We start from the raw sequence: 57,671 nt of genomic DNA, 5'->3' as shown, positions 1-57,671 counted from the left end.
CGATAATGCTTTCTTTAAACCTTCTACAATATGTTGACGATTCTCCGCTTTTCTTAATTCATATTGTGAACGTCTCGTAACAACCTCTTTTTGGTGGCCAATATAAGCATCCAATATTTTTGGTAATGTCATAAGTGTTGGGCGACGATTATTAATCGCTACCATATTAAAGTTGTACGGAATTTGTAAATCTGTATTTTTATATAAATAATTTAAAATCCCTTCAGCATTTGCTTCTTTCTTCAATTCTACAACAATGCGAAGACCTGTACGATCTGTCTCATCACGAACTTCAGCAATACCATCTAATTTTTTATCTAGACGTAATTCATCCATTTTTTTAACAAGGTTTGCTTTATTCACTTCGTAAGGAATTTCAGTGATTACGATTTGCTGTTTCCCACCACGAACCGTTTCAACTTCTGCTTTTCCACGAATAATGATTTTACCTTTTCCTGTTTCATACGCCTTTTTAATACCATCAATCCCTTGAATAATACCGCCTGTCGGGAAATCTGGTCCTTTCATAACTGTTAATAAATCATCAACAGTACTATTTGGCTTATCAATACGCATCATTGTAGCATCAATAACTTCTCCAAGATGATGCGGAGGAATTTCTGTTGCATAACCAGCGGAAATCCCCGTTGATCCGTTCACTAATAAGTTCGGAAACGCTGCTGGTAATACAACTGGTTCTTCACTCGTATCATCAAAGTTTGACACGAATTCAACTGTTTCTTTATCAAGATCACGTAATAATTCAGATGCAATTGGTGATAAACGAGCTTCCGTATAACGCATTGCTGCTGCTGGGTCCCCATCGACACTACCATTATTACCATGCATTTCAACTAAAACATTACGTACTTTCCAAGTTTGACTTAAACGTACCATCGCCTCATATACAGAGGAATCTCCGTGTGGATGATAGTTACCGATAACGTTACCTACTGTTTTAGCTGATTTACGAAACGCTTTATCATGTACATTACCTTCTACATACATAGAATATAAAATACGTCTTTGTACTGGCTTTAAACCATCACGTGCATCTGGAAGTGCACGATCTTGAATTATATATTTACTATAACGTGCAAAGCGGTCACCTAACACGTCTTCAAGCGGGAGGTCATGAAACTTCTCTGCTTGCATGTTATTCCACCTCCGTCTCCATTATCATTTCATTTTCTAAAATATTTCCTTCTTCTTGCATACCAAACTGTACATTACGCTCAATCCATTTACGACGCGGTTCTACTTTATCACCCATTAACGTTGTAACGCGGCGTTCTGCTCTTGCTGCATCATCAATTTTCACGCGAATTAATGTGCGTGTTTCAGGATTCATAGTCGTTTCCCATAATTGATCCGCATTCATCTCACCAAGTCCTTTATAACGTTGTAACATATAGCCTTTTCCAACCTTTTTCGTTACACCGTCTAATTCTTCATCTGACCAAGCATATTCAATTACTTCACTCTTACCTTTTCCCTTACTTACTTTATATAAAGGTGGAAGTGCGATAAACACTTTTCCGGCTTCGATAAGTGGTTTCATATATCTGTAGAAAAACGTTAATAACAATACTTGAATATGAGCTCCGTCCGTATCAGCATCGGTCATAATGACAACTTTATCGTAGTTAATATCTTCAACATCGAATTCATTTCCTACGCCGCCACCAATCGCATAAATGATTGTATTAATCTCTTCGTTTTTAAAGATATCAGCAAGCTTTGCTTTTTCTGTATTAATAACTTTACCACGTAACGGTAATACCGCTTGGAAACGACGATCTCGTCCTTGTTTTGCTGAACCACCGGCAGAGTCACCCTCTACTAAGTACAGTTCATTTTTCTGCGGGTTACGTGATTGTGCAGGTGTTAACTTACCACTTAATGTACCTTCTGATTTTTTCTTCTTCTTACCACTGCGAGCTTCTTCTCTCGCTTTACGAGCAGCCTCACGCGCTTGCGCTGCTTTCACTGCTTTTCTCACAAGAAGTGTAGCTACATCCGGGTTTTCTTCTAAAAAGTAGGCTAAATGCTCTGATACAATCGCATCAATTGAAGACCGCGCTTCACTTGTACCTAGTTTCCCTTTCGTTTGTCCTTCAAACTGAAGTACTTCTTCTGGTACACGTACAGAAACGATAGCTGCTACCCCTTCACGAATATCTGTACCTTCTAAGTTTTTATCTTTTTCTTTTAATAGTGAAACTTTACGCGCATACTCATTAAACACACGCGTCATGGCTGTTTTAAATCCAGCTTCGTGTGTTCCACCGTCTTTTGTACGTACGTTATTTACAAACGAAAGAATATTTTCTGAGTAACCATCATTAAATTGAAATGCTAGTTCTGCTTCAATCCCATTTTGTTCACCAGTGAAGTATACAACTGGATGAATAGAATCTTTTTCTTCGTTTAAATAGGAAACGAAAGCTTCAATTCCTGTTTCATAATGAAATACATCTTCTAAATCATTTCGTTCGTCTTTAATTGAAATCTTCATTCCTTTTAGTAAGAATGCTGATTCACGTAATCTTTCACATAACGTTTCATAATTGTAATTTGTTGTACTGAAAATCGTTGTATCTGGTTTGAAATGCATTGTCGTACCAGATTCTTTCGTTTTCCCAATTTTCTCAAGCGTCGTTACAGGAACACCACCATTTTCAAAACGTTGTTCATAAATGCTACCGTCACGCTTAATCGTTACGACTAACCATTCTGATAAGGCGTTTACAACTGATGCCCCAACACCGTGTAAACCACCACTCGTTTTGTAACCACCTTGACCAAACTTACCACCGGCATGAAGTACAGTTAAAATAACTTCTGGTGTAGGTTTTCCAAGCTTATGCATTCCCGTAGGCATTCCTCGCCCTTTATCTATAACGCTAATACTATTATCTTTATGTATTACGACAGAAATTTCGTCGCCAAATCCCGCTAACGCTTCATCAACGGAGTTATCTACTATTTCGTATACTAAATGATGCAATCCACGGCTGTCCGTGCTCCCGATATACATACCCGGGCGTTTTCGAACGGCTTCAAGTCCTTCTAACACTTGAATCGCATCTTCATTATATTGGAACTGATGCTTCGCCAAACTCCTTGCCCCTTTCCTAATCCAAAATCAGAACATATGTTTCTATTATAGAATAACGCCTCGACTATAGTTTTGGCAAGTTATCTTATCTCTTTTATATACCATTTTCAATAGAAAAATCCTTGTTTTTTCACAAGGATTCCTCTAGGCTACTATTTCAGAAAAATAATCGTTTGTCAACGAGAAATGGATATGTATGCCAAGATTACACATTCCAAACCTTTATTATGATCCAAATGATCAATATCCAAAACGGGATTACAAGTAACAATCCCCAAAAACAGCCTTTAAAAAATCTCATGATGAACACCTCGTTCATCGGCCCTACTTATCTATAATGTGGGCTGAACCAATCTTTCTAACTTTACAGTCTACACTATTTTGTCATCGCATGTTCTACTTTTATACAACGATCCATTATTACAGTATAGTCTTTTTCTTTTAAAAGTTTGTATGTATCTTCATCTTGTACTCCTAATTGTGCCCAAAAAACATCTGCATCAATCTCTACAAATTCTTTTGCAACATCCATTAAAAATTCTGGACGGCGGAATACATTTACAATATCAACATGTTCCTTAATATCCTTTAGTGAAGCAACTGCCTTTTCTCCAAGCACCTCATCTACCGTTGGGTTTACTGGAATAATGCGATACCCAGCATCTTGCATTGCTTTTGAAACCATATACGATGTACGTTCTGGCTTATCCGATAATCCAACAACTGCAATCGTTTTGCTTTTCTTTAGTACTTCACCAATTTCCGTACGAGTTGGGTTTTCAATTGTCATAATTTATCCCTCCTATTCCTTTAGTATAGCCGATAAAGAAAGTCTCTTTCAATATGAAAGAGACTTTCTTTTATTTCGATTATTGATTCTTTGTAGCTGAGTTATCTGCTAAAGTGGCTGTTTTCGTCATTTTTTGACCGTTACGATAGAATGTAACTTCTACTTTTTCGCCTACTTTTTTCTTTTCATATAAATATTTACGGAATTGAAGTGAATTTTCTACTTTTTGATTATCTAATGCTACTACAATATCATATTGCTCTAAACCAGCTTTTTCTGCAGGGGATATTGGGTAAATTTTACCTAATACAACGCCATTTGTTACTTCTTTCGGTACTTTCAATTGATTTACCGCATAAGCTTGCACATCTTCTAATGAAACGACACCTACTCCAAGAGCTGGACGTTTCACTACTCCGTCTTTTTCAAGTGATTCAATAACTGGTTTTGCGATATTAATTGGAATAGCAAATCCAATCCCTTCAACTTCTTGTTGTGCAATTTTACTTGAATTAATCCCAATTATTTCACCGTTTTGGTTAAATAATGCACCACCACTATTACCAGGGTTAATCGCTGCATCTGTTTGAATAACTTGAGCATTCCAATCTGCCCGTTTATCCCCATCAATATCTACTGGAATTTCACGTTCTTTACTACTAATAATACCTTCCGTTACACTTCCATCAAATCCTAGTGGGTTACCGATTGCAATTGCTTTTTCACCCGCACGGATTTTGCTTGAATCACCTAAAGTGGCAACTTTATTTACATTAGCCCCGTCAATTTCAACAACAGCTAAATCTAACCAAGGATCTTTCCCTACTAGTTTTGCATCTACCTTTTTACCATCACTTAATTTTACAGCAAGTTTATTTGCACCATCTACTACATGGTTGTTCGTTACAATATATGCTTTATTTCCTGCTTTTTTATAAATAACACCTGATCCTGAGCCAGCTTGTTGTTCTTGACCTGTCGGTTGCATTGCAAATGGATCAATACTTTGTTGCATATTAATAACACCTACAACAACATCTTTCGCGCCTTCAATCATACCAGGTAAATCAGTTTCATTTTTTGCTTTATTGACAACAGGAACTACAGTACCTTCAACTTTTGAATCCGAACTAAATGACGATACAGCCGCTCCATTATTTTGAGCCCATGGCATATATGGTGCTGCAAAACTAATTGTGACAGCCCCAACTACAGCCCCGACTAAACCTGTGAAAAAATAACCTTTTTTACTGCCCGATTTTCTCACTTCTCTCGTTTCCCTATGCTCTTCATTTAAATTTGGTCCGTCGTAATATCCCATGTTTTATTTCCCCTCTCTGGTGAATTCGTATTTTCAGTATAGTCACGTTTTGTGTCCTTCTTGTGAACTCATCGTGAAATCCAATTAAAAAAATACTCTTATCTAACATTGTAGACAAGAAAAGTATTTTTTGTACATTCTACCTGCAAAAGAGGATATAAAATTGACATTTCCCTAGGCTAAAGTACACAATCCGTTACAATTATTCTTCAAATTTGTAACCAACTCGAATAACAGTACCGATATGCTTCGCTTTATCTCCTAGCTTATTTCGTAGTTTTTTAATATGAGTATCAACCGTTCGGTCATCACCGTAATAGTCATATCCCCATAACTGATCTAATAAATGTTGTCGTGACAACACAATTCCTTTGTTCTCCATTAAATAAACAAGAAGTTCAAATTCTTTATGTGTTAATATAATTTCTTCTCCATCTACTAAAACGGTTCTAGATAGACGATTCACTTCTATTCCAGCTAAAGACATAGTATTTTCTTCCGCTACTCCTACCACGCCATCCGCACGTTTCAATAACGTCTTCGCGCGAGCTACTAACACTTTCGGGCTGAATGGTTTCGTTACATATTCATCTGCACCTAATTCGAATCCTAATAATGTATCATCCTCATCCGAACGTGCTGTCAACATAATGATTGGTACAGCTGATTCTTTTCTAATTCGTCTACAAACAGACCATCCATCTATTTCTGGTAACATAATATCTAACATAATTAAATCAATTTCATGCTCTGCAAATAATTCTAACGCTTTTTTTCCGTCTTCTGCTTCGATTACTTCAAAGCCTTCATTACGAAAATAATCACTAACGATTTCACGTAATCTTCTTTCATCTTCAACAAGTAATACTGTTTTATTCATATAATCTATCCCGCCTTTTTACTCTTTCAATCGAATAATACGTTGATTGGAGCTTCCGCGAAATGGAAGTGTTAAATCTTTTTTCTCGATTTCAAATCTTCCATCGACTAAAACATCCCCATAATGTAACAACTCTATCATATCATTATTTTGAGAACTCTGTATCTCTTCTAACGTATAACCTGTATACATCCATAGATTTTTTTTCAAATCTTTCACAGCTTTTGCTACTTTTTTCACTTCATTAGCTTGGAAAAATGGATCTCCACCTGAAAATGTTACATCAGTTAATGGATTACTTGCAATCTCTTCCATAATTTCTTCTACTGTCATTTCAGTTCCATTACAAATATTCCACGATTTCGGATTATGGCAACCGAAACAACGATGCGGACAGCCCGCAAAAAACACGACTGTCCGCAATCCTTCTCCATCTACTACACTATCATGAATGATGTTCATCACTTTCATTTATGCTTCACCCGATCCATCTCTTCACTACGTTTCGCACTATTCCACTTCGACATATCTCCTACAAGATAACCTGTTATGCGGCGAATTCTTTCTATATTGGCCTCATCTTCATTTCCGCAGCTTGGACATTCATTTCCGATAACTCCGTGATAGCTACAGCACTTACAACGATCAACAGGATGATTAATTGAACCGTATCCAACGCCATTCTCTGCCATCGCTTGCACAATTTGTTTTAACGCCTTTTTGTTATGCATTGCTGCTCCGTCTAGTTCAATATACGTAATATGTCCCCCATTACATAGGGCGTGGAAAGGTCCTTCTAAACGAATTTTATTTATCGCTTGAATGTTATAGTAAACTGGGATATGGAACGAATTCGTATAATAATTATGATTCGTTATACCGCTAATCACACCAAATTCTTCTCTATCTTTTTTCACAAACTTCCCTGATAACCCTTCTGCAGGAGTTGCAATTACTGAGAAATTCAGTTCATGTTCTTCTGTCGCTTTATCCATTCTATCTCTCATAAAGGAAATGATTTCATATCCAAGTTTCCACGATTCTTCATCTTCTCCATGATGCTTACCTGTTAAAGCTACTAAACACTCCGCAAGACCGATAAAACCAAGACTTAACGTCCCTTGCTTTAAAATGGATGCTACAGAATCTTCAGGCTGTAACGTTTCTCCTCCGCGCCATACACCTTGTGAATATAAAAATCGAAAATCTCTAGCTCGCTTCGTACATTGGTACTCAAATCGTTCTAATAATTGCTTAATCCCTAAATCTAAGTAATAATTTAACGCTTCAAAAAACGCTTCTTTTGAACCACTAATTAACGCTAATTTCACTAAATTAATAGACGTAAATGATAAATTCCCTCTTCCAATCGCTGTTTCTTCTCCATGTATGTTAGACATAACACGAGTACGGCATCCCATGTAACATACTTCACTTTCCGGTCGTCCATCATAATGCACTGCATTAAATGGCGCATCTAAAAATGAAAAGTTAGGGAATAATCTTTCAGCCGTTGTTTCTAACGCTAATTCAAATAAATCATAGTTCGGATCACTTTCTTCAAAGTTCAAACCTTTTTTCATTTTAAAAATTTGAATAGGAAAAATTGGTGTTTCCCCTTTACCAAGACCAGCTTGTGTCGCTTTTAAAAGCTCTCTAACTAATAATCGTCCCTCTTTTGATGTATCTGTTCCATAATTAATAGAAATAAACGGTACTTGTCCCCCGCCCCTACTATGCATACTATTTGAATTATGAATAAACGCTTCACAAGCCTGATACGTATCATTTTCTGTTTCTTTCCATGCAAATTCTTCTATTTGTTCTTTCGTAAGCGGATATGACTGTAATCGTTTCTTATGTCTCTCTACTGTTTTTCTCACATATGGAGCTAAATCAATATCAAAGAGTGCAAACGATTGACCACCATGCTGCATATTTTGATTCGCTTGAAAAATAATAGACGAAAGAGCCAATGCACTTTTAATGTCTTGCGGTTGTCTCATATGGCCATGTCCTGTATGAAAACCGTTAGCAAGCATTTGCGCTAATGGAATTTGCGAACAAGTCGTTGTCCCAGTCGCATAAAAATCTAAGTCATGTGGATATAATATATTTTGATTTATCGCTTTTTTCACTTGATCTGACAATAAATTTTCAACTGCATAATATTTCGCACTCTCAGATGCGAACGTTCCCATTACTCCCATCGGAGAGCGGCCATCTACATTTGCATTTTCTTGCATTAAATCTTGTTCATTGCCGTGGACAATTGTCTCAAACACTCTCATTAATTCTTCTCCACGTGTATTTTTTTGTAACATTTATAACCCTCCACCAATATGTTGTTGTCTTTTGATTAAAATGTTACTACATATAGTCTTATTGTTTCTGTGAGAAATGTAACATTCCTGTGAAATTTTTTGCACGAAATAATGAATTTTTCATTTACAAAAAAGAAATGTGCTCTTTACAAATGTATGGTACAATATACGGGAAAAACTCTTTTTACCCTTTATCAACACATTTGAATAAAGGAGACTGAACTTATGGTTACTACATATCTTTTATTTATCGTTGCCTACTTACTTGGCTCGATCCCATTTGCACTAGTCGTTGGAAAGATTGGTTATGGAATTGACATTCGTGAGCATGGAAGCGGTAATTTGGGCGGGACAAATACATTCCGCACACTAGGGAAAAAAGCAGGTTTTATCGTTACAATTGCTGACATTTTAAAAGGTACATTAGCAACGAGTCTACCGATTATTTTCGGGTTAGATGTTCATCCACTATGGTTCGGATTAGCAGCTGTTCTTGGACATGTGTATCCGATTTTCGCGAAATTCCGTGGTGGTAAAGCAGTTGCAACTTCTGCTGGCGTGCTTTTATGCTACTCACCAGTTGTTTTTGCAATATTAGCTGTTGTCTTTTTCAGCCTTTTATTTACAACAAGATACGTATCACTTTCTTCTATGGTAACAGCTGTCGTTGCCGTTATCGCATCAATTGTTAGCGGGGATAAAATCTTCATTATTGCGATGTGTTTATTAGCAGGTATGGTTATTTATAAACACCGTGCAAATATTGGACGAATTATAAATAAAACTGAACCGAAAGCAAACTTTTCAAAAAAGCAAAAATAAGATCGTAACCCACATAACGCAAAAAGAAAACGTGAAGCATATTAATAGCGTCTTTTTGCGTTATTTTTTATACTAAAGAAAAAGCAACATAATTTGGAGGAACTATACATGAATCTTTCCGTAACAAAAGAAGCAGCACAATGGTATAAAAACGAATTAAACTTACAATCAGGTGAAACACTACGCTTTTTCGTACAATACGGTGGTTGCAGCACTGTGCAAAAAGGACTTTCTTTAGGTATTCGTAAAGATGACCCTGCACACCCTGCTGTTCAAATTCAAGAAGAAGATATTAACTTCTTTATTGAAAGCGATGATGAGTGGTTCTTCGATGGACATAATTTAGTTGTTACATTTAACGACGGTGATGATTTCCCGCAATTTAATTATGAAAAATAGAAAAAACGTGGCTTCTGCCACGTTTTTTTATTTTTTCTTAATTTCCTCATATTTCGCATACCACTCAGGATAGAACTTTTTAAATGATACGGGCCTGAACCCTTCTTTTTTCGCACAAATATTCGTCGTACTTGCGGTAATACAAAGTTCACCTTCGCCGTTATATATTTCATAACCATATACCACACGAAGCGGGCTCACAGTGTCCACCCATGTTTTCACAATTGCTTTTTCACCGTAACGCATCGCTTTACGATATGAAATTTGCAAATCTAACACAGGAGAAATAATACCCTCTTTCTCCATTTCAACATATGAAAAACCTAAATCTTGTATAAGTTTCGTGCGACCTAATTCAAGCCACACCAAATAGTTTGAATGGTAAACAACACCCATTTGATCTGTTTCCGCATAACGGATTTCAACTTCATGTTCTGCTACAAACATATGTATTCGCCTTCTTTCACTTCTGCTGCCTTGCATACATTTAATCATAATACAGTGACAACAAAAATAAAATAAAAACAGTGAATCTTTTACTGAAAGGAGCAAGCATATGATTCAAATTGTAACTGTTCGTAGCGGTGATAGCGTATATAGCTTGGCATCAAAATATGGATCAACACCTGACGAGATAGTAAAAGACAATGGATTAAATCCAGCTGAAACACTCGTTGTTGGTCAGGCACTGATCGTGAATACGAAAGGGAATAATTATTATGTACAGCCTGGCGATAGCCTATATCGAATCTCTCAGACATATAACGTTCCTCTCGCTAGTTTAGCTAAAGTTAATAACTTATCTTTAAAATCCATTCTCCATGTTGGACAGCAATTATATATACCGAAAGGGACAAAACGAGCGGTAGAATCCATCGCTTATTTACAACCTTCAACAATTCCAATAAAAGAAAGTTTGGTAAATGCTACACGTGCTATCAACCCATTTTTAACGTATTTAGCCTACTTTAGTTTTGAAGCCAAAAGAGATGGTACATTAAAAGAACCAACCGAAACAGCTAAAATCGCTAATATTGCAACGCAAGGCAACACCATCCCTATGCTTGTTATTACAAATATTGAAAATGGAAATTTCAGTGCCAATCTGACATCAGTTATTTTACGGGACGCAACAATCCAAAATAAATTTATTACAAACATTTTGCAAACTGCTGAGAAGTACGGTATGCGAGACATTCATTTTGATTTCGAGAGTGTGGCACCTGAAGATCGTGAAGCGTATAATCGTTTTTTACGAAATGTAAAAACACGATTACCTAATGGATACACGCTAAGCACAACGCTTGTACCGAAAACAAGTTCAAATCAAAAGGGAAAATTTTTCGAAGCTCACGATTATAAAGCACAAGGACAAATTGTTGATTTCGTCGTCATTATGACATATGACTGGGGATGGCAAGGCGGGCCACCGATGGCGATCTCTCCTATCGGTCCTGTAAAAGAAGTACTTCAATATGCAAAATCTCAAATGCCTCCACAAAAAATTATGATGGGGCAAAATTTATACGGTTTCGATTGGAAACTTCCATTCAAAGAAGGAAATCCACCTGCAAAAGCAATTAGCTCTATTGCAGCTGTTGCACTAGCTCGTAAATACAATGTTCCTATCCGCTATGATTTCACAGCTCAAGCTCCTCATTTTAATTATTTCGATGAAAATGGTGTACAACACGAAGTTTGGTTTGAAGATTCACGGTCTGTTCAAAGTAAATTCAATTTAATGAAAGAACAAGGTATAGGCGGTATTAGCTATTGGAAGATAGGTTTACCATTCCCGCAAAATTGGCGTTTACTCGTTGAAAACTTTACGATTACAAAAAAGGGCTGACATAAGTCAGCCCTTTTTGTACATTCTGTTAAGATTCATCTTTGATTTCACTTTTTAATGAGTCAATACTTTCTAAACGTCTTTGATTTTTTGCTTCAATAGCAGCACGATCTTTTTCATTAGAAAGTTCCGCTGTTTCTTTTGCTTCATTAAAGTTATCAATTGTATTTTGCACCATTTCTTGTAACTTTTCAGCGTTGTCACTTCGATTATCTGGATTTGGCATGTACTTCCCTCCTAATATTGTATATACACACCATCTTAAGTTACCTATCTTGCCTCAAATTTATACATAAAAAAGGAGAATGTAATATTCTCCTTTTCTTTAACCGTTATCAACAATCGGTTGTTTGCCCGTTTGGTCTTGCATTTGCTTTCCTTTATTGCCACCAGCTTTTTTTGATTGTGTTCCAATATGATTCGGTGCAAAGTCTTTTGAATTCTTTTTCGGATTACCCATTACTATCGCCTCCTTAACACTAGTATCGTACTAGTGTTAAGAATTATTCAGCTTGCTTAAAAAGTTTCATTTCATAACGTTTTTCAATACGTTCTTCAATACGATCGATTGCATCACGATCGCTTAATAATTGTTGTTTATTTTCTTTCACAAGTTCGTCAAATGATTTACGGCGACTTCTTCTCATGCTGTTCACCCTCTCTCCTTTACTTTCTTATTACATAGTATGAGCAAATGAAAAACTCTTTAATCAGATTTGCAAGAAAATTTTATGTTTTAATACTCCTAAAAAAACTCCGTATACAATAAATTGTATACGGAGTTTTTTATACCATAACATTTAAATACTCTTTCAGTTTTTCATCTGCATTCGTTTCATTTTCTTTATAATCATGGAGCGCTTGTAGTACGAAATCATACTGTTCTAAAATATAACTTTCTAATTTTAAAACATCTTCTACGCTATTCAGCATAATTCTCGTATTACCAGCTTCACTTTTTAACGCCGGTTCACATTGTAAGCTCGTACATATTTCTTTCACATCATCTTCTAATATATCTGTTAATACATATTTCTTTCGACCTTTTACTTTTAATCTCATAACCGGATAAAAAGCTTTTATATCTAAATAATTCCCTACATTCATGTAACGAATCCATTCAATATTACGTTTATTTCGTACAAGCATTTCTTTTAATACTTCATATACCACAGTTTCATCAAGTACGTCTTTATTTGATTTTCTCTTTGTTTCTTCCTCAATAGATGCACATTTTTGATAAACAGCTGCACACGTAATACAATCATCAAATGCATTATGAGAACTTAAACGAATGCCAAGCATTCGCTTTAACGTTTCAAGTTTATGATTAGGCGCGTGCTTCATATATTTCTTTGCTAAAAACACAGTATCAATCACTTTATTTTTAGGTTCCGGTAATCCAAGCATATTGACATTGCTTTTCAAAAAGCGCATATCAAAAGAAGCGTTATGAGCCACAATAACATTTGTATGTAAAAATGCTAAAAATAAAGGTAACACTTCTTCAATTGTCGGTGCATCTGAAACACGATAATTTGTAATACCTGTTAAGCTCGTTATTCGGCCTGGAATTGGACGCTCTGGGTTCACGTATGACACGAATTGATCTACTAGCTCATGATTACGATATTTCACTGCTGCTACTTGAATAATTTTATCATTATAAGGGTTAAATCCTGTTGTTTCAAAATCAATTACAACATAATCTAACGGTAAGGATATATTCCCCACTCCAAATACACTCCTTTATCTCTAAACGTTTATATTTCTTTTATCATATCACGAAGCTTTCACTACTTGAAAAAGAAAAGGCAGAAATGGTTACTTTCCACCTCTACCTTTTCACCATTATTTTAATTTAGTAATCCGTTTCTCCATCTCTTTTTGCGTCATCGGTCCAATAAACTTATCTTGAATGACACCTTTTGTATCTACAAAATACGAAGTTGGGATCGTAATTACTTTATACGCTGTTGTTACATCAATATTTTTGTCCAATAAAATAGGAAAAGTAATTCCTTTTTCCTTTGCAAAATTACTTACCTTTTCGATCCCTCCGCCTTTTTCTGAAGGCGTATAATTTATTGCTAAAATTTCTACATTTTCTTTATGTTCTTTATAAAAAGCCTCCATATCCGGCATTTCTTGCTGGCAAGGCCCACACCACGTTGCCCAAAAATTTAAAATCACTTTCTTTCCTTTTAAATCTGATAACTTTACATTCGTTCCATCTAACTTCGTTAATTCAAAGTCTGGCGCACTCTTTCCTATTTCAATACCGTTACTTGCAATCATTTCTTTCATAGCAGCTTCACTTTTTTCTTGCTCTCCTTGGGCCGCCTGATCGCTTTTACCAAACTGTTCATAAGCTGCATATCCCGCTAAACAAAGTAACACTACAATAATCGTAAGCTTCCGCCACATTTTATATCACCCTAACGTGTTTATCTTCTTTTAATATATCCATTCAAATGCTATATACCTTATTTTAGCTTATACGGACAAGCTTGGAAATATTCACAGTCAAAATAATTGGAATATTCTTATTTGAAGTGCAATTCCTTCCTTTTTATCCTTTTCGGCAAGAAGACTCCATCTGATTTGTGTTACGATATAATCTGCCCTAGATAAGGAGGGGATATATCGTAGGACAACGAAATTGGATAATGATAATCCTTTAGCTGCTTGCACCAAAAGGAATCACGATGAAGACCATGTTCACATTTTGTTCCGTTTCGTTCCCAATATTGATTTGTCAAAAGTAATTTTAATGAATTCTCTGAGAAAGATGGTGAAAATAATGGCTAGAAAGAAAGCGGTGAAAGTATTACGGAAACAAAAGAAAAGAGAAACCATGCAACGCTTCACTCAGAAACAGAATATCGGGCGAGCTTGTCTTACTGCCAAAGAATTTCGTTTACTGCAACGCATGTCACATAGTTCAAAAGCATTGCGAAATGTTGGATTGTATACCATGAAACAAAGTTATTTGAATCACAACAGGATGGCTACTATAAAAGAAGTAGACACAGCCATGCAAGCCGATATGAACTACTGGGGCGTTCAATCAAACTCTGTTCAAGCGATTCGTAGAGCCGTATTTACAGAAGTGAAGAGCTTTTTTAAAGCGTTGGAACAGTGGAAGAAAAATCCTGAGAAGTTCACAGGTCATCCGAAGTTTCCAAATTATTCTCGTTCCACTGACAAACGAATCATTGAAATCTATCAAGTTCCAAAAGTGGATGATAACGGGTATTGGATGATTCCGATGAATGTTGCATTCAGAAAAAAGTTTGCTTCTATTAGAATACGTATGCCTAAAAACTTAAGAAATAAACAAATCTCCTACATTGAGATTGTACCGAAGCAAAAAGGTCGGTTCTTTGAGGTGCATTACACATATGAAATGCACGTTTCTCAAATGAAGAAGCAATCCACGACTACGAGTAACGCTTTGAGTTGCGATTTAGGTGTAGATAGATTAGTAAGTTGCGTGACAAATACAGGTGATGCATTTTTAATTGATGGGAAGAAATTAAAATCCATTAACCAGTACTTCAACAAAATGATACGTAATCTTCAACTGAAAAATGTGGAAAACGGACTTTCTAAACGAATTGTAACGAATAAAATGGCTGCATTTTGGCATAAACGAGAACGACAAATCAATGGTTACCTTTCACAAACGGTAGGCTTGTTGTTCAAAAAATTGAAAGAATTAGATATAGATACGATTGTTGTAGGGTATAACGCTGGTTGGAAACAAAAATCTGATATGGGGAAAAAGAATAATCAAAAGTTTGTTCAAATTCCATTTCATAAACTGATAGCAGCAATTGAGAATAAATGTGTAAAAGAAGGCATTCGTTTTTTAAAACAAGAAGAAAGCTATACTTCAAAAGCTAGTTTTCTTGATAAAGATCCGGTTCCAGTTTGGTCTAAGGATGATAGGAGGCAGTATCTCTTTAGTGGCAAACGAATCACTCGTGGTCTGTACCAAAGTAAAGCAGGGAAATGTATTCACGCTGATATTAATGGTGCATTGAATACATTACAAAAATCAAAAGTTGTAGAATGGGATGAAAATCTTAAAGTGAAAACGCCGATTCTATTAGAAGTACAAAAATGTAAGGCTGTTGCTTCGTGCATAGCTTAGTGGGTGCGTCAACCATCCATGTGTACTCGACTTGTCGGGGCTTGTAGCACACGCCGGATTCATCTGAGTGGTGGCTTCTTCTGCAAGGAAGAATTGCTCTTTTTCGGAAGGGTGGTGCAAGTGGGAAAACAATCGTTCGTTGCCAGTACCGACCAAAAACTTACTTGGGGTGTTACCATAAGGTGGCATGAAGGCTAGAGCGTCAAACTGTCTAGCGATAGACCGAAAAGACCTAGTGTTCTAACTCAAGCCCCCACTGAAACGCTTCGTCTCAGTGGGGGTAGTTGACCATATAATTAGAAAAAAACAAATGAAGTGTTACTCATTTTCTTCTGGACCTATTCACCTTTTTACTTTCATAGTTATATAAACTTCAACAAAAGGGGGATTGCGTATGAATTCATTCGAAAAAATAACATTATATATTCTTAGTTTTCTTTTATACCCAGTCGGTATTATTACATGGATCATTTCACTCTTTAGTAAAGATCTTGAAAAAAAGAAAGTAGGGCGTATTTGTCTCTATGTTTCTCTAGTCTCATTCGTCCTTTTCTTAATTCTTGGAATTGCAACTTTCCTTATGACCGCTACTTTTAATGTTGATCTGAATCATTCTGAATCTATCGAGTATCAAATAAATGACGGTGAATGAAGATAAGAGCATTGCTCTTATCTTTATTTACACCCTTTTAAAAATGAATGACTATTTATTAATTTTTCAGGACTTCCACATGCAACAATACTTCCTTCTCTCATGATAACAACACGATCTGCTAGTATCACTTTCTCTACATCATGTGTTGCTACAATTCTCGTTCCCCCTCTTCCTAGCCCTTCTATCATATTCCAAACAACTTCTTGATTGCTCGGATCTAATCCCGCAGTTGGTTCATCTAAAATAATAAGATTCGGATTTGAAACAATTGCTCGCAATAATGCAAGACGTTTTCTTTCCCCTCCCGAAAACTCTTCACCGCTTTTATGTAGTACAGTTTGAATCCCTTCAGGCAATTCACTAATAATCGGCGTTACATTTACAAGTTCAGCATTTTTTTCTAACTCGTTTTCTAAGCCCACTTCCCCGAAATACATATTCTCTTTTACTGTCTTCCGAAAGAATCGAGGTTCTTGCCACACTGTAGTCAATCGAGCCTCATTACCATAATAAACAATGCTACCGTTAGATGGTTTATACAAGCCTGTCATTAATTTTAAAAGCGTTGTTTTTCCTGCACCACTTTCCCCTACGATCATAATGAGTTCACCAGGGTTAATTTGCAAATCAATATTATGAATTCTGCATTTCTCTTCATCATTTTCCTGAAATGAAACATTTGTTATTGTCATCCCCATCGCTCTTTCTACATTACTATTTGCCACTCGTTTATCTAAAAAGGAAAAAACTCTACTTGCCGAAGCAGCTGCAACTTGTGTCATCATTAATAAATCTCCCACATAACGGACAGGGAAAAAAAGCATCTCTATTGTCGCTAAAACTGCAACAAGTGAACCAACCTCCATTTCGCCCTGCATTATTTTTTGCGCACCTATAATAAGAACAACGATATATGCTCCTGTTTCAATCACTGTTCCAACTACTCCAATACAGTGTTGCATCATCGTCTTCTTTACTTCTGTTTTATAAGATTGTGCCGTTACTCCTTTAAATAAGCCAATAGCCCATTTTTCTTTTTGCAAACTACGTAAATCTTGTGCACCTTTTACAAACTGTGAAACCATCTCTACAACACTTGATTGATTTTTTTGAGCAATACTTGCGATATTTCTTACCTTTTTGCCCATAATCATTGGAACAACTGCACTTAGAAATAAAAACGGAGTTATCCACCAGATGAACTGTGTATCTATATGTTGCAGCGCTATGATCGCACCGATAAATTGCGCAATGGCATGTATATATTCTATTAATATAGAACCATATAACCTGACCCAGTTCGGAATATCAGATACGACTAAAGTTTCCAACTCTCCTTGTTTGATTTTCTCACTCTCTTCAAATGGTAATAAGAAAAAATGACGCAATACATCTATACGCTTCTCTCGTAATATTCGCTGACTCGCTTTGGAGCTTACATAATCAAATGAAAGATTGTTCACCCACATCAACAAGCGACTAACTGCAAACAAAGTAATGTAAAGGTACGCCTCCTTTACCTCTCGTTGAATAAGGTTATCTACAATTAGCCCCATGAATAGTGGACGGGATAAATTTAAAATAGCTGCAAAAAGCCCACTGCATACAGCTGCTATTACTAATATTTTTTCTTTCTGTAACGGTAACAATATTCTTTTATATTCTTTCATGACATTTCCTCCGTTTTTTATAGTAAAAAGAAAGGGATGAAACCAAATGGTTTCATCCCTTTCCATAAAATAAGGAAGCTAACAGTTGTTAGCTTCCTTATCGTTCATTTCAATTATTTAGTTCGACACTTTAGACTCTTCGATTTTCTCACGAAGAACCATTTGCAGAATACCACCGTGACGGTAGTAGTCAATTTCAACTTCACTATCGAAACGAGCTACTACTTCAAATTGTTTTTCGTTGCCATCTAAATCGGTTGCAACTACTTTTACTAGATCACGTGGTCTAACTGTTTTGTCGATTTGAATTTCAAATGACTCGTTACCAACAAGACCTAATGTTTCAGCGCTTTCGCCATCTTTAAATTGTAGTGGTAATACGCCCATTAATACTAAGTTACTACGGTGGATACGCTCGAAGCTTTCTGCAATTACTGCTTTAATACCTAATAAGTTTGTACCTTTCGCAGCCCAGTCACGAGAACTTCCCATACCGTAATCTTTACCTGCAACAACTAGAAGGCCTGTGCCATCTTCTTTATATTTCATAGCAGCATCATAGATTGATGTTACTTCACCAGTTGGCCAATATGTTGTATATCCGCCTTCTGTTCCTGGTGCGATTTGGTTTTTAATACGGATGTTCGCGAATGTACCACGCATCATAACTTCATGGTTACCACGACGAGAACCGTAAGAGTTGAAGTCAACTGGTTGTACGCCGTTCTCTAATAAGTAGCGCCCAGCTGGTGTGTGCTTACCGATTGAACCTGCTGGTGAAATATGGTCTGTCGTTACAGAATCACCAAATTTACCAACTACGCGTAAGCCTGATAATGTTTCAACTTCACCTGGCTCTTTAGATAATCCTTCAAAGAACGGTGGATTTTGAATGTATGTTGAATCATTATCCCAAGTATATAAAGCTTCGTTTGAAGTTTGAATTTCATTCCAACGCTCATTGCTGTTAAATACTTGTGCATATTCTTTCTTGAACAGTTCAGATGTAACAACGTTTTGAACTACATCTTCAATTTCTTTAGCTGATGGCCAAATATCATTGAAGTAAACAGCATTGCCATTTGCATCTTTACCAATTTCATCATTTTTCAGGTCAATATCAACAGTACCTGCAAGTGCATATGCCACAACAAGTGGTGGTGATGCTAAATAGTTCGCTTTTACAAGTGGGTGAATACGACCTTCAAAGTTACGGTTACCAGATAAAACAGATGTTACTAGTAAGTCGTTTGCTGCGATTGCTTCTTCTAGTTCGTCTGCTAATGGACCAGAGTTACCGATACAAGTCGTACAGCCGTAACCAACTGTTTGGAAACCTAGTTGATCTAAATATGTTGTTAAACCTGATTTATCTAAGTACTCTGTAACAACTTTAGATCCTGGCGCTAATGACGTTTTTACGTACTCAGGTACTACAAGTCCTTTTTCAATTGCTTTCTTCGCAACTAAACCTGCCCCAATTAATACGTATGGGTTTGATGTATTTGTACAGCTTGTAATTGCAGCGATTGCAATTGCACCTGTTTTCATCGTTACTTCTTTATCTTCTAATGTAACCTTCACTTCTTTATCGAACTCTTGCTCATTAAATCCAAGTCCTTGTGTTCCAACTGGTGCTACAACAGCTTTGTGGAACGCATCTTTCATATCTGAAAGTGGAATTAAATCTTGTGGGCGTTTCGGTCCAGAAAGGTTAGATTCGATTGTATTTAAATCAATTTCAACAAGATCCGTGTAGATTGGATCTTTGCTGTCTGCTGTATAGAATAAGCCATTTGCTTTACAGTATTCTTCAACAACGCGAATTTGCTCTTCATCTCTACCTGTTAAACGTAAGTATTCTAATGAAATATCATCGATTGGGAAGAATCCACAAGTTGCGCCGTATTCTGGTGCCATGTTTGAAATTGTTGCACGGTCAGCTAAAGGCATGCTCTTTAGTCCATTACCGAAGAACTCAACGAATTTACCAACTACACCTTTTTGACGTAATACTTGTGTTACTTTTAATGCAACGTCAGTTGCTGTAGTGCCACTTGGAAGTGTACCAGTTAATTTCACACCGATTACTTCAGGTACTGGGAAGTATGAAGGCTGTCCAAGCATTCCTGCTTCTGCTTCAATACCACCAACGCCCCATCCAAGAACACCGATACCGTTAATCATTGTTGTATGTGAGTCTGTTCCAACTAATGAATCCGGGTATGCAACTAAGTCACCTTCAGCATTTTTCACAGCATGAACAACTGGTGCTAAATATTCAAGGTTTACTTGGTGTACAATACCTGTTGCTGGTGGAACCGCACGATAGTTATCGAATGATTTTTGTGCCCAGCTTAAAAATTTATAACGTTCTTCATTACGTTTAAACTCTAAGTCCATGTTGAATGCAAGCGCGTCTGCTGTACCCGCTCTATCAACCTGTACCGAGTGATCGATTACAAGGTCTACAGTAATTTCAGGATTAATTTTATCAGGATCCCCACCCATGTCTGCCATTGCTTTACGAAGCGAAGCCAAATCTACAACAGCTGGAACACCAGTGAAATCTTGTAAAATTACACGAGATGGTTTAAATGGAACATCGATATCTTGCACATCTTTCGTTCCCCATTTTGCTAAATTTGTAACATGCTCTTCTGTGATTACACGTCCGTCTACTTGACGAAGTACTGATTCAAGTAAAACTTTCACGGAATATGGTAATTGAGATACGTTGCCAACCCCTGCATTTTCAAGCGCTTTCAAATCATAATAATGATACGTTTTTCCATCTACTTCAAAAGTTGCACGTGATTGAAATGGATTATGTTTGACCATTATGTTTCCCCCCTGTTAAACGTGACTAAGTTGTCTGAATATAAAATGTAGACAAACTTTTCAATACCTTACGATAATATCTTATTACAACTTTCTAAATAAGTAAATAATAAGAAACTTATAGATTATCATAAGTTTTCTTTATGTTTCTAAATTTGAATAGCTTTCATGCTCCTTATGAATACTATTACCATAAAGTAAAGTGCTTTATTAGCGGTTTACTTACAGTTCATACATACTATGAACTGCTCATCATTCAACATACAAAAAATGTTATAGAGGTGAAATAAAATGGGTAAACGAAAAGCAAATCATACTATTTCAGGAATGAATGCTGCATCCGCACAAGGACAAGGTGCTGGTTATAACGAAGAGTTTGCAAATGAGAATTTAACTCCTGCAGAGCGACAAAATAATAAGAAACGTAAAAAGAACCAATAACGAAAAATCCCAAAAGGAACATACACCTTTTGGGATTTTTTCTAATGTTTATAACGTAATAATTCCGAAACAGTTACAAATCGATACCCCTGCTTTTTCAGCTCAGGCAAAATTTTTGCAAGTGCCGATACTGTTTGACTACGATCATTTCCTCCATCATGTAACAATACAATATCTCCACTTTTAGCATTTTTCAGAACATGATTTACAATGGATCCAACCCCAGGATTCGCCCAATCACGTGGGTCTTGATGCCACGACCATAGAACAGTTTGATACCCAGCTTCTTTAGCTGTTTTAAATACAGCATCGTTAATATATCCGCCAGGTGGACGGAATAGCAAAGGTTCTTTCACCCATTTTTTAAAATATTTCTTTCCATCTAAAATATCATTTTCTAATTTTTCATCCGATGAATTACTCGCATATAAATGATTCATCGTATGATTTCCAATTTCATGTCCCTCTTTTAACACTTGTTTCACTAAATATGGATTACGCTGAACTCGAAATCCAATCATAAAAAATGTCGCTTCTGCTTTATATTGACGTAATAAATTTAAAATTTGTGGTGTATAAGTTGGATCTGGTCCATCATCAAATGTAATGGCAATAATCTTTTCATTATTAGGTACTTCCCATGTTACATAGCCAGTTGGTTCTAGCTCTTTTCTGAGCAACATTTTCGCTTCCACTTTTTCAACTTGAAATATATGTACTGCGCATAGTAAAGAAAAAACGAATAGAAAAATTTTCCGTTTTAACATAACATTCATTAAAGTAATAAGGTTGTCGAATACACAACAACCTCATTTACTTTTCTAATTGATCTACATGCTGCATAATATTTTGAAGATTATTTTCGTATTGCTCAAGTTGTGGGCGTTGTGTTTCCGAAGCTACTTCTAGTGCATTTTGAATCTGTTCATACGCCTCCTGAACCTCTTGGCGTAACTCTTTTAAATCATGACCGTAGTTTGGATCATTTTTCACAATGTTGTTAAATGCATTTTCTGCTTGTGTAACGCCTTGCTGAGCTGCTTGAAACGCTTGTTGTTTGTCTTTATGATATGGCATTATACAATCCCCTTTCCATAATAGTTAGTCCCATTTATCTTTACCTTTTTTTCTAAAAACATTCTCGTATAAATTTGCAAACTTCTCTCATTCTAAAGAGAAAGAGGAGGTGTCACATACAATGGGAAAAAACAATCGTGAAGCGAAAGAAAAAAAAGGACAACCTGAACCATTAAGCGGATCTCATAAAGTAAAAAACCGTAACCATTCACGCCAAAAAAATCATGCACATCATGATATGTAAAACAATAGGTTCACACTAGCTACCTTTGCCACATACAATGTTTATATTTTTCCATTTATTCTTCACCCTTACTTCATTCATGCATAACATAGTATGAATTGAGATTTTACGGAGGGTGTCTTACATGGGCAAGAAAAAGAAGGATTGTCTTTTTCATGTTGATGGTTTCGAAGAATGGATGGATCAATTTTGTTCTGATTCTTGTAGTAACTTTAGTTTCCCAAATCAAATTCATATTGATCTTTGTGAAACTGAACAAGAATACATTTTGGAAACAGATGTACCAAATGTAACTGAACAAAATGTAGTTATTAAAAAGATGGAGACAGGCCTAAACATTTGCATACTTCATAAAAATATTTCTTTGCAGCGGAACATTCCTTTACCCGCTAATATTATTTATAAGAAGATGCTAGCCTGCTTAGAGAATGGATTTTTAGCCATTCATATTTCCAAAAACGAAGTAGCTAATAAACATGAAGAGAAAGTTCTTTTTCAAATTGAGAATTAAAATAAATACAAAGATAAGCCCCAGTCGTCTACTGGGGCTTATTTTATTTCGCATGTACTTCCATATTAGAATTTCTGTCATATCTTTTTTTCAATAAACCTTTTGTAATTAAAAGTACAGGAAACGCTACAGTTGAAAATATAGCTAGTGCTGAAAATACTACAAATCCATTTTGGTACCCGTAATAATCGAGAAGTACTCCCCCAAACCATGGACCTATTACTGCTCCAATCCCCGAAAATCCCATTGCTCCAAAATATGTCCCTTTTAAATGTGGAACAGCTATATCATCTATAAATACATCCGTCATTGAAAACATGAGAACTTCTCCAATTGTAAAAATAATTGTACAAATGGCAGCACCTAGCGTAGATTCTGCTATTCCAAACCCAAACAATCCCCCGCTCACAAATAAAGTTCCAACCATAATGGATGCTAATGGTGTATACTTTTTGCACATTTGAATAATAGGGTATTGGATAACCACTACAACAACTGCATTTAAAGCGAGCATATATGAGAACAGCTTCACTCCCTCCTGAAATATATGTGCATTTGCAAAATATTGAGACACTGTCGTCGTTAAATGTGAAAACCCACAATTACTCAAAATAATGCCAACTAACGCAACCAAAAATACTACATCCTTTCGTAATATACGCAGCGCATTTAGCATTGTAACAGGCTTTTCTTTATTAACCTTCTTTTGTTGCAGTGGATATTTCTTGAATTGAAACGCTAATATAACTGTATATAGAACATATACTCCTGCTGCTACTAAAAAAGGAATTGTAGATTTTGCGCTTCCAATTTGTAATCCAACAATTGGTCCAATTGCAACCCCAACATTTATTGCACCGTATCGTAAGTTATATACGAGTAAACGATACTCTGGTTTTGTTAAATCTGATAATAACGCTCTTGACGTCGGTTCAAAAAAGGACCTACATAATCCATTCAAAGCATTTAATAAAAAGAAACTTAAAACATGATCTGCAAGTGAAAAACCTATAAATACAAACACCCAAACGATCATGGACCAAATCATAATCGTTTTCCGGCCGAATCGGTCCGATAAATTCCCTCCAATAAAACTAGCAAATACTCCAACAAGTGCACTCGTTCCGATAATAGCACCAGTCATTCCAGCTGATACACCTTTAACAGTCGTTAAATAAATTGCTAAAAAAGGAATACTCATTGAAGTAGCAAATCTAGCAAACAATGTCCCTAAAATAATACTCATTCCAAGTGGATGAATATGCTTTAACTTCCCCTTCATCTTTAAACCTACTCTCCCTGTTCTTACATAAAAAAAAGAAAGCAAAGGATCTGCTTTCTTTCCCTTTTTATACTTGAGATGTTGTTACCCGAGCAGTTCTCGTTATATCCATATCTATGCCATATGTAAACTGTAATTCTTTACAAACATCTTTAATTAAAATTGCAACATTATACTTCTCATTAAATTGTAAAACGATGTTTTCTACTTCTTCATATGTATACTTATATTCCCCTGTAATGACACTTTTTAAATCAAAGCATTCATTTATACAAAGTTGCACAAGTAGCTGGTCATATTTTTCTATTACATCTTCTTTCTTCCACAGTACCTCTTTTACATATAACCGATCAAACTTCACACTTTCTCGATTACAATCCGTTAAAATCCGGGTCATTTCATTTAATTCTCGATACAATTCAGAAATATTTTTGCTTAAACTAAGTAGTTTATCTACGCCGTTTTCATATAACATATTCATTCCACCCCCGCATTTTCTTCCTCTTATTATAGCAAGAAAATTCTAAAAATAGTTTCTTTCTTCTGAAATATTAGGAAACTAATTTCGATTGCTTTACAATGAAACTAGCGAACACGAAAGGGGAAAGAAAATTGGAGCAAAAATTATATTACACTGACGCTTATAAGCAAGACTTTACTACAAAAGTTATAAAGCAAGATTATGATAAAGACGGTAACTTATACGTTATTTTAAACGAAACGGCATTTTATCCAACAGGTGGCGGGCAACCCCATGATACTGGAACTTTAAATGGCATTGCTGTACTTGGTGTTGAAGAAGTCGACGAAGAAATCCGCCACTTCATTGCAGAACAATTACATACAGAAGAAGTAGAAGGTAAAATTAATTGGGAGCGCCGTTTTGATCATATGCAACAACATGCGGCTCAGCACATTTTATCTGCTGCTTTTTGGGATTACTTTAACATACCTACGATTGGATTCCATCTTGGTAAAGAAACGGTAACAATTGATTTAGAAACAGAAAATTTACATGCAGAAACGGTTGAAAAAGCAGTACAAATTGCAAACAAAATTGTTTTTGAAAATCATCCAATTCTTATTAAATGGATGAACTTAGAAGAAGCGAAAACATTACCACTTCGCAAAGAACCGACTATGACAGAAAATATACGCGTTGTTATGATCGAAAACTTTGATTATAACGGCTGTGGTGGAACGCATCCGAAACGTACAGGTGAAGTAGGGCCTATTGAAGTACTAGGATGGGAACGTAATAAAGGCGGCATACGATTAACATTTATCGCTGGTTGGCGCACACTTAAATTAATGGGACAACAGCAACAAATTATGAAGGATGTTTCTAAACAATTAAACAGTAGCGAAGCTGATATTCCAGCAAAAGTAGCACAACTTCTTACTTCTCAAAAAGAAAATGAAAAAGCAATGCAAACAATGACTGAAAAATTATTATATGCAGAAGCAAATGAACTACTTCAACACCCTACAGAAATCCATGCTGGCATACTTATTTCTAAAGTATTTACAAATCGTTCTATGCAAGAAATCGCAAAGCTTTCTGCTATTATTACAGAACAACAAGAGCACGCCATTACATATTTCGTCATTGAAAATGATGACAAACTACAATGCATCCTCGCTTGCGGAAAAACGGTCACGCTCGATATGAATGCACTTTTAAAAGAGGCACTTCCTACAATTGAAGGAAAAGGTGGTGGAAATAAAAAGAGTGCTCGTGGCGGCGGGAAAGCGATTATGACTGGGGATGAGTTTTTAAATCAACTTGTTTATTCTTTACAGTCAGCGGTGTAAAACATGTTATGAAGGATAGCTAATGGCTATCCTTCCGTTATATTTACAGGCCTATATTTCGTTTCAACCCTTGATAACTGCCTGCATTTGAAAAACCTTCACTTATGAGAGTGATAAAAGTTTTCGAAAAACCATACTAACTTAAATCTTTAATCGGCACCATTTGCACATCATGAATTGGATTATGATCAAACTCATTAGAAGGTAGCATAATTTCACCTTCAATCCTTTCAAGCAAAAACGTAATATGTAATAAAGACGGGAGAGCATTTGGTTTATCACAAACATATAATAGCTTCTTAACCTTAACTTCTAACCCTGTTTCTTCTCTCATTTCTCGAATCATTGCTTCTTCTAACGTTTCACCATTCTCTACCCTCCCCCCCGGTAAAGACCAATTCCGATTAGCAACTTTTTGCTTTACTAGCAATACTTTTTCATCTTCAATTAAAATTCCAGTAACACGAACTTGCATTACATTTTCCATATCCAATCTCCTCTTCCTATTAAATTTACAAATAAATCCTTCCACAAAAAGAACGTATGTTTTATAATTAAAGAAAATTATGGAAGAAAGAAGTTGTTACATTCATGCGTCCACCTTTAACAAAGTCTGTATCACTTGAAGATTTCCAAAGCTATTATTGGTTAAAAGCAGAACTCCAAACATTTTGTCGTGAGAATGGTTTACCAGCTAGTGGCTCTAAGATTGAAATAACCGAGCGTATCTCACATTATTTACATACTGGTAAAATATCGAAAAACAACTCTGGTCCAAAAGCGAGTAAAACTTCTCTCTCTTATAAAGACCTTTCTCTTCAAACTGTTATTACTGAAAATCACCGCTGTAGCGAAGAGGTTCGGGCTTTTTTCAAAGAAAAAATTGGAGCAAACTTCCGATTTACAGTAGCTCTTCAAAAGTTTTTTAAAGAGAATGTTGGAAAAACATATGAAGACGCGATAACATTTTGGTATGAAGAAAACGAACGAAAAAAAGATCCTTCTTATAAAACAACGATCAGCGCGCAGTTTGAATACAATCGCTTTACTCGGGACTTTTTCGAAGATCCAAATAATAAAGGAAAATCAAATGCTGATGCTATCGCTGCTTGGAACGAAATAAAAGCAAAGCCTGGTAGCAATGTTTATGTTCCTCAAAAAGTAGAAAACTAGTTCCTTTCTAGTCTTCTACTTTCTCAAATAATAACGCAAGGCCTATCCCTCCCCCTATTCCTAACGTCGCGATTCCGTATTTCATACGCTCTCGTTTCGCCTGATAAAACAAGCGCGTTACAAGCATAGCCCCAGATGCACCGTATGGATGACCAAGCGCAATTGCACCACCATTTACATTTACTTTTTCGTACGGAATTTGTAACTCCTTTGCACAAGCTACAACTTTTGAAGCAAACGCTTCATTTATTTCAAAATAATCGATGTCTTCTACCTTTACATTCATTTCTTTTAACAATTTGTGCACTGCAAATATTGGACCAGTTCCCGGAAGGTTTGGATTCACTCCAACTACAGCACTACGAACGAAACGAAGAACTGGCTTGTATCCTAATTTTTTGGCTTGCCCCTCTTCCATGACAAGAACGGCACATGCCCCATCATTTACACCGCATGAATTACCTGCCGTTACTGTACCATTTTGTAAAAATGCGGGTTTTGTTCTTTTAATGATTCGTTCATAATTCATTTCTGGCTTTATAGATTCATCTAATAATCCATTAAAAGACAATATTTCATCATGTATATATCCTTTTTCTAACGCTTGCAGTGTTCGTTTATAACTAAGGCAAGCGTACTCGTCTTGCATTTCTTTCGGTATGTTATAACGTTCTGCAACATATTCAGCCGCTACTCCCATATTAGGATCACCAATTGTTTCAGGTGAAAATCGCGCTCTATTTTGAAAAGGTGATGTACTTGTACTCTCTACTCCTCCTGCAATATAACAATTACCTGCCTCACCTTGAATAAGATGACATGCAGTGCGAATGGCTTCCAATCCAGCACCACATTGCCGATCAATCGTTACACCAGGAATATGATAGCCAAGTCCCGCTTCTAAAGCAGATAATCTTGCAACATTACCTCCTGGTCCAACAACGTTCCCTAATATAACATCGTCTATTTCCTTCTCAATTCCTTTACCTAGAAATGAAAGCAGTGGTGCGGCTAATTGCTGAACTTCATAGTCTTTCAACATCCCATTAATCTTACCAATAGGTGTTCTTTTCGCTTCTACAATAACCGCCCTATTCATGTATTTTCTCCCGGTTTCCAATCATACTTTTTGCTGCAACACGAGCAACTTTCCCGCTATTTGTATACGGTATTTCATCTGTAAAATGCCATTCTTTCGGTATTTTAAACGAAGATAATCGTTGTAAGCAAAAACTCTTTAATTGTTGCTTCGTAGCACTTCCTTTTACGATGGCGACAGGTTTTTCACCCCAGTAACTATCTTTCACACCAATTACAACTATTTCATCTACAGCTGGATGTTCATGTAATACACTTTCTATTTCTTCTGGGAAAATATTAATTCCTCCAAATAAAATCATATTCTTCTCTCTACCGACAATATAAATAAATCCTTCTTCATCTTCATAACCTACATCTCGCACTGTCATCCAGCCATCTGCAGTCAACTCTGAAACTAAAACCTTATCCAATATGTATCCCATAAAAAACTGATCACTTTTCACATAAACAGTTCCTATCTCGCATTTCTGCACTTCTTCTCCTGCTTCATTACATATTCGCACTTGCACATTGTGGCAAGGTTTCCCTACTGAATTTGGCCTTCTATTACTCTCTTCATCAACTAGTGCTGTTACAAAGCTTAATTCCGATGCACCGTAAAATTCGTATTTTTGCGCATTAGGGAATATACTCTTTATTTTTTCTTTCGCTTCAGCTTCCCATTTCGCTCCTGACGAAATAATTTTCATTTCATTTTCTATTACTCTATTTTCTTTATATAAAGATTCAAGCATTGTAGGAACTGTATACATGACCGAAATATGTTCCGTTTCTAACTTATCCAGTACTTGATTTGGAATAAACTTTCTCATAATGTGCACCGTTTGTCCTACATATAATGCACTTATTGCACCGTATAAAAAAAGAGAATGAACGAGCGTCCCAGCTATTAAAATAGAATCTTCTTTTTTCATATGAAAGTCATGTATATTACAATCGAAACTATGAACCCACGACTGTTGTGCACGTAAAAATGCTTTTGCTTTCCCAGTCGATCCTGATGTAAATCCCATATAAAAAGGAGCATTTTGTACATTTTCTATAGGGAAATATGTAGGAAGATATTTCTCAATCATCCTTTTCCACTCATCAATTTCAATTACTCTTCCTTCTTCACCAGGTAGATCATTTAACTTATATCTCTCTGTCACAATCATATCCGGATTACTAATTGCAATTCTTTCTTTGAGCTCATCTTGTTTCCACTTTATATCTAGTGGCACACAAACCCATCCGGCCATAGCAGCACCAGCGAATAGTTGTAAAAACTCTATACGATTTTCTAATACAATTGCTATCGTTTTATTCTTCGATTCTTTTTCATTCAACCAGTTTGCTACTTTATACACTGACTCAAACCATTCTTTATATGTTAAAACTCGATCACATTCCTTTATCGCTATTTTATTCGGTTGTAAAGAAGCATGCTTTTTATATTCTTTTGTAATCCCCATTTGAGACGTCCTTTCTTTCCAAAATAATAAAAAGAAACACGCAATGAACGTGTTTCTTCTTTTTCTTATCCCGCATTTGTATATTTCCCGCCCTTTAGAGCAGGCGTAATAATATGTTTCAATGAACGGTGTAATTTTGTTACAAGAACTGCTGCAATAATTGCTTTTATACAATCCCCTGGTAAAAACACAGCACTCACTTTCATCGTCTCCCATACGGAAACACCCATTAAGAAAGCTTGTACAGTAATACCAAATACATAAACTACGAAAATACCACCAATTATATTAATGCATAATACTTTTATAATAGAAACTTCACGTAAACGCTCAATTAAATAACCAATGACAAACGCTCCAACGATATAACCAAGTAAGTATCCTGCACTTGGCCCAACGAATACACCTGGACCACCTCGTCCACCAGCAAGTAATGGTGCTCCAACTCCTACAATAAGTAAGAAAATAAGCTGACTTAATGCACCAAGACGTGATCCTAACAGTCCACCAGCAAGCATAACACCAAGTGATTGTAATGTAATTGGAACTGGTGTGATAGAAAGAGCAATTGGGGGTATTAACCCTAATACTCCCATAATAGAACTAAATAAAGCGACGAAAACTAAGTTTTTTGTATTCATATTTGCTTCTCCTATTTGTAAACTTAAAATGATTTTTAGATAACATATTATAGGAGTTATATTATCTTTCTACCCATCCTTTGTCAACTTATTTTTATAATCAGTTTACAAATATAAATTCAATTATTTCTCTTCATGCAAATGCTCAAGTTCTTTCCGAAGCGCTTGTTTTAAAAACTTCCCAACAGATGTTTTCGGTATTTCTTCCATAAATACAATATCGTCTGGTAACCACCACTTCGCAAACTGTGGTTTTAAAAACTCATATATTTCTTCTTTTGTTACTGCACTATTTTTCTTTTGAACAACGCAAGCAACCGGTCGCTCTTGCCACTGCGGATGAGGTACAGCAACGACAGCCGCTTCAAATATAGCATCATGTGCCATTAAAGCATTTTCAAGGTCAACTGAGGAAATCCATTCTCCACCGCTTTTAATAACATCTTTCGTACGGTCAACAATTTTCACGCAGCCTTCCTCATCAACCGTAACGACATCTCCTGTATATAACCAGCCATCACGAAAACCTTCAACAGTACGCTCATCGTTATAATAACTTTCAGCGATCCATGGCGCTCGTAAACATAGTTCTCCCATCTCCGTACCATCCCACTTTACTTCACCATTTGTACCGACTACTTTCATCTCTACACCAGGTACAAGATATCCTTGTTTTGATCGGATTTCTAGTTGCTCTTCATACGATAATTCCGTTTCATAACTTTTTAAACGTGCAAGTGTTACAAGTGGACTTGTTTCCGTCATCCCATATGCATGAATGAAAGGAACATTATGTTTCTGCTCAAATGCTTTAATAACGCTTTTCGGTGCAGCTGCACCTCCGCATAATATTCTCGTCATACTAGATAAATCGTAACTATTATTTTCTAATTCTTGTAATACACCAAGCCAAATTGTCGGCACACCGGCAGCTAACGTCACTTTTTCTGATTGGATCATTTCTAATAAAATTTTAGGCGTAAACATTGGTCCTGGCAGAACTTGTTTTGACCCAAACCAAGTAGCTGCGAAAGGAAGTCCCCAAGCGTTCACATGGAACATCGGTACAATCGCCATTGCCGCATCACTTTCCGATAAGGCAGCTGTATCCGCTAAACCAAGTGCCATACAATGCAAAACAGTACTACGATGCGTATATACAACACCTTTTGGATTTCCTGTAGTCGCTGACGTATAACACATACCAGCAGGTGTATTTTCATCAATATCTTTTACAAATTGGAAATTTGGATCGCCTTCTTCTAATAGCTTTTCATAATGATATACAGGCTGAAGTATAGTTTTTGGAAGTTCATCTTTATCTGTCATAATAATGTAGGCTTGTACAGTTGATAATTGTGATTGAATTTTTTCAACGAGTGGTACGAGATCTTCATCGATAAGTAGAATTCGATCTTCTGCATGCTGAATAATGTATGAAATATGTTGAGGAGATAAACGAATATTAATTGTGTGTAAAACGGAAGCAATACCAGGAATAGCAAAATACGCTTCCACATGTCGATGATGATTCCACGCTAACGTTCCTATACGCTCGCCTTCTTTAATCCCTAATTTTTTCAACGCACTGGAAAGCCTTCTCGTCCTTTCACCTAACTGCTTATACGTTAACGTCGTAACTGTATCATGTGTCCGTGAAACAATTTCTTTCTTTGAAAACAGTTTTTCTGCTCTTTCCATCATAGAACTAATTGTTAGCGGTACATTCATCATCATATTGGTTATATCCCCCTTTAAAGCGTTTTCATTTTTTGTTTATTATAACAGACTTCTACAAATAATTACGACATTTTTCTGTATTTTCTGAATTATTTCTTTGGAAATAATTCAGAAAATACTAAGAGAAGATATACTAAAATTCCTTCTTACGATATATAAATACCGAAATAACAAAAGAAAAGATATATATGATAACACCAAATATCGTATATAAAATTGAAACGTATAAAGATGAATTTAAATTTGATATTGGAAATTGTTCTATTAGATAGCCAATTACACTTTGTAATCCAAAATAAGTAACAAGTCCCCCACATGCGCCTCCAATTGTAATGGCATCAGATTTTTCTGCTCCAAAAACATAGAGGAGTGGATAGGCTATTGCTCCGGCATTAAGAATGATGAAAGTCCCTAAAGAAACACTCTTAAATATACCATCATCAATTGGTGTATTTGAAACTAAACCATGTACATAAAATATGCCATATGATAATAAAGTACCAATAATTACAACTGAAAAATAGAAAAAGTAGTGACTTTGCACAATATTACTTCTAGTAACAGGTAAAGTAAGTACATATTTTTCATAACCTGACTTACTCTCATATTTAATAACTTCAAGTGCAGGAATCGCAGCAAATAAGATAATGAACGTAGCAATTAAACGGTACATTGAAGCATCACCAAAATAAAAAACGAATCCGGCTCCCAATATCGCTATTCCCATGAACATAAAGAAAGTTCGATACACTAGATAATAGTTCGTCAATAATAAACCTCTCATTTATTTTTCACTCCTCGTTAATAAGACACTCATTTCTTCTATCGAGATGGTTCTATGAGCAATACCACTTGGTAATTTATGCACATCTGATACGAGTACATTGAAATAAGAACCATGGTCTCTCTTTGCCACAACTATATCTTTATTGATTAAAGCTAGTTGTTCCACATCAACATCTACAATAGCGTAACTGTCTAAAACCTTATCTTTTTCTTCGTTCAATAAAATTTCTCCATCTTTTATAATGATAAGGTGGCTAGCTACTTTTTCTACATCACTCATAATATGAGAAGAAAGTAATATACCACCGTTACTTTTACTCACAAAACTTTTTAATTCCTCTAACACGCCCTCCCTAGATGAAGGATCCAGACCTCCCGTCGCCTCATCTAGGATTAATAATCTGGCATTATGCGACAGTGCAACAGCTATAGTTAGTTTCATTGACATCCCACGCGAGAATTTACCTACTTTCTCATTAGTAGGTAAAGAGAAAGTATTTACTAATCTATAAAAATTATCTTGGTCCCAAGATTCAAACATCTTTTCAAAAACCTTATTTAATTGCTTTATTGTAAGATGAGCCGGTAGATTCATAGCATCAAATACGACTCCTATCTTTTCCTTAATCTTGGCATCTTTATTTATATTTTCTTCACCAAATATTTTTACTGTACCACTATCTTTAGAAATTAATTCTAGTACTGTTTTAAAGGTTGTTGATTTCCCTGCCCCATTGTCACCAATAAATCCAACAATTGACCCCGACGGCACATTGAAGGAAACATCTCTTAAAACAACTTTGTTTCCAAATGATTTACTTAAATTTTCAATTTCTAGAAGATTTGACATCATTACACTCCTATCTTAACTTTTCATAAAAATATGTTTTCTCCTATTAAAAATTATCCACTTTTTCTCTCACTTTCTTTTTCAGTTTAAAAATAAAACGATTACTATATTCTTTATTTTCTACTAAAATTCGATACACCTCTAATACTCCTAACACACGAATAAAAAGATAAACTCCGATAGCAATAAGTACAACGCAGTACGGATAATACTGCACTAATTCTCCTGAAGTGATATGCTTTTTCTCAAACAAAAACGGTATTGCACCTGCGGCTATAAAACAAAATCCAACAATCATTACTGCCGCATACTTCTTCTTAATAGTCGCATATCTTTTTGTCAATTCTTTTAGAAAGTTTTGATCAAATAGTAGTTCTTCCTTCGTCAATACATTGTATCGACTCTCTTCTATCGTTACAGGTACCATCATCGCTCCAATTCCAAGGACAGCAATGATAATAACAAGAAATGTCGACATTGTTGCATTTTCTTTAAATAATAAATACGGTATTGTAGATAAAATGAGCAAACTAAATCCTAGCGCTATATATTTAGAAATTTTTTGTCCATACACTACATACCCTTCTGCCATTTCCTTACTTACGTAATATCCATCTACATTTTCATTACTTTGCTCAGCAGTTTCTTTTAATAAATAGTCGAGTGATACTTCAAATACATTTCCAATCATTATTAACTTTTCAGTTTCAGGAAAACCTTGACCATTTTCCCATTTACTAACCGCTTGCCTCGTTGTGTTTAATTTCTCCGCTAACGCTTCTTGAGAAAGACCCTTTTCCTTTCTTAATTTAAAAAGCTTTTCACCAAATCCCATATGTGTGTCCCCCTTTGTTTTCTTAATTAAATTGTATGTTAACATTACCCTTATCTCTATCTTCCTGCGGTTGCACTTTGTCAACTTACGGTTGCGATTGTGTTATATAGCGGTTTTGTATACGATTTAGCTATTTTCCTTATATGATTTTGACGTTAATAAAACAAACTCTCCTAATACCCAATTATAACAATTATAGGTAATTACTGTTATAAGAAACCAAAAAACTCCCTTATTCATTTAAAGGAGTTTTTAATATGAAGCATTCCAAGAGGAGCTGTTTTTTCTTCCTCCTATTGCCTCACAATTTCTTCTATATATTTTTATGTGTTATATAACGAACTATGTACAGCATATGTTTTCATCTCTTTATCTGAGGCCTACTCATATATATGTAAAATATTACTCTTATTAACTCCCCTAATAAAACTACTTCTCAATAATCATAACGGCTTCTGCTTAAACTTTTCATAATGTCGTACTTTTAATAAAAGGATATTCCCGCAATCTGTACAAATATAAGCATCTACTGGTGAAGATGTGAACATCGTCTCCTTTTTCCGTATTTGTGCATAACCGACAAACTCACCTTCTCCTATGTTATGAGAACCACAATTAGAGCATGTCTGCACGTCTTTCTGTTTCATGAGAGCACCACCTTTAATCTGTTTCTACTCCCTTCGACAATCCACTTCCATTTCCCTTCCAAAAAACCTCTAATTCTCTTACATTTCAACAGGAATCTTAGAACATAAAGCGTATATGTACTATAAGATATATTTAATGACGGGGGAATTTTATGAGTACTATTGTGACACTTAATACAGCAAGTGAAATTGAAAACGCAGAAATACATATGCTTTCTTCTAGATTAGCGCTACTACAAGCAATAAGCGGAAATCCAATGCAAGTACAAATGAAAAAGTTCGGGAGTGCCACTGCCTTTTCATCAAAAATAATTGCTGGTCCTGCTTTTAATACAGTAAAAGGCGTTACCTTTACAAATACAGATGAGATAGATGCGATTATCTCTTATTATCAATCACTACAAATTCCTTGCCGTTTTGAAATTACACCAGCGCAAGGTACAGCTGAACTATTTCAATACTTATCTGAAAAAGGATTTTACCAATCTAGCTTCCATACCGCTTTATATAGTAAACCGAAAGAAGATCCATCTCTTCTTCCTTCTAACATTTCAGTACGCAAGCTAAAAGAAAATGAGTTTGATATTTTTGCAGATATATATGTACGTGGTTTTAACATGCCATCCTTTACAAAAGATGGCGTGCGCCAAAATAACAAAATTCTTTACAATAAACTAGGATGGCATTTTTTCATAGCTGAAGTTCAAAATACTCCTGCTAGTATAGGAGTTCTCTATATAAATAACGGTGTTGCCTCATTAGCCGCTTCTGCTACTTTGCCAGAATTTCAGCGTAAAGGCTGTCATACTGCATTAATTCAAAAACGAATTGAGACAGCTATTGAATCCAATTGTCATTTAATAGTTGGACAAGCAAGGTTCGGTAGCGGCAGCCAAAATAATATGGAACGTGCCCATATGAAAATCGCTTATACGAAATCAATATGGACTGCAAAAAACATATAATTAACATTCTTTCTCTTTTTATTACACTTTTATACATTTTATTACAATTTATTTTTTACCCTATTAATCATTTGAATATTCAAACTAGATTTGTTACGCTATTACTAAATACATCATTCAACTTGCAATATGAAAAGAAAATTCTAATCAAACTACAAGGAGGAGAAATGTATGACTAAACATGATCATGGTTTAAAAGAAAAAGTAGAAGGTGCCATCGATAAAGTAAAAGGTGAAGTAAAAGAAGTTGTCGGGAAAGTAACTGACAATAAAAAATTACAAGCTGAAGGAAAATGGGATAAAGTGAAAGGCACTGCTAAAGATACTGTCGGTAATGTGAAAGAAAAAGTTCATGAATATAAAGAGCATAAAGAGAATAAATAAAAGAACGAAAATGTATGGTTGTGCAAGTAGTAAGTTACTAGATATTTGCATTTTATATTTACCCATAAAATCATTTTAAAACGACAAATAGATGCCTTCGGGCATCTATTTGTCTATAAACAACTATTTTAATTATATAATCACTCTGACTTTTCCTTACTAACATTTTCTAACACAATGCCTTTACTAGAGCTAAAAATTACTTTTACATCTTATTTTGTGAAATTTGGTTTTAGGTCTCCTGTATATGGTTCGTGCTCAACAAAGATTTTTATATCTTTTCCATTCGCATCTTTCCCCATTCTTGTATACGTAAATTTCTCTTTATTTAATTCTGTAAGTTCAAGAACTGCACCGTATTTATTATTTCCTAACGAAACGTGAGCTCTTATTTTATTACCATGTACAACATCAAAGAAACCATAGTCTCCACGACTTTCTCCTGTATTTACATTAAAAAACTCATATTTATTTGTACTTTTATCATATTTTGCTAGACTGATTAAGTTTGAATTGTATTTTGTTACATTATTGCCCTGTTCGTCTAATACCACCGTACCGTTCCATAGTGTACTAGATAATATTTTATCTCCATCAACATCCGTAACTATTTTACCCGTCGAGCTCTCTAAATTTTTATCAGGTCGCGTGAAAGATAGCTCTTTTTTATGATAAGGAACATGTTCAACAAATACTTCTACATCGTTCCCTTTTGCATCTTTCCCCATTCTTTTATATGTAAATTTCTCTTTATCTAATTGCGTTAATTCAACAACTGCTTGATAATTTTGCGTCTCAGAAATTAGTACTCTTTTCTTTCCATCGTTAGTTATAAAAAAGGTACCGCTATCATTACGACTCTCTCCTGTATTTGCATTAAAAAATTCATACCTTGCCGTTTTAGCATCATACTTTGCAAGCCCAATGAAATTTTGATTTTCTTTCGTTAAATCATTATGATCTTTGTCATAGACTTTTGTCCCTTGCCAATTTGTTTCACCAAGTATGCTAGCTAATAGTTGCCCTTTCGTTTGTTGAGTTTGCTCAGTTTCTTGTATTGCATTGTATAAAAATTGTGCATACTGTTCACGCGTCACATCCATATTTGGAGCAAAATTCCCTCCGCCTACTCCTTTTGCAATATTATTTGTTTGAACAGCACTAATTGCATTGCTTGCCCATGAGTTCGTTGAAACGTCATTAAAAGTGTGATCACTCTTTGCCTTTAAATGAAAAGCATTTGTAAGAACCTGTGCCATTTCTGCACGTGTTAAGGATGCCTTCGGTCTAAAGTTCCCATGCTCGTCACCCTTAAAAACGCCCATTTCTGTTAAAGACAAGATTTCCTTTTTATAGCTTGTCGAATCTTCGCTTACGTCCCCATATGGGTTCTCATAATTTTTGTCTTCTGCCAGATTAAAATAACGATACAGTAAAGCTGCAACTTGTTCGCGTGTTACGTTATCTCCAAAACCAAATCTCCCATCATCATAGCCAAAAATGATTTTCTCATCTGTTAATTGACGAATCGCCTCATATGCCCAGTGCCCCTGTGGAACATCTTTGAATACACCAGTATGATTCGTTTGTAGTGTAGTCGCTTCTGCTTTCACTTCTCCACCTTTTTCAGTTAATAGAACTCCACCTAAAACTGCTGATATGATACATGTTTTTAAAATTGTTTTATTCATATCTTTCCAATACCTTCCTTCACTTAACAAAAAATCACACCATTTCTCTTCCAAAAGAAGATTCTATGTGAGCAATTCATGTTTTAAATTTTGATTATAGCTAATTGGATACAAAGTGTTACACCTCCAAAGTTCTTTTTCATAGTATCCATAGCTGCTATATATAGGAATTATAAATAGCAACTATAAATTGCCCATAAATAAATTATTAAAAAAAGATAAAATTAAGATAATATATTTTTAATCTCAATCTAAAAAACGTTATTCCTTCTCATCTAGCTTGTTAAGAAAGAATAACGTTTTTTTTAATTCTAGCGTTCTTTTTGGAAAAAAGATGGTTTGAAATTAAATGTTCATTCCATTTTTTTGTTTATATTATTATGATAAAAGAAAGAATATTTCGAAATAACAAACCTGAATTTGGGCAGAAATGAGGAAAAGAAATTGAATATTGAGCAACAATTATATGATGTGGTGAAACAGTTAATTGAACAAAGATATCCAAACGATTGGGGTGGAGCCGCAGCGATTCGTGTAGAAGATGGAACAATTTATACAAGTGTTGCTCCGGACGTAATAAATGCTTCAACAGAACTTTGTATGGAAACAGGTGCAATTTTAGAAGCTCATAAATTTCAAAAGAAAGTTACACATTCTATTTGTCTTGCAAGAGAAAATGAGCATTCTGAATTAAAGGTACTCTCACCTTGTGGTGTATGCCAAGAACGTTTATTTTACTGGGGACCAGAAGTACAGTGTGCGATTACAAATGCTAAACAAGATATTATTTTTAAACCTTTAAAAGAGTTGCAACCATATCATTGGACAGAAGCATATCATGATGAAATGGCAAAAGAATGGAGTACGAGATAGGGGAATAAGTTTCATTATTTTCCTGCTGACAATGAAAAAATTTCACGGCCTTTTCCAAATAAAACATCGGAAAAAGCCGTGAAATAACACTTATTTTATAATTGACGGAAGTTTACTTCCCTTCACTCTTCTCTAACACATACAAATCTTCTTCAATATTAGATAGTTTCTCTGTTACAAGCTTTCTAGCATCTCCAATTGCTTGATTGTATGCAAAAGGTCCTACTAATTTAATCATTTCTTCTATTAAACGTTCTGCTTGAAAACGCCCAATTTCATCTAAATCTTCTTCAACAAAAAATTGCTGTATTTGTGCTACAAGCTCTTCTTTTTTATCATTTGGTATTTTTATATTCATCATCATTTATTACTCCTCTATATTTAAGATAGTAAGTTTCTTAACTCTACCATAGAAAAGCGATTTCCAGGACAAGTTTTTGTAACACCTTCTAGCTCCCTATGACCAAGTACATTTCCTTTCTCTATAGAAAACTGCTTCATAAACATTTTACATAAAGAATATAATGCATTCATTTGTGCGGTAGTTGGATCATATTTATCAAAATTACCCGTCATACATATTCCAATTGTATCTCTATTATGATCTTTCGCATGCGCTCCAATATGTAAACCTCGCCCTTCGACTACAGTTCCATCTTCTTCAATAAAATAATTGTAACCGATCCCGCTCCATCCTCTTACTTTTTGATGAAATTCATGTGTTTGATACACATCCCATCCATCTTCGGATGTATGGTGGATAATTAGTTTATTTACTTTTTCTAAAGGAACTAATTCGTCTTTAAATGCTAGATTTGCACATTTAATTTCCATATGAATTGCCTCCTCTTAAAAATCAATCATTATTATTGTTTTATCATCTGGTCTTATTCTCTTTTCCCCTTCTAGCTCTTCGATAATTGCTACATATTCACTTATACTATTCTTTCTTATATATGCAACAGTTTGTTCGAGTGGCCAATCTGGGTGAAATAATCCGTCTGAACAAATAAAAATCCTGCTCACTTCATCTATATGTAATTCACCATGCTGTAAATAATGTATCGCTTCTTTCATTCCATTTGCAACGGAATACCCGCCCTGCATATTTGCAAGATAACGATTATATTTTAACTGTTCTCGCACATCTTGAAAAACATATTCTTCTGGTACAGATAACCCTTTTTTACGATCTTCTTCTCTCTTCTTTTTTGCTCGTTTACTAATCCCTTCAACTGTGTCTTTCGTTAATACTTGCATCGTTCCATTTTGAAGTATTGCGACAATCATACAGTCCCCTAATTGTGCGTATTCAATTTTCTCACCATCTATTTTAACTGCCGCAATACATGTACACCATAAATGCTCTTTTTTTCTCGTATCTACTTTATATTCTAACATTTTGCTTTGCAATGCTTCATTTGCTTTGGCAACTGCAACTTGTAAACTATGATTTTCACGTAATGAAGCAAAATAACTTGCAAATAAATGTGAAGCGATGTATGCTCCATTATGTCCTTTTTCATCACGAAACGGGACAAGTGGTGTTGCACCATCACATACACCATAAATCTTATTTTCTTCATTACAAAAGTAAGAATCCTCACATTCTTGCTTCAACGGGCTTTTTTGTTGATATGTTTTTATCTTCACAACTGTATCCCCTTTCAAACGATAAAATATCCAAATTATTTTGATTAATCTTTTTTTCCGAAATAAACTGTTTTTACCCAAAACTTTCAATATCATATATAATCTTGAAATAATATGAATTTTTTAGTGAAGGACGGGAAAGAGATGGTCAGATTTCTTGGTGTTATTATTGGTTCTATTATTATTGCGATTGCCTTTAATCTTTTCCTTATCCCCCACAAAATTTTAAGTAGTGGAATTGGCGGAATTGCTATTATTTTAGGGATTGTAACTCCTGTAAACACAGGTATTATTAACTTTGTATTAAACTTACCTATCCTTATTTTAGGGTACATAGGTCTTGGAAAAAAAGTAATTTTCAACACAATTGTCTCTGTTATTGTATTATCTGTTGCATTATACTACGTTCCCGTGAAAGTCGTAGCAACAGATCCACTTTTATCATCTATCTTTGGTGGTGTCATTGCCGGAGCTGGTATCGGTCTTGTTTTTAACTGTAATGGATCAACTGGTGGTTTCGATATTATCGGTATGTTATTATCTCGCAAAAGAGACATTAAACTTGGCGGATTCCTTATTATTTTAAATACAGTTGTTGTAATAATTGCAGGATTTTTCTTCACTTGGGATGTTGCTCTTACAAGCTTACTTTCCATTTATGTGACTGGTAAAGTCATCGATGCTATTCATACGAAACATCGAAAGGTTACACTTATGATTGTAACAAATGAAGCAGAAAAAATGAAAAAACAACTTCTTTCAACTGTTGTACGTGGAATTACATTACTTGATGGCGAGGGTGCTTATTCCAGCGAAAAAAAACGTGTACTTATGACAGTCGTTTCTCGTGAAGAATTAGCAAGCATGAAATTAACAATTTCTGAAATTGATCCTCATGCATTCGTTAACATTACCGAAACGGTTGAAGTATTAGGATTGTTTAGAAAAGGTTAAAAAACTAGGTGAATTTCCACCTAGTTTTTATTTTCCATAAATTCAATTCGATTTCCGAACGGATCTGACACGTAAAATCTAGTTACATCTGGTCGTGCATGATCATCTATTACTTCAATACCTTGCTTTATTAACTCTTGTTTAAATTCATCAATTTTTAAAACATAAAAAGCTGGGTGCGCCTTTTTAGCTGGATTAAAGTTTTGCTCAACTCCGATATGAATCTCTTGATTTCCACACTTAAACCAGCACCCACCACGCTTCTTTAATTCCTCTGGTTTCGGGATTTCCTCCATACCAATTTTATTACCATAAAATTCTCGTGCTTCTTCTTCACACCCTACAGGCGCAGCTACTTGCACATGATCAATCCCTTGAATATAATTTTTCATTCTCTCTCCCCCTCCTCTATCCTAATTTTATAAGGAAAACCTAATCCTGTAACTTACAAAAGGTTTATAAAACAATATAAGCTCCCCTTATTACCACCCTACATTCACTTTGTAAAAAATAAAAAAAACAAAATTAATTCTATAACTTCCATTTTTTATAGCAATACACATTACATCTATATTATAGTTATTAATAGACAACTCTTTTTAGATGCTATTTGTACGGAGGAAATAATATGAGTCGGAAAAAATATTCATCTACTCAAAAAAAACGTCATTCAAATATTTCAGGACGTTTGCGAAACCATATACAAGATCGTTCTTTAGCAGAAATGTACGCATCTCTGTTCGAACATAATCCTGATAGTATTATTTCATTAAATTTAGAGGGAATGATTATACACACTAATCCTTCTGCCGAAAGAATACTAGGTTACACTTCTTTAGAATTAGAGCGAAAAAACATTACCTCTATTCTAGAAGCACATATTTCTGAGCAAGTATTACAATATATAAAACAAACTAAAGCCGACAATCAACAAGAGTATATCGTATCTATTTATCACAAAGACGGATATTTATTAGATGTCGTAACAAAATTAGTTCCTATTTTTTCAAGAAAACGTCTAACAGGCGTGTATGCCATTATGAAGCCTCTTGAAAAATCAGAAAGAATTGAGAAAATGCTTAAAGAGAGTGAACAGAGATTGCGTACATTAGTGAACTCCATGCCTGCGTTTGTTATATTTAAGGATCATGAAGGGCGCTGGCTTGAGGCAAATGACTACGCACTTTCTTGCTTCAATTTCCATCATGTACCTTACCACGGGAAAAAAGATAGCGAACTCATTCAATATAATGAAGCGTACCGAGAAGCTTTTTTACATTGTGAAGAAGTCGATGAACTAGCATGGCAACAAAGACAAATTCTTCATGGTGAGGAATTTATTATACATAGAGATGATTTCGATCTAATCTTAAGTATATCGAAAGTTCCGCTTTATCATCCTGATGGTTCTCGCAAAGGTCTTATCGTGATGGGAAGAGATGTTACTGAGTTAAAAGAAACTGAAAAGTTATTACGAAAATCTGAAAAGCTCGCAGTAGTCGGACAACTGACAGCTGGAATTGCCCATGAAATTAGAAATCCACTTACTTCTCTAAAAGGTTTTCTTACATTGCTACTCCCTGAAATAAATGAGGAGCAGAAATGGTATATCGATGTTATGTTAAGTGAAATTTCACAAATGGAATCTATCACAAGTCAATTTATGGCGATGTCCAAACCACAAGTATTATCTATTCAAACGTGCAACATACAAACTTTAATTGAAGAAGTAGTTACATTTATTTTACCAACTGCTATTATGCATAGCGTTCATATCATTATGGACCATTTCGATTACGTATATGATATTCAATGTGATGGTAACCAATTAAAACAAGTTTTTATAAACATATTAAAAAATGCGATAGAAGCGATGCCAAATGGCGGAAATATTTTCATCCAAACAAAACCATTAGAGGATACTTTCATCTTAATACGGATTATCGATGAAGGTTGCGGCATTCCAGAAGATCGTATCTCCCGTCTAGGCGAACCTTTTTATAGTTTAAAAGAAAAAGGTACAGGGCTAGGATTAATGATGTGTTACAAAATAATTGAAGAACATCATGGTAAATTACACATTTCAAGTGAATTAAATAAAGGTACGATCGTTGATATTCAGCTACCACTTTCTTCATCTCACCTTACAATCTAGTCTTAAAAAATAAAAGAAGCATCTGCTAACGAATAGCAGATGCTTCTTTTATTTTTTGTACTTATAGAACTGTTTTCTCATACCACTCTTTTGCTTTTTCTACTTCACCCATCGTTAATTGATGTCCTCTATTTTCCCAGTGCATTGTTACGTTTGCATTTGCACTTTCTAATAACGTCTTCAGTTCCTCTGACTCAGCAGGTGAACAAATCGGGTCATTTGTCCCCGCCGCAATAAACACGGATTTCTCAGCTAAATTAGGTAATTGTGTTCCTCTTCTAGGCACCATTGGGTGATGAAGCACAGCACCTTTTAACGCATTTTCATAATGGAATAATAAGCTTGCCGCAATGTTTGCTCCATTTGAATAACCGATAGCAACAATGTTATTTCTATCAAATTCATATGTTTTTGCAGCTTCATTTAAAAATTCATTTAATTCCTTCGTACGGAAAATAAGATCCTCTTCATCAAAAATACCTTCTGCTAATCGGCGGAAGAAACGCGGCATCCCATTCTCTAACACATTTCCACGGACACTTAATACCGAAGCTTCCGGGTCAATTATTTCTGCAAGTGGTAATAAATCTAATTCATTACCACCTGTACCATGAAGTAATAACAACACTGGTTTTGAAGTATCTTTCCCTTTTTGAAAAACATGTTTCATCATAATCCTTTTCCCCTTTCAATCACTTCAATCTAAATTTCTCACTTCAAATGGTAAAAGTGTTTGTTCAATCTGTTTTCTATGTTGTTCATATTGCTCTGGTAACTTTAATTCCTCACCCATCGTCTCTAACGATTCGTCATGAGCAAAACCAGGAGGATCTGTCGCAATTTCAAATAAGATTTCGCCGTGTTCTCTAAAATAAATTGCGTTAAAATAATTTCGATCTTGTACAGGAGTTACGTGGTATCCAAAACGGGACACACGCTCTTTCCAGTCTAGCTGATCAGCATCGTCACTCGCTCTCCAAGCAATATGATGCACTGTACCAACGCCCATTTGGCCACGACCGATTGTTGATAATTTTAAATCAATTATATTTCCAATATCAGCAGAAGAACGGAATCGAACGAATTCCCCCTCTTCTCCAACTTTCTCAAGACCCATAACATGCTCTAACAGTTCAGCCGTTTTTTGAGGCTGTGCCGATAAAAGAACCGCACCGCCAAATCCTTTAATTGCTACTTCTGGCGTAACTTCTCCAAAAGTCCAATTATTTAATTCGCTCTCTTCTCTTTCTACTAATTCTATATGCAAACCATGTGGATCATCAAATTCTAAATACTGCTCTCCAAATCGAGTCATTTTCGTATACGAAACATCGAATTTTTCTAATCTATTTTCCCAAAACTCCATTGCCCCTTTTGGTACAACATAAGAAGTGATCCCTACTTGACCGTCACCAATAACTCCTTGACGAGCACCTGCCCATGGGAAAAACGTAATAATTGTTCCGGGCTTTCCTTCTTCATTACCAAAATAAAGATGGTACGTACCTGGATCATCAAAATTCACTGTTTGTTTCACTAAACGTAAACCTAATACACCAGCATAAAAATCTACATTTTCTTGTGGATGTCCTACAATTGCTGTAATGTGATGAATTCCCATTGTTTTCTTTTCCATTTCGTCCACTCCTTTTTTATTTTATTATAAAAATTGCTTTACATTAAAATTCATTATTCATTTTGTCCATACCGCAAAGTAAAATCCATCATGATGATTTTATCTCGAAATTGAGATATTGATTATAAAAACAAACATTATCATCTAACTTATCGAAATTATCTCGATTTCGAGATAATTTACCAAAAAAATATTTACTCACTCTATAATCATAATAAACCTTGATTTAGAATGTCATTTATCTCGAACTCAACACTTATTATAAGTTACTTACTTTTCTTTGTCAACAAGCTACTTATTTCATTTAAAATGAAAAGAGAGTAAACGCTATTCACCGATTACTCTCTTTTCAAATCATTTCGTTTCTTCTTCCAGTACTGCTTCCATCTCATTAAATTCACGATGAATTTCTTTAACTGGTTCTTTCGTTAATAAACTTACAATAATAACAGCTAATAAACTACAGAAGAATCCAGGTACCATTTCATACATAGTCGCTTTTAAACTTGGAATTTGTACCCAAGTAATAACAACTACTGCACCGATAATCATTCCGGCAAGAACGCCCCATTTGTTCGTTCTCTTCCAATATAAACTTAATAAAATTGCTGGTCCGAATGCTGATCCAAATCCTGCCCAAGCATATCCAACAAGCGTTAAAATTGTATCACTTGGATGATACGCTAAAACAACTGCAATCATCGCTACTACTAATACTGACAGCCTACCGATAAATACAAGTTCTTTATCACTTGCGTTACGACGGAAAAATGTTTTATAGAAATCTTCCGTTACAGCACTTGAAATAACAAGTAATTGTGAGGAAATACTACTCATAATCGAAGCTAAAATAGCTGATAGTAAAAACCCAGTAATGTACGGATGGAATAGAATATTTGAGAATGTTACAAAGACCATTTCCGGATCTTGTAATGTCGCATTATTTTTAGCGTAATAAGCAATACCAACTAGACCAGTAAGCATTGCACCTATAATTGAAATCGTCATCCAACCGATACCGATTCTACGAGAAGTTTTCAAATCTTTAATAGAGGTAATTGCCATAAAGCGGACAATAATATGTGGTTGACCGAAATACCCAAGACCCCATGCTAAAAATGAAATAATACCAAGTATTGTAGTCCCTTTAAACATATCTAAATGCGATGCATCAACTTGCTTAATTGTATTGAATGTTTCTGTTATACCACCGACATCTGTAAAAGCTACAATTGGAACTAATACAAGAGCAATAAACATAATACAACCTTGCACAAAGTCGGTCCAACTTACTGCTAAAAAGCCACCGAATAGTGTATAAGCAACAACGACACCCACAGTTACAAATAAACCAATTTTATAATCAAGGTTAAAAGAATTTTCAAACAAACGTCCACCTGAAACTAAACCAGCCGACGCATAAAATGTGAAAAATACTAAAATGACGATAGCGGAGACAAAACGAAGTATTTTCGTACGATCTTTAAAACGATTCTCTAAAAAATCCGGAATCGTAATTGAATCATTTGCCACTTCTGTATACGTTCGCAAACGCGGGGCCAAAATTAAATAGTTTGCATAAGCACCTATTAATAAACCTATCACAATCCATACACTTGATAATCCTGTTGCATACATCGCACCAGGTAATCCCATTAGCATCCAACCACTCATGTCAGAAGCACCAGCTGATAAAGCTGTAACTGCTGGACCGAGTCCCCTTCCGCCTAACATATAATCTGATAAATCGGATGTCTTCTTATAAGACCAATAACCGATATACAACATACCTGCCATATAAATAGCAAGCGAAACCATAATCTCAATCTTCACCAAATCTCTCCCTTAGTTACATAAGCCATTCAAAATTTCGAAAAATGACTTTTTCTATTTTCTTGTTTTCGCTTATGGTTCCCTACCTTAACAAACATTTTTTGTTCTTTCAAGTGAACAAGCACTTTTTACTACATGTAAAAACCTTTATAAACGCCTTTATCCCAGTGGATTACCCCGCTTTCAAAAATAATTAAAGTAAAAATATTCAGAAATATATACACCTATTTTATTAAACAAAAAAGCCATACAAATGTATGACTTTTAATCTATTAAACATAGCTTACCTTCTATTTACTAGTAGGAAACAATTCCGAAAGAGAAACTACCCGCCCCATCTCATCCTTAAACACAATATGTTCTCTAGTTAAATGACGCGGACTCTTTACTCCCGCTGCTGCTGCAAGTGAAAACAAACTATATCTCATACTAACAACATAATTCATTACCCGCCATTTCTTCTCATACGGATCTAGCGCTTTTTGATAGTGCGGATTCGTCGTGGCAACTCCAGATGGACATTGTCCGGAATTACATTGAAGCGCCATAATACAGCCACTTGCCATCATAAAACCACGCGCTGAATTTACAGCATCTGCACCAATAGCTAAAGCAATTGCCGCTTTATCTGGTGTAATTAATTTCCCCGAGGCAAACACTTTAAATTTGTCCCGAACACCATAATGATTCGCTGTATCAATACATGTCAGTAATGCTGGAATAAGCGGCATTCCCATACTATCTGCCATCGATTTATACGTTGCTCCTGATCCACCTTCTGAACCATCAATTGTAATGAAATCTGGATAAATATTTAACTCTTTCATCGTTTTGAATAAACCTTCCAACGGCTCCTGCTGTCCAATTACAATTTTCATTCCAACTGGTTTACCACCACTTTCTTGCAACTGTTGAATAAAATAAAGTGTATCTGCTGCATTATTTAAAAATGAAAATCGATTCGGTGAATTAATTGTCTCTCCCTCTCGTACATTTCGAACAGAAGCAATTTTCTCATTTACTTTTTGCCCCTCTAAATGACCACCACGTATTTTCGCACCTTGCCCAAATTTCAATTCGAATGCTTTAATATTACTTTCTTTCGCTTTCCCCATAAATTTCTCTATTGAAAAATTACCGTCCTCATCACGATATCCAAATAAACCCGGACCAATTTGTGCAATGATATTCGCACCCGTATGTAAATGTTCTGGAATAACACCACCTTCACCAGTATTAATCCATGAACCACCAGCCATTTTCGCTCCAAACCCACTCGCTAAAATATAATTTTCTCCAATCGAACCGTAAGAAGTTGCTGATGCTCCAAACATGCCATATAGTTTCCATGGATATTTACGATTTTCACCAACGATAATCGCATCGTCCTCTTCGTATAACCAAAGATTCGTTGTATCCGCTGTCAATTTTTCTCTCCGTGAAAATAACCCTTCTTTATGAATCACATACTTTTTCCCTTCACGTTCTTGCGTTACATTCACACTTAATTCCTCTGTTAATACCGGAAACAGCGTATTAGCAATATAATAACCAGATGCTTCAAAATCTCGTTTCGACCCAAAACCAAGTATTTCAGAGCGATACTTCGCTAAAAACATAACACTTTGAAAGTCGTAACGCGAAAAAGGTTTTCCATCCGTATCGTGATCAAACCAATATTGCCGGAATTCCGGCCCTATTTTTTCCAGTAAGTAGCGCATTCTTCCTAGGTATGGATGGAGTTTTAAAATAGAATGATGCGTCCGTTTTTTAATGAAAAATGTAATAATAAAAAAGATAATCAATAGTAGCATCAATAAGAGCAATATACTAATAATAACGAGTAGCGTTTCACTCATCCCGCTTCCTCCTATGAAATTCCATAATAAAAGGAGAACACTTCATGTGTTCTCCTTTTATCTTTATTCAAATTAATGTAGCAAGATGCTCTTTCGCATCATATTCAACTAAACTTTCAGCATGTTTAATTCGATGAACAAAATCTGGATTAGCAATTAAAGGTCTTCCGAATGCAGCTACGTCAATTGTTCCTTCTTGCAACGCTTCTTCAGCCTCTTTCGGATTCAAATTACCAACCCCAACAATCGTACCATCCCAATATTTTCTTACTAATTGATGAAAATTCTTTCCGTCAGCAATAACTGCCGTATAATTCATCGTTGAAGGGTGAATCATCGTTAATCCAACTTCTTTGAACATATTTACAAACGTTTCAATTGCAAGCTCAGGATTTTCCCACATATAAGTAGGATTATCACCTTTAAAGGCAGAGAAACGAAGAAGTGTTTTATCAGCCCCAACAGCTTCTATTACAGCCGCCGTTACTTCTTTCATAAACGTTAACCGTTGCTTTAAGTCACCGCCGTATTTATCAGTACGCTTATTTGCAAACTCATAAGTAAATTGATCGATTAAATATCCGTGTGCACCGTGAATTTCTACTCCATCAAATCCAGCTTCGATCGCATTCTTCGCAGCTTGTGCGTATTGACCGATCACTTCTTGTATTTCTTCTAAGGTCATTGCTTCTGGCGTATCGAATGGTTTACGAAAACGCGGAACATTTCCCTCTGCCGCAATAGCAGACGGTGCTTGTGGCAATTGCCCACCAATTATTTCGTGATGACTCATACGGCCGACATGCCATATTTGAGCGATAATCGTTCCGCCTTCTTTATGTACTGCCTCTGTAACAGGCTTCCACGAATCGATTTGTTCTTGTGTATAAATTCCTGGTACCCCTGGGTTTCCTTTTGCTCTTGGGCTAATGACGATTCCCTCTGTAATAATTAATCCAACTCCATCAGCTGCACGTTTTCTGTAGTACTCGACTACATCAGTACCAACGACTCCTGTTTCATGATTCGCGAAACATCTCGTCATCGGTGCCATTGCTATGCGATTACGAAGAGACCAAGATCCAACTTGAATTGGATCAAACAATTTCGTTCCTTCAATATTTTCAAAAGATCCCCAAGCGTTTATATTTGTCCCTTCATAAATACTTGCCGCTTTTTTATTTGAACTTGTCATTTCTCTTCCCCCTAAAAAAATTCTTACTATAATCGCATCATACTTACTTTTAGATAGTAACGTCAATTTATACGCCTTTACCCTCAAACATTCGAATATCAAAAAATAGAATGATACAAATAAAAAAAGGTTTCCTAGGAAGGAAACCTTTTTTAGTTTACCGTATATGGATGACAACTCGTTTATCTCTTTTATATAAAGAAAATAAACAATTATTATCTCTTCACATATAAAAAAACTTTAACAATAGAAGTGAGAGTGGTTCAGTATTCTTCTAAAAATAATAACTTATAAACCTAATACAATGAAAGCCCTACCTCTCTTTCATCCTTACGGCTCCTCGTCCGTGCCAGTGTGAATCAGGATTGCAAAAATCAAGTAACTATTCTATCGAAGTGTTTAATTAAACTTCGAACATTCGTAAAGAGTTAAAAAATAAAAATGGATTTTATTGTAGTAATAACAAAAGAGGTTAATGCTCTAAAAGTGGTTTGAAAGAGTTGAATGTCTTTGAAATGATTAATTTTCTATAATTATGTTCCCAAAAAATTCAAAATCTTTTTTGGGATGTAATACATTACTTGTAATGAATCTTAACAAAAGCTTTTTATTTGACTTTCTGTAATACCTTCAATTAATCCCAGTTCACTAATCAAAAATTCATGTGCGTTATCTAACATTTTCTTTTCGCTTGCATTAAGTGCTTTTTCTTTCTGCATACGTAATAAATCACGTACAACTTCAGCACCTTCTTGTATTTTACCCGTCTTTATTTTATCAGTGTTCAATTTATACCTTTGTTTCCACGTAAGTAATCTATCAGATTCTCCATGTTGAAAAATATTCAATATGTGTGCTATTGCCGTTATATCCGTGACTGGTCGTATATTTGAGCTCAATATTCTCCCTGCCGGAATCATTATTTCCATATTACTACCCGACATTTTTATAACATAATACTGTTGTTTTTCTCCTGCGATTTCCTTCTCTTCTATGGCTTTAATTATACCTGCTCCCTGCATTGGATAAACAATGTTATCGCCAATTTGAAACAAATAATCCACCTCCATATATGGTAACCTTCTCAATCTTAACACACAATCACTTTTTTAGCAAAATTTTTATTTTATCACAAAATTATTTTTCATGTCAATCCTTTCGAACTAAGAAAATAAATTCGTAAAATACCACTAAAAATCCGCAATCTTATTAACTTTTCCACACATATATACATTCTAATTTCATCTTCTCTTTTAACATAAAAACACATTACTACATATGAGTAGTAATGTGTTTTTTATACGCAATCATTAAACATTCCCTATTAATTTCACACCTATATACTAACCTGCTTACGGACTGTCTCTCTCGCTAAAAGAAAACTCATAATCACTTGCGCGGCTACTCGACTCGTCATATCCCTAAAATCAAGTGTTGGATCAATCTCTACAATGTCCATCCCTTGAACGAGTGGTTCTTTACCAAGAAATTCAATCGCTTCAAATAAAGTCGTACTGTCCATTCCGCCAGGACCAATTGCTGGACAACCTGGTGCAAATGCTTGATCTAGTACATCCATATCAAGAGAAATGTAAATAGAAGTCACGCCTTGCTTTCTTAATACTTCAATACTTTCCGTGATAATATCTTTGATTTCTCGCTCTCGTACATCTTTCATTGTATACACTGTCACGCCTTGTTCTTTTGCATATTCATGGTACGCTCGTGCGTTTGAAAAATTACGAATTCCGATTTGAACGAGTTGTTTTCCGTTAATAACATCATTTTCTAGTAAACTACGGAACGGTGTACCATTTGATGGGCCACCATCATCTAAATTTCGTAAATCATGATGGGCATCAAATTGGATAATACCGACCTTCCCTTTACTATTTGCAAATCCTGTTATACTCGGAAAACTAATCGAGTGATCACCGCCAAGAACGATTGGTATCATATTCGGATTTACTTTCGTTAAGTGACCAACTGATTTCACAATTCGTTTATGACTTTCTTTTATATCCGTCACATGCATCGTAATATCGCCGCAATCATATAAGACACTTTCTTTCATATCGTGTTCTTCTGTAATTGCATACGTGCTATATGCATCTAACATCGCACGAATTGTTTTTGGAGCAAAACTTGCTCCTGAATGACTAATAGATGGTTTAGAAAGGGGTGCTCCAATTAAGGCTGCACCAAATATTTCCACACCTTCCTCCCAATCTTTAATCATCTCACTCCATTTCGTCACTTCACGATCAATAAACTTTGCATTTTTCTTTAAATAGTGGCCGTGCTCCACGATTGTTCACCTCTTGTATATGCGATATTACCATTCTTCCATACTGTATTTACATGACTTACGCCGTAATGATACGGTACGTAAGCATAATTGTAAGCATCCCATAACACTAAATCTGCCTTGCGACCAACTCTAATTTTCCCAGCTACATCACCACGATTAATTGCGTAAGAAGAGTTAACTGTTACGGCATTCCAAACTTCTTCTGGTGTCATTTTCAATTTCAGCATTGCGATGCTCATAATAAGCTGAATGTTTTCAGTTGGACAGCTACCTGGGTTAAAGTCTGTAGCTAACGCAACTGCAACACCTTCATCAATCATTTTACGACCACGAGCAAAGCTTTCTTTATTTAAATAGAAAGTTGTCCCTGGTAATAAAGTGGCTACTGTATTAGAGTTTGCAAGCATTTCAATTCCTTTATCAGAAGCGCCAACTAAATGATCCGCTGATGCTGCACCAATTTCAGCCGCTGCTTCCGCGCCACCAAGAGGGTCAATTTCATCTGCATGAATTTTCACATCAAATCCAAGCTCTTTCGCTTTTAATAAAAATTCTTTTGATTCTTCGACAGAGAACACACCTGTTTCACAGAAAATATCAACGAACTCAGCTAATTGCTTCTCTTTCATTTCTGGTAATAGATCTAACATCCATTGTAAAAATTCTTTTGATCTTCCTTTATACTCTTTCGGAACTGCATGAGCACCTAAAAATGTTGAAACTAAATCGATAGGATGCTCTTTTTGTAATTGTGCAGTTGCCTCTAGTTGCTTCCATTCCGTCTCATCATCTAACCCGTAACCACTCTTCGCTTCTACAGTTGTAACTCCGAAAGATAGCATACGGTCTAAATGGAATTTCGCTTTTTGAACAAGTTCTTCTTTCGACGCCTGTTTCGTTGCATTTACAGTTGAAAGAATACCTCCGCCTTGTTCTAAAATTTCTAAGTACGGAACTCCTTGTAATTTTAGTGCGATTTCATTTTCACGAGATCCACCAAATACAAGATGCGTATGCGGATCAACAAGACCAGGAGAAACCATTTTGCCGCCGCAATCAATAACTTCTTTCGCTTGTAATCCTTTCGCTTCTTCTGCTGTTCCAACGAAAGTAACTACGCCGTTTTCAATTCCAACTGCACCGTTTTCGATAACAGGAAGCGTGTTCATCGCTTCCCGTCTTAACAAGCCATCTTCCTGATCCATTGTTAGTAATTGACCGATATTTATTAGTAAAGTGTCCAGCATGTTTTCTCCTCCTTATTTCATCATTGGAATGTTAACGCCTTTTTCTTTCGCAGTTTCTACAGCTAAGTCATATCCTGCATCAACGTGACGAACAACACCCATACCAGGGTCAGAAGTTAATACGCGTTCAATACGTTTTGCAGCCGCTTCTGTTCCATCTGCAACGATAACCATTCCAGCGTGAAGTGAATAACCCATACCAACACCGCCACCGTGGTGAACAGATACCCAGCTTGCACCGTTTACACTGTTAATTAATGCATTCAAAATTGGCCAGTCTGCTACTGCATCACTACCGTCTTTCATCGATTCTGTTTCACGGTTTGGAGATGCTACTGATCCACAATCTAAATGGTCACGACCGATAACGATTGGTGCTGATAATTCACCATTTGCAACCATTTCATTAATGATGCGACCAAATTTCGCGCGTTCACCGTAACCTAACCAACAAATACGTGATGGAAGACCTTGGAATTCAACTTGCTGACGAGCCATACGAATCCAGTTACATAAATGCTCATTATCCGCAAATTCACGTAAAATTACTTCGTCTGTTTTATAAATATCTTCTGGGTCACCAGAAAGTGCTACCCAGCGGAATGGCCCTTTTCCTTCGCAGAATAACGGACGGATAAATGCAGGTACGAATCCTGGGAAATCGAATGCATTTTTCAAACCTTCATCGAAAGCAACTTGGCGAATGTTATTTCCATAATCAAATGTAATTGCGCCTTTTTCTTGCATAGCAAGCATTGCTTCCACATGTTTTGTCATGCTTTCTTTTGATAATTGTACGTAACGTTCTGGATCTTCTTCACGAAGTTTCGCCGCTTCTTCTAATGTGTAACCTACTGGAATATAACCGTTTAATGGATCATGAGCTGATGTTTGATCTGTAACTAAATCTGGCGTAATATTGCGCTTCACTAGTTCTGGTAAAATCTCTGCTGCATTTCCTAATAAGCCAATAGAAATCGGCTCTTTCTTCTCTTTATACTCGTTCGCAATCGTTAGCGCTTCTTCTAGCGATTCTGTATACATATCACAATATCTCTTTTCAATACGACGATCGATACTACGCTTATCTACATCAATAGCGATTACAACACCGCCATTCATCGTTACAGCAAGAGGTTGTGCACCACCCATACCGCCTAAACCAGCAGTAAGTGTTATTGTGCCTTTTAATGAACCACCGAAATGTTGGCGTGCCGCTTCACCAAATGTTTCATATGTTCCTTGTAAAATCCCTTGTGTTCCAATATAAATCCAGCTACCAGCTGTCATTTGACCGTACATCATAAGGCCTTTTTTCTCTAATTCACGGAAGTGATCCCAATTCGCCCATTTCGGCACTAAGTTTGAGTTCGCTAAAAGAACGCGAGGCGCATCTTCATGTGATTTAAAAATTGCTACCGGTTTTCCTGATTGAACAAGTAACGTTTCATCGCTTTCTAACGTTTTTAATGAATCAACAATTGCATGGTAGCTTTCCCAGTTACGAGCTGCACGGCCAATCCCACCATATACAACTAGTTCTTCTGGTTTTTCAGCAACTTCAGGATCTAAATTGTTCATTAACATACGAAGTGCTGCTTCTTGAACCCATCCTTTCGTTTGTAACTCAGTACCTCTTGCCGCGCGAATTGTTTGTTGTACTTTTTCCATTTCGATCTCTCCCTTTTCTCATTTTATAGTGCTGCGTTTACATCCAATCTTTCTTTTATCGAATAATTCGTTTTTAACCAATGCGTAATATTTTCAATATCTGTTGAGAATATTCGGTCATTTGTAATAGAAGGCACTTGCTGACGACCTTGATGGTAGAAGCTCTTCGTCACTGTACTCATGTTTTCAATACCACGATATTCTGCTGCTTGCATCGCACAAATCATCTCAATTGAAAGAACACGTCTTACATTTTGAATAATTTGATGCGCATGGCGTGAAGCGATTGTTCCCATACTTACGTGATCTTCTTGGTTAGCTGATGACGGGATTGAATCAACACTCGCCGGATGTGCTAACGTTTTATTTTCAGAAACAAGTGACGCAGCTGCGTATTGCATAATCATTGCACCAGACTGCAGTCCTGGTTCTGGACTTAAAAATGGTGGCAAATCATTTAACTGCGGATTTACTAAACGCTCAATACGACGCTCTGAAATATTTGCAACTTCCGCCATTCCTACTTTTAAGAAGTCCATCGCAAACGCAATCGGTTGACCATGGAAATTACCACCCGAAATTACTTTTTCTCCGCCATCAAAGATAAGTGGATTATCTGTTGCTGCATTCATTTCAATTTCTAATTTTTCTTTTACATAATTTAAAACTTGCCAAGAAGCACCGTGTACTTGCGGGATACAACGAAGTGAATATGCATCCTGTACACGTAGTTCTCCTTGCTTTGTTGTTAACTTACTATCATGAAGAATGTCACGAATTCTGCTTGCTACTTCTACTTGCTCTTTATAACCGCGTGCTTTATGAACATTTTCATCAAATGCATCAATAATGCCTTGTAAGCCCTCAATTGTCATCGAAGCAATTAATTCAGCTTGATAAGCCGTTGCTTCTGCTTCTATATAAGAAAGAACTCCTTGCGCTGTCATCGCCTGCGTACCATTGATTAATGCAAGCCCTTCTTTCGCTTCAAGTTCAATCGGCTCAAGACCTTCTTCAGTAAGAGCAACCATCGCATGAACGCGTTTCCCCTTATAGAACACTTCACCTTCGCCTAATAATACAAGCGCAAGATGAGATAAAGGTGCTAAGTCTCCACTCGCACCAAGTGAACCTTGTTGCGGAACGACTGGGTGAATTTTACGATTTACAAACTCAAGAAGCATATTTACAACAAGCGGTCTAACGCCAGATACTCCTTTCAGCATCGTGTTCGCTCGTAAAATTAACATACCGCGTGATACTTCTTCAGGGAATGGATCGCCTATCCCGCATGCATGTGACTGAATTAAATTGTGTTGAAGTGCCTTTACATCATCTTTTTGAATAAGCACGTCACTGAACTTTCCAAATCCAGTTGTAATACCGTAAACGACTTTTCCGTCTTCTACAATTTTCTCTACTACTTCACGGCACTCTGCTACCTTTTGCATACTAGTTGGACAAGCTGTTACACCTTCTCCTTCAAGTAACAACCTCTTCATTTCTTCAATTGTCAATGTGTGTCCTGTTAACGTAATCATTCTTTTTTCCTCCTTAAAAAGGCAAAAGGGGACCTTATCTTTTTAAGACAGACTTCTGTCCTAAAAAAGTAAGGCCCCCTTCTAACTAATAGACTATGGGCAAATCATATGTGATTAATTCCTAAACCAATCGCCTCATGCTCAGATCCTTTTACAGGTGCACCAATCGTTCCATATAATGCTACAGCAACCCATTCGCCTTCTTTTTTTCCATCGTATGGTGTACCGCGCACAATCGCAAAACGAAGTCCTACTGTACGAAGAACGTCTGCTAA

Annotated in this window: 58 protein-coding genes and 1 pseudogene (2 of these 59 only partly in view); 15 read left to right on the top strand and 44 right to left on the bottom strand. The window is 35.8% G+C overall.

Annotation, left to right across the window (positions count from 1 at the left end; all coding sequences use genetic code 11):
* The 7 genes from parC to ACYVEC_RS05790 form a co-directional block, all read right to left on the bottom strand.
* Window positions 1–1,155 carry the 5' end (the start) of a DNA topoisomerase IV subunit A gene (parC, locus tag ACYVEC_RS05820; RefSeq protein ID WP_063221270.1) on the bottom strand. Its footprint begins 1,269 nt before the window's first position, so 1,155 of the gene's 2,424 nt are visible here — the first part of the coding sequence; it begins with the start codon at window positions 1,153–1,155; its stop codon lies beyond the left edge, outside the window.
* 1 nt (window position 1,156) lies between these two features.
* Window positions 1,157–3,121, bottom strand: a complete 1,965-nt coding sequence (gene parE, locus ACYVEC_RS05815) for a DNA topoisomerase IV subunit B (protein ID WP_063221271.1) — start codon at window positions 3,119–3,121, stop codon at window positions 1,157–1,159.
* Between the two features lie 376 nt (window positions 3,122–3,497).
* On the bottom strand, window positions 3,498–3,911 hold the full coding sequence (locus ACYVEC_RS05810) for a CoA-binding protein (protein WP_063221272.1): 414 nt from the start codon (window positions 3,909–3,911) through the stop codon (window positions 3,498–3,500).
* A gap of 79 nt (window positions 3,912–3,990) precedes the next feature.
* The gene (locus tag ACYVEC_RS05805; RefSeq protein WP_063221273.1) at window positions 3,991–5,232 is read right to left on the bottom strand and encodes a S1C family serine protease; all 1,242 of its coding nucleotides are present in this window, start codon (window positions 5,230–5,232) and stop codon (window positions 3,991–3,993) included.
* 202 nt (window positions 5,233–5,434) lie between these two features.
* The gene (locus ACYVEC_RS05800) at window positions 5,435–6,112 is read right to left on the bottom strand and encodes a response regulator transcription factor (protein ID WP_001044686.1); all 678 of its coding nucleotides are present in this window, start codon (window positions 6,110–6,112) and stop codon (window positions 5,435–5,437) included.
* 18 nt (window positions 6,113–6,130) lie between these two features.
* Entirely contained in the window at window positions 6,131–6,583 is a 453-nt protein-coding gene (gene nrdG / locus ACYVEC_RS05795) for an anaerobic ribonucleoside-triphosphate reductase activating protein (protein ID WP_063221274.1), read from the bottom strand.
* Window positions 6,580–8,436, bottom strand: a complete 1,857-nt coding sequence (locus ACYVEC_RS05790; RefSeq protein WP_063221275.1) for an anaerobic ribonucleoside triphosphate reductase — start codon at window positions 8,434–8,436, stop codon at window positions 6,580–6,582. The genes nrdG and ACYVEC_RS05790 overlap by 4 nt, the downstream gene beginning before the upstream one ends.
* Window positions 8,437–8,661: 225 nt before the next feature.
* On the opposite strand from ACYVEC_RS05790, the gene plsY reads away from it, so the two are divergent.
* Together plsY and ACYVEC_RS05780 are read left to right on the top strand one after the other, a co-directional pair.
* The gene (gene plsY / locus ACYVEC_RS05785; protein WP_000258967.1) at window positions 8,662–9,258 is read left to right on the top strand and encodes a glycerol-3-phosphate 1-O-acyltransferase PlsY; all 597 of its coding nucleotides are present in this window, start codon (window positions 8,662–8,664) and stop codon (window positions 9,256–9,258) included.
* A gap of 108 nt (window positions 9,259–9,366) precedes the next feature.
* Entirely contained in the window at window positions 9,367–9,657 is a 291-nt protein-coding gene (locus ACYVEC_RS05780) for a HesB/YadR/YfhF family protein (protein ID WP_001054442.1), read from the top strand.
* Between the two features lie 27 nt (window positions 9,658–9,684).
* Here ACYVEC_RS05780 and ACYVEC_RS05775 read toward each other — a convergent pair whose 3' ends face one another.
* Entirely contained in the window at window positions 9,685–10,104 is a 420-nt protein-coding gene (locus ACYVEC_RS05775) for an acyl-CoA thioesterase (protein ID WP_000495815.1), read from the bottom strand.
* 109 nt (window positions 10,105–10,213) lie between these two features.
* On the opposite strand from ACYVEC_RS05775, the gene ACYVEC_RS05770 reads away from it, so the two are divergent.
* Window positions 10,214–11,506, top strand: coding sequence for a glycosyl hydrolase family 18 protein (locus ACYVEC_RS05770; RefSeq protein WP_063221276.1), 1,293 nt, complete (start codon window positions 10,214–10,216; stop codon window positions 11,504–11,506).
* Between the two features lie 28 nt (window positions 11,507–11,534).
* On the opposite strand, the gene tlp is transcribed toward ACYVEC_RS05770, so the two are convergent.
* The 5 genes from tlp to ACYVEC_RS05745 all read right to left on the bottom strand — a co-directional run bounded on the left by tlp (window position 11,535) and on the right by ACYVEC_RS05745 (window position 13,933).
* A complete protein-coding gene (gene tlp, locus ACYVEC_RS05765) occupies window positions 11,535–11,732 on the bottom strand; it encodes a small acid-soluble spore protein Tlp (RefSeq protein ID WP_002172888.1) in 198 nt (65 codons plus the stop codon).
* A gap of 99 nt (window positions 11,733–11,831) precedes the next feature.
* Window positions 11,832–11,966, bottom strand: coding sequence for an acid-soluble spore protein SspN (gene sspN / locus ACYVEC_RS05760; protein WP_000527987.1), 135 nt, complete (start codon window positions 11,964–11,966; stop codon window positions 11,832–11,834).
* Window positions 11,967–12,009: 43 nt separating this feature from the next.
* A complete protein-coding gene (locus tag ACYVEC_RS05755) occupies window positions 12,010–12,153 on the bottom strand; it encodes an FbpB family small basic protein (RefSeq protein WP_001254697.1) in 144 nt (47 codons plus the stop codon).
* 139 nt (window positions 12,154–12,292) lie between these two features.
* Window positions 12,293–13,240 (bottom strand): 3'-5' exonuclease, encoded by a 948-nt coding sequence (locus ACYVEC_RS05750; protein WP_063221277.1) that lies wholly within the window; start codon window positions 13,238–13,240, stop codon window positions 12,293–12,295.
* Between the two features lie 117 nt (window positions 13,241–13,357).
* A complete protein-coding gene (locus ACYVEC_RS05745; RefSeq protein WP_063221278.1) occupies window positions 13,358–13,933 on the bottom strand; it encodes a TlpA family protein disulfide reductase in 576 nt (191 codons plus the stop codon).
* A 376-nt stretch (window positions 13,934–14,309) separates the two neighbouring features.
* On the opposite strand from ACYVEC_RS05745, the gene ACYVEC_RS05740 reads away from it, so the two are divergent.
* Window positions 14,310–15,665 carry an RNA-guided endonuclease TnpB family protein gene (locus tag ACYVEC_RS05740; RefSeq protein WP_199677876.1) on the top strand — a complete coding sequence of 452 codons (1,356 nt, stop codon included), beginning with the start codon at window positions 14,310–14,312 and terminating at the stop codon, window positions 15,663–15,665.
* A gap of 394 nt (window positions 15,666–16,059) precedes the next feature.
* Window positions 16,060–16,317: a hypothetical protein gene (locus ACYVEC_RS05735; RefSeq protein ID WP_063221279.1), complete on the top strand. Its 258-nt coding sequence runs from the start codon at window positions 16,060–16,062 to the stop codon at window positions 16,315–16,317.
* Between the two features lie 23 nt (window positions 16,318–16,340).
* Here ACYVEC_RS05735 and ACYVEC_RS05730 read toward each other — a convergent pair whose 3' ends face one another.
* Window positions 16,341–18,056, bottom strand: a complete 1,716-nt coding sequence (locus tag ACYVEC_RS05730; protein ID WP_153039346.1) for an ABC transporter ATP-binding protein — start codon at window positions 18,054–18,056, stop codon at window positions 16,341–16,343.
* A gap of 51 nt (window positions 18,057–18,107) precedes the next feature.
* A complete protein-coding gene (acnA, locus tag ACYVEC_RS05725; protein ID WP_063221281.1) occupies window positions 18,108–20,831 on the bottom strand; it encodes an aconitate hydratase AcnA in 2,724 nt (907 codons plus the stop codon).
* A gap of 291 nt (window positions 20,832–21,122) precedes the next feature.
* On the opposite strand from acnA, the gene sspO reads away from it, so the two are divergent.
* Complete coding sequence (sspO, locus tag ACYVEC_RS05720) at window positions 21,123–21,272, top strand: acid-soluble spore protein SspO (RefSeq protein ID WP_000518052.1); 150 nt, start codon at window positions 21,123–21,125, stop codon at window positions 21,270–21,272.
* 41 nt (window positions 21,273–21,313) lie between these two features.
* On the opposite strand, the gene pdaB is transcribed toward sspO, so the two are convergent.
* Window positions 21,314–22,039, bottom strand: a complete 726-nt coding sequence (gene pdaB, locus ACYVEC_RS05715; RefSeq protein WP_142332851.1) for a polysaccharide deacetylase family sporulation protein PdaB — start codon at window positions 22,037–22,039, stop codon at window positions 21,314–21,316.
* Between the two features lie 46 nt (window positions 22,040–22,085).
* Window positions 22,086–22,349 carry a hypothetical protein gene (locus tag ACYVEC_RS05710; RefSeq protein WP_001146294.1) on the bottom strand — a complete coding sequence of 88 codons (264 nt, stop codon included), beginning with the start codon at window positions 22,347–22,349 and terminating at the stop codon, window positions 22,086–22,088.
* 121 nt (window positions 22,350–22,470) lie between these two features.
* Here ACYVEC_RS05710 and ACYVEC_RS05705 point away from each other — a divergent pair, with 121 nt between their 5' ends.
* Both ACYVEC_RS05705 and ACYVEC_RS05700 read left to right on the top strand, forming a co-directional pair.
* A complete protein-coding gene (locus ACYVEC_RS05705) occupies window positions 22,471–22,593 on the top strand; it encodes a small acid-soluble spore protein P (protein WP_000517650.1) in 123 nt (40 codons plus the stop codon).
* A gap of 124 nt (window positions 22,594–22,717) precedes the next feature.
* Entirely contained in the window at window positions 22,718–23,104 is a 387-nt protein-coding gene (locus ACYVEC_RS05700) for an Hsp20/alpha crystallin family protein (RefSeq protein ID WP_063221282.1), read from the top strand.
* Between the two features lie 43 nt (window positions 23,105–23,147).
* Here the strand turns inward: ACYVEC_RS05700 and ACYVEC_RS05695 are convergent, their stop codons facing one another.
* Window positions 23,148–24,386 carry an MDR family MFS transporter gene (locus ACYVEC_RS05695; protein ID WP_460505879.1) on the bottom strand — a complete coding sequence of 413 codons (1,239 nt, stop codon included), beginning with the start codon at window positions 24,384–24,386 and terminating at the stop codon, window positions 23,148–23,150.
* 67 nt (window positions 24,387–24,453) lie between these two features.
* Entirely contained in the window at window positions 24,454–24,861 is a 408-nt protein-coding gene (locus ACYVEC_RS05690) for a hypothetical protein (protein WP_000965141.1), read from the bottom strand.
* A gap of 137 nt (window positions 24,862–24,998) precedes the next feature.
* Between ACYVEC_RS05690 and ACYVEC_RS05685 the strand changes: the two genes are divergently transcribed.
* Window positions 24,999–26,201, top strand: a complete 1,203-nt coding sequence (locus ACYVEC_RS05685; RefSeq protein ID WP_153039347.1) for an alanyl-tRNA editing protein — start codon at window positions 24,999–25,001, stop codon at window positions 26,199–26,201.
* 43 nt (window positions 26,202–26,244) lie between these two features.
* Here the strand turns inward: ACYVEC_RS05685 and ACYVEC_RS05680 are convergent.
* Window positions 26,245–26,688 (bottom strand): annotated as a pseudogene (locus ACYVEC_RS05680) (NUDIX hydrolase).
* Between the two features lie 104 nt (window positions 26,689–26,792).
* On the opposite strand from ACYVEC_RS05680, the gene ACYVEC_RS05675 reads away from it, so the two are divergent.
* Entirely contained in the window at window positions 26,793–27,374 is a 582-nt protein-coding gene (locus ACYVEC_RS05675; RefSeq protein WP_199677874.1) for a DUF6434 domain-containing protein, read from the top strand.
* Between the two features lie 7 nt (window positions 27,375–27,381).
* On the opposite strand, the gene ACYVEC_RS05670 is transcribed toward ACYVEC_RS05675, so the two are convergent.
* The 8 genes from ACYVEC_RS05670 to ACYVEC_RS05635 form a co-directional block, all read right to left on the bottom strand.
* Window positions 27,382–28,473: an acetyl-CoA C-acyltransferase gene (locus ACYVEC_RS05670; protein ID WP_460505876.1), complete on the bottom strand. Its 1,092-nt coding sequence runs from the start codon at window positions 28,471–28,473 to the stop codon at window positions 27,382–27,384.
* The gene (locus ACYVEC_RS05665) at window positions 28,466–29,929 is read right to left on the bottom strand and encodes an acyl-CoA synthetase (RefSeq protein ID WP_063221287.1); all 1,464 of its coding nucleotides are present in this window, start codon (window positions 29,927–29,929) and stop codon (window positions 28,466–28,468) included. The genes ACYVEC_RS05670 and ACYVEC_RS05665 overlap by 8 nt, the downstream gene beginning before the upstream one ends.
* Before the next feature lie 65 nt (window positions 29,930–29,994).
* Complete coding sequence (locus ACYVEC_RS05660) at window positions 29,995–30,570, bottom strand: biotin transporter BioY (RefSeq protein WP_063221288.1); 576 nt, start codon at window positions 30,568–30,570, stop codon at window positions 29,995–29,997.
* 123 nt (window positions 30,571–30,693) lie between these two features.
* On the bottom strand, window positions 30,694–32,307 hold the full coding sequence (locus ACYVEC_RS05655) for a long-chain fatty acid--CoA ligase (protein ID WP_075312231.1): 1,614 nt from the start codon (window positions 32,305–32,307) through the stop codon (window positions 30,694–30,696).
* Between the two features lie 136 nt (window positions 32,308–32,443).
* Window positions 32,444–33,094, bottom strand: coding sequence for an ABC-2 transporter permease (locus tag ACYVEC_RS05650; protein ID WP_063221290.1), 651 nt, complete (start codon window positions 33,092–33,094; stop codon window positions 32,444–32,446).
* On the bottom strand, window positions 33,095–33,946 hold the full coding sequence (locus ACYVEC_RS05645) for an ABC transporter ATP-binding protein (protein WP_098556943.1): 852 nt from the start codon (window positions 33,944–33,946) through the stop codon (window positions 33,095–33,097). It lies immediately after the preceding gene.
* Between the two features lie 46 nt (window positions 33,947–33,992).
* The gene (locus ACYVEC_RS05640) at window positions 33,993–34,781 is read right to left on the bottom strand and encodes a helix-turn-helix domain-containing protein (protein WP_063221292.1); all 789 of its coding nucleotides are present in this window, start codon (window positions 34,779–34,781) and stop codon (window positions 33,993–33,995) included.
* A 443-nt stretch (window positions 34,782–35,224) separates the two neighbouring features.
* The gene (locus tag ACYVEC_RS05635; protein ID WP_000810206.1) at window positions 35,225–35,428 is read right to left on the bottom strand and encodes a hypothetical protein; all 204 of its coding nucleotides are present in this window, start codon (window positions 35,426–35,428) and stop codon (window positions 35,225–35,227) included.
* A gap of 152 nt (window positions 35,429–35,580) precedes the next feature.
* Here ACYVEC_RS05635 and ACYVEC_RS05630 point away from each other — a divergent pair, with 152 nt between their 5' ends.
* Together ACYVEC_RS05630 and ACYVEC_RS05625 are read left to right on the top strand one after the other, a co-directional pair.
* A complete protein-coding gene (locus tag ACYVEC_RS05630) occupies window positions 35,581–36,393 on the top strand; it encodes a GNAT family N-acetyltransferase (protein ID WP_063221294.1) in 813 nt (270 codons plus the stop codon).
* A 171-nt stretch (window positions 36,394–36,564) separates the two neighbouring features.
* Window positions 36,565–36,777: a CsbD family protein gene (locus ACYVEC_RS05625; RefSeq protein ID WP_000160409.1), complete on the top strand. Its 213-nt coding sequence runs from the start codon at window positions 36,565–36,567 to the stop codon at window positions 36,775–36,777.
* A gap of 212 nt (window positions 36,778–36,989) precedes the next feature.
* Here ACYVEC_RS05625 and ACYVEC_RS05620 read toward each other — a convergent pair whose 3' ends face one another.
* A complete protein-coding gene (locus ACYVEC_RS05620) occupies window positions 36,990–38,468 on the bottom strand; it encodes a DUF4822 domain-containing protein (RefSeq protein WP_063221343.1) in 1,479 nt (492 codons plus the stop codon).
* 444 nt (window positions 38,469–38,912) lie between these two features.
* On the opposite strand from ACYVEC_RS05620, the gene ACYVEC_RS05615 reads away from it, so the two are divergent.
* The gene (locus ACYVEC_RS05615; protein WP_017560432.1) at window positions 38,913–39,341 is read left to right on the top strand and encodes a cytidine deaminase; all 429 of its coding nucleotides are present in this window, start codon (window positions 38,913–38,915) and stop codon (window positions 39,339–39,341) included.
* Window positions 39,342–39,453: 112 nt separating this feature from the next.
* On the opposite strand, the gene ACYVEC_RS05610 is transcribed toward ACYVEC_RS05615, so the two are convergent.
* From ACYVEC_RS05610 to ACYVEC_RS05600, 3 genes are read right to left on the bottom strand one after another with little or no spacing between them, the layout of a single operon-like run.
* Complete coding sequence (locus ACYVEC_RS05610) at window positions 39,454–39,705, bottom strand: DUF2164 domain-containing protein (RefSeq protein ID WP_001983516.1); 252 nt, start codon at window positions 39,703–39,705, stop codon at window positions 39,454–39,456.
* A 17-nt stretch (window positions 39,706–39,722) separates the two neighbouring features.
* A complete protein-coding gene (locus ACYVEC_RS05605; RefSeq protein WP_063221296.1) occupies window positions 39,723–40,175 on the bottom strand; it encodes a peptidoglycan recognition protein family protein in 453 nt (150 codons plus the stop codon).
* Window positions 40,176–40,190: 15 nt separating this feature from the next.
* The gene (locus ACYVEC_RS05600) at window positions 40,191–41,012 is read right to left on the bottom strand and encodes a protein phosphatase 2C domain-containing protein (RefSeq protein WP_142332713.1); all 822 of its coding nucleotides are present in this window, start codon (window positions 41,010–41,012) and stop codon (window positions 40,191–40,193) included.
* Window positions 41,013–41,108: 96 nt separating this feature from the next.
* Between ACYVEC_RS05600 and ACYVEC_RS05595 the strand changes: the two genes are divergently transcribed.
* Entirely contained in the window at window positions 41,109–41,948 is an 840-nt protein-coding gene (locus ACYVEC_RS05595; protein ID WP_460505869.1) for a YitT family protein, read from the top strand.
* A 20-nt stretch (window positions 41,949–41,968) separates the two neighbouring features.
* On the opposite strand, the gene ACYVEC_RS05590 is transcribed toward ACYVEC_RS05595, so the two are convergent.
* A complete protein-coding gene (locus tag ACYVEC_RS05590; protein WP_063221298.1) occupies window positions 41,969–42,340 on the bottom strand; it encodes a VOC family protein in 372 nt (123 codons plus the stop codon).
* Window positions 42,341–42,576: 236 nt separating this feature from the next.
* Here ACYVEC_RS05590 and ACYVEC_RS05585 point away from each other — a divergent pair, with 236 nt between their 5' ends.
* Window positions 42,577–44,103, top strand: a complete 1,527-nt coding sequence (locus tag ACYVEC_RS05585; protein WP_063221299.1) for a BA3702 family sensor histidine kinase — start codon at window positions 42,577–42,579, stop codon at window positions 44,101–44,103.
* A 61-nt stretch (window positions 44,104–44,164) separates the two neighbouring features.
* Here ACYVEC_RS05585 and ACYVEC_RS05580 read toward each other — a convergent pair whose 3' ends face one another.
* The 11 genes from ACYVEC_RS05580 to hutP all read right to left on the bottom strand — a co-directional run.
* Window positions 44,165–44,776, bottom strand: a complete 612-nt coding sequence (locus tag ACYVEC_RS05580) for an alpha/beta hydrolase (RefSeq protein ID WP_063221300.1) — start codon at window positions 44,774–44,776, stop codon at window positions 44,165–44,167.
* A gap of 24 nt (window positions 44,777–44,800) precedes the next feature.
* Window positions 44,801–45,739, bottom strand: coding sequence for a ring-cleaving dioxygenase (locus tag ACYVEC_RS05575; protein WP_063221301.1), 939 nt, complete (start codon window positions 45,737–45,739; stop codon window positions 44,801–44,803).
* A 354-nt stretch (window positions 45,740–46,093) separates the two neighbouring features.
* Window positions 46,094–47,572, bottom strand: a complete 1,479-nt coding sequence (putP, locus tag ACYVEC_RS05570) for a sodium/proline symporter PutP (protein WP_063221302.1) — start codon at window positions 47,570–47,572, stop codon at window positions 46,094–46,096.
* 290 nt (window positions 47,573–47,862) lie between these two features.
* On the bottom strand, window positions 47,863–49,431 hold the full coding sequence (locus ACYVEC_RS05565) for an FMN-binding glutamate synthase family protein (protein ID WP_063221303.1): 1,569 nt from the start codon (window positions 49,429–49,431) through the stop codon (window positions 47,863–47,865).
* 67 nt (window positions 49,432–49,498) lie between these two features.
* Window positions 49,499–50,626 (bottom strand): alkene reductase, encoded by a 1,128-nt coding sequence (locus ACYVEC_RS05560; protein ID WP_063221304.1) that lies wholly within the window; start codon window positions 50,624–50,626, stop codon window positions 49,499–49,501.
* Between the two features lie 593 nt (window positions 50,627–51,219).
* Complete coding sequence (locus tag ACYVEC_RS05555; RefSeq protein WP_199677887.1) at window positions 51,220–51,681, bottom strand: CarD family transcriptional regulator; 462 nt, start codon at window positions 51,679–51,681, stop codon at window positions 51,220–51,222.
* Between the two features lie 281 nt (window positions 51,682–51,962).
* Window positions 51,963–52,934 carry a formimidoylglutamase gene (gene hutG, locus ACYVEC_RS05550; RefSeq protein ID WP_199677872.1) on the bottom strand — a complete coding sequence of 324 codons (972 nt, stop codon included), beginning with the start codon at window positions 52,932–52,934 and terminating at the stop codon, window positions 51,963–51,965.
* Window positions 52,913–54,184, bottom strand: a complete 1,272-nt coding sequence (hutI, locus tag ACYVEC_RS05545; RefSeq protein ID WP_063221306.1) for an imidazolonepropionase — start codon at window positions 54,182–54,184, stop codon at window positions 52,913–52,915. Before hutI ends, hutG begins: the two co-directional genes overlap by 22 nt.
* Window positions 54,185–54,196: 12 nt before the next feature.
* On the bottom strand, window positions 54,197–55,855 hold the full coding sequence (gene hutU, locus ACYVEC_RS05540) for a urocanate hydratase (RefSeq protein WP_199677871.1): 1,659 nt from the start codon (window positions 55,853–55,855) through the stop codon (window positions 54,197–54,199).
* A 23-nt stretch (window positions 55,856–55,878) separates the two neighbouring features.
* Entirely contained in the window at window positions 55,879–57,396 is a 1,518-nt protein-coding gene (hutH, locus tag ACYVEC_RS05535) for a histidine ammonia-lyase (protein WP_098555481.1), read from the bottom strand.
* Between the two features lie 104 nt (window positions 57,397–57,500).
* Window positions 57,501–57,671 carry the final stretch of a hut operon transcriptional regulator HutP gene (gene hutP / locus ACYVEC_RS05530; protein WP_000926516.1) on the bottom strand. 270 nt of this gene lie beyond the right edge of the window, so only the last 171 of its 441 coding nucleotides appear in the window; its start codon lies beyond the right edge, outside the window — the gene reads right to left on this strand; its stop codon occupies window positions 57,501–57,503.

This window comes from Bacillus sp. MN7755, from assembly GCF_054771475.1.
Note: the sequence above shows the minus strand (reverse complement) of the source record. Positions and strands in the feature narration are given on the sequence as shown.

Coding starts and splice junctions, on each gene's coding strand:
- ACYVEC_RS05810 (WP_063221272.1), bottom strand. CDS start 3,911: ATGACAATTGAAAACCCAACTCGTACGGAAATTGGTGAAGTACTAAAG.
- ACYVEC_RS05805 (WP_063221273.1), bottom strand. CDS start 5,232: ATGGGATATTACGACGGACCAAATTTAAATGAAGAGCATAGGGAAACG.
- ACYVEC_RS05800 (WP_001044686.1), bottom strand. CDS start 6,112: ATGAATAAAACAGTATTACTTGTTGAAGATGAAAGAAGATTACGTGAA.
- nrdG (WP_063221274.1), bottom strand. CDS start 6,583: ATGAAAGTGATGAACATCATTCATGATAGTGTAGTAGATGGAGAAGGA.
- ACYVEC_RS05790 (WP_063221275.1), bottom strand. CDS start 8,436: ATGTTACAAAAAAATACACGTGGAGAAGAATTAATGAGAGTGTTTGAG.
- plsY (WP_000258967.1), top strand. CDS start 8,662: ATGGTTACTACATATCTTTTATTTATCGTTGCCTACTTACTTGGCTCG.
- ACYVEC_RS05780 (WP_001054442.1), top strand. CDS start 9,367: ATGAATCTTTCCGTAACAAAAGAAGCAGCACAATGGTATAAAAACGAA.
- ACYVEC_RS05775 (WP_000495815.1), bottom strand. CDS start 10,104: ATGTTTGTAGCAGAACATGAAGTTGAAATCCGTTATGCGGAAACAGAT.
- ACYVEC_RS05770 (WP_063221276.1), top strand. CDS start 10,214: ATGATTCAAATTGTAACTGTTCGTAGCGGTGATAGCGTATATAGCTTG.
- tlp (WP_002172888.1), bottom strand. CDS start 11,732: ATGCCAAATCCAGATAATCGAAGTGACAACGCTGAAAAGTTACAAGAA.
- sspN (WP_000527987.1), bottom strand. CDS start 11,966: ATGGGTAATCCGAAAAAGAATTCAAAAGACTTTGCACCGAATCATATT.
- ACYVEC_RS05755 (WP_001254697.1), bottom strand. CDS start 12,153: ATGAGAAGAAGTCGCCGTAAATCATTTGACGAACTTGTGAAAGAAAAT.
- ACYVEC_RS05745 (WP_063221278.1), bottom strand. CDS start 13,933: ATGTGGCGGAAGCTTACGATTATTGTAGTGTTACTTTGTTTAGCGGGA.
- ACYVEC_RS05740 (WP_199677876.1), top strand. CDS start 14,310: ATGGCTAGAAAGAAAGCGGTGAAAGTATTACGGAAACAAAAGAAAAGA.
- ACYVEC_RS05735 (WP_063221279.1), top strand. CDS start 16,060: ATGAATTCATTCGAAAAAATAACATTATATATTCTTAGTTTTCTTTTA.
- ACYVEC_RS05730 (WP_153039346.1), bottom strand. CDS start 18,056: ATGGAAAGGGATGAAACCATTTGGTTTCATCCCTTTCTTTTTACTATA.
- acnA (WP_063221281.1), bottom strand. CDS start 20,831: ATGGTCAAACATAATCCATTTCAATCACGTGCAACTTTTGAAGTAGAT.
- sspO (WP_000518052.1), top strand. CDS start 21,123: ATGGGTAAACGAAAAGCAAATCATACTATTTCAGGAATGAATGCTGCA.
- pdaB (WP_142332851.1), bottom strand. CDS start 22,039: ATGTTAAAACGGAAAATTTTTCTATTCGTTTTTTCTTTACTATGCGCA.
- ACYVEC_RS05710 (WP_001146294.1), bottom strand. CDS start 22,349: ATGCCATATCATAAAGACAAACAACAAGCGTTTCAAGCAGCTCAGCAA.
- ACYVEC_RS05705 (WP_000517650.1), top strand. CDS start 22,471: ATGGGAAAAAACAATCGTGAAGCGAAAGAAAAAAAAGGACAACCTGAA.
- ACYVEC_RS05700 (WP_063221282.1), top strand. CDS start 22,718: ATGGGCAAGAAAAAGAAGGATTGTCTTTTTCATGTTGATGGTTTCGAA.
- ACYVEC_RS05695 (WP_460505879.1), bottom strand. CDS start 24,386: ATGAAGGGGAAGTTAAAGCATATTCATCCACTTGGAATGAGTATTATT.
- ACYVEC_RS05690 (WP_000965141.1), bottom strand. CDS start 24,861: ATGTTATATGAAAACGGCGTAGATAAACTACTTAGTTTAAGCAAAAAT.
- ACYVEC_RS05675 (WP_199677874.1), top strand. CDS start 26,793: ATGCGTCCACCTTTAACAAAGTCTGTATCACTTGAAGATTTCCAAAGC.
- ACYVEC_RS05670 (WP_460505876.1), bottom strand. CDS start 28,473: ATGAATAGGGCGGTTATTGTAGAAGCGAAAAGAACACCTATTGGTAAG.
- ACYVEC_RS05665 (WP_063221287.1), bottom strand. CDS start 29,929: ATGGGGATTACAAAAGAATATAAAAAGCATGCTTCTTTACAACCGAAT.
- ACYVEC_RS05660 (WP_063221288.1), bottom strand. CDS start 30,570: ATGAATACAAAAAACTTAGTTTTCGTCGCTTTATTTAGTTCTATTATG.
- ACYVEC_RS05655 (WP_075312231.1), bottom strand. CDS start 32,307: ATGATGATGAATGTACCGCTAACAATTAGTTCTATGATGGAAAGAGCA.
- ACYVEC_RS05650 (WP_063221290.1), bottom strand. CDS start 33,094: ATGAGAGGTTTATTATTGACGAACTATTATCTAGTGTATCGAACTTTC.
- ACYVEC_RS05645 (WP_098556943.1), bottom strand. CDS start 33,946: ATGTCAAATCTTCTAGAAATTGAAAATTTAAGTAAATCATTTGGAAAC.
- ACYVEC_RS05640 (WP_063221292.1), bottom strand. CDS start 34,781: ATGGGATTTGGTGAAAAGCTTTTTAAATTAAGAAAGGAAAAGGGTCTT.
- ACYVEC_RS05635 (WP_000810206.1), bottom strand. CDS start 35,428: ATGAAACAGAAAGACGTGCAGACATGCTCTAATTGTGGTTCTCATAAC.
- ACYVEC_RS05630 (WP_063221294.1), top strand. CDS start 35,581: ATGAGTACTATTGTGACACTTAATACAGCAAGTGAAATTGAAAACGCA.
- ACYVEC_RS05625 (WP_000160409.1), top strand. CDS start 36,565: ATGACTAAACATGATCATGGTTTAAAAGAAAAAGTAGAAGGTGCCATC.
- ACYVEC_RS05620 (WP_063221343.1), bottom strand. CDS start 38,468: ATGAATAAAACAATTTTAAAAACATGTATCATATCAGCAGTTTTAGGT.
- ACYVEC_RS05610 (WP_001983516.1), bottom strand. CDS start 39,705: ATGATGATGAATATAAAAATACCAAATGATAAAAAAGAAGAGCTTGTA.
- ACYVEC_RS05605 (WP_063221296.1), bottom strand. CDS start 40,175: ATGGAAATTAAATGTGCAAATCTAGCATTTAAAGACGAATTAGTTCCT.
- ACYVEC_RS05595 (WP_460505869.1), top strand. CDS start 41,109: ATGAATTTTTTAGTGAAGGACGGGAAAGAGATGGTCAGATTTCTTGGT.
- ACYVEC_RS05590 (WP_063221298.1), bottom strand. CDS start 42,340: ATGAAAAATTATATTCAAGGGATTGATCATGTGCAAGTAGCTGCGCCT.
- ACYVEC_RS05585 (WP_063221299.1), top strand. CDS start 42,577: ATGAGTCGGAAAAAATATTCATCTACTCAAAAAAAACGTCATTCAAAT.
- ACYVEC_RS05580 (WP_063221300.1), bottom strand. CDS start 44,776: ATGATGAAACATGTTTTTCAAAAAGGGAAAGATACTTCAAAACCAGTG.
- ACYVEC_RS05575 (WP_063221301.1), bottom strand. CDS start 45,739: ATGGAAAAGAAAACAATGGGAATTCATCACATTACAGCAATTGTAGGA.
- ACYVEC_RS05565 (WP_063221303.1), bottom strand. CDS start 49,431: ATGAGTGAAACGCTACTCGTTATTATTAGTATATTGCTCTTATTGATG.
- ACYVEC_RS05560 (WP_063221304.1), bottom strand. CDS start 50,626: ATGACAAGTTCAAATAAAAAAGCGGCAAGTATTTATGAAGGGACAAAT.
- hutI (WP_063221306.1), bottom strand. CDS start 54,184: ATGCTGGACACTTTACTAATAAATATCGGTCAATTACTAACAATGGAT.
- hutU (WP_199677871.1), bottom strand. CDS start 55,855: ATGGAAAAAGTACAACAAACAATTCGCGCGGCAAGAGGTACTGAGTTA.
- hutH (WP_098555481.1), bottom strand. CDS start 57,396: ATGATTACGTTAACAGGACACACATTGACAATTGAAGAAATGAAGAGG.